A 45,248-nucleotide genomic window follows, 5' to 3' on the forward strand; every position below is an offset into this window, starting at 1 on the left:
GCACCAGTGATCTGCACATACGAAACGGCGCGGTGCCCCGGGCCAACCCCGGCGTGGTGCTGGGCCACGAGTTCGTGGGGGTGGTGGAGGCCGTGGGGAGCGGCGTCGCCAACCTCCAGCCCGGCGACCGGGTGGCCGCCTGCTGTGAGACCTTCTGCGGGGACTGCTGGTTCTGCCGCCGGGGGTATGTGAACAACTGCGTCCACGGGGGCTGGGAGCTGGGCTGCCGCATCGACGGCTGCCAGGCGGAGCTTGTGCGGGTGCCCTTTGCCGACACCGGTCTGACCCCCATTCCGGACGGGCTCAGCGACGAGGACGCCCTCTTTGTGGGGGACATCCTGGCCAGCGGCTACTGGGGGGCGGAGCTGTGCCAATTCCAGCCCGGGGACACGGCGGTGGTGCTGGGCCTTGGGCCGGTGGGGCTGTGCGCGGCCCAGTGCGCCGCCCTGCTGGGGGCCGCCCACGTGATCGGGGTGGAGCCCGACCCCTGGCGGCGGCAGCTGGCCCTGGAGCAGGGCCTGGCGGAGGCCGCCTTTGCCCCGGACGACCCCGCCCTGGCGGAGCGGGTTGCGGCCCTCACCGACGGCCGGGGGGCCGACGGGGTGATCGAGTGCGCCGGCGGGAAAGACACCTTCCAGACCGCGTGGCAGCTGGCCCGGCCCAACGGCACCGTGGCCCTGGTGGCCATGTATGAGGAAGACCAGGTGCTCCCCCTTCCCGCCATGTACGGCAAGAACCTGGTGTTCCAGACCGGCGGGGTGGACGCGTCCCGGGGGCCGGAGCTGGTGGAGCTGCTGGCCCGGGGGAAGCTGCGCACCGGCTTTCTCATCACCCACCGGGGGCCGTTGTCGGAGATCCTGGAGGGCTACCGGGTGTTCGAGGCCCACGAGGGCCACTGCCTCAAGTGGGTGGTCACGCCGGGCTGAGCCCCGGTGCCCCGTCTGCGCACGGAAACACCATCATCAGGAGGAGGATTTTCATGGGCTATCAGGAGGTAAACGCCGGCGTGATCGACGGCTGGTGCCGGGAGGGCTGGGAGTGGGGACAGCCCATCTCCCACCAGGTCTACCAGGATGCGCTGCATGGCCGGTGGGAGGTCTATCTGACCCCCACAAAGCCGGTGCCCCACGCATGGTTCGGGGAGCTGGCCGGGAAGCGGGTGCTGGGGCTGGCCAGCGGCGGCGGGCAGCAGATCCCCATCTTTTCCGCCCTCGGCGCGCGGTGTACCGTGCTGGACTACTCGCCCAGGCAGTGTGAGAGCGAGCGGCTGGTGGCGGAGCGGGAGGGATACCAGGTCACGGTGGTTCAGGGGGATATGACCCGCCCCCTTCCCTTCGAGGACGAGGCATTTGACCTGATTTTTCACCCGGTCTCCAACTGCTATGTGGAGGAGGTTCGGCCCATCTTCCGGGAGTGCTACCGCGTGCTGAAACAGGGCGGCCTTTTCCTGGGCGGGTATGACACGGGCATCAACTACGCCTTTGACGACGACGAGGAGAGGATCACCTACTCCCTGCCCTTCAACCCGCTGAAGGATGAGGCCCTGTATGAGGCGTCCCTCAGAAACGACTGGGGGATTCAGTTCTCCCATACGCTGGAGGAGCAGCTGGGCGGGCAGCTCCAGGCCGGCTTCCGCCTGACCGATCTGTATGAGGACACCAACGGCCAGGGCAATCTGCACCGGCACAACATTCCCTCTTTTATCGCCACGCGGTGCGCCAAGTAGCGCCTGCCGCTCAGGCAAAAGGCGGGCCGGGGAACACTCCCCGGCCCGCCCAGGCTGTCGAAAAAACTCCCGCGAAGGAGAGCCTCGCAGAGTTCCTGCGGCCACAGCCGCAGGAATCAAATCAAAATCCGTCATTTCCGGCGACATGTGCGTCGGAAATGACACTTCTCATGGTGGAAGGGGTGACTTTTTCGCAAGAAAACGAACCTCTTCCACCATGTGGTCTTTCTCGAAAAAGCGGCTTTGCCGCTTTTTCGACACTAGGCAGCTCCCCCACGGTGATGTCCTCCCGGGGCACCTTGCCCCAGTCGAATGCGGGGGCCAGCTCCGCCGCCGCCGCCGGCTCCGGCCGATCCATCTGCCCGGCCCAGAAGGCCAGCAGACCAATGAGCTGTTCCGGCGTGTACCGCCGGCGCAGGGCCCCCATATCCAGATCGTGTTCCCGCTTGGACAGCCGCCGGCCGTCGGGGGCGCACAGCAGGGGCACGTGGAAAAACGCCGGCGGCGTCAGGCCCAGGCACTCATAGAGCCAGAGCTGCCGGGGGGTGGAGTCCAGTAAGTCCCGCCCCCGCACCACCTGGGTGATCCCCATGTCCCCGTCGTCATACACCACCGCCAGCTGGTAGGCATACACCCCGTCGGAGCGGCGGAGGATGAAGTCCCCGCAGTCCCGGAGCAGGTTCTCCCTGTAGGGCCCCTGGAGGCCGTCGGTGAAGGAGATCTCCCGGTCGGGCACCATGATCCGCCAGGCCGGGCGGCGGGTGCGGGCGAGCTCAACCCGCTCCTCCTCCGTCAGATAGCGGCACTTCCCGGAGTAGATTGCCTGCCCGTCGGCCCGGTGGGGGGCGCTGGCGGCCAGCCGCTCCGCCCGGGTGCAGTAGCAGGGGTAGAGCAGGCCCTGCCCCTCCAGGGCCCGGAAGGCGGCGGCATACCGCTCCGTCCGCTCACTCTGGAGGTAGGGGCCGTGGGGGCCCCCTTTTTGCCAGCCCTCGTCCCAGTCCAGGCCCAGCCAGCGCAGATCGTCGGCCAGCTGCCGGGCGTACTCAGGGCGGCAGCGGTCGGGATCCAAGTCCTCCATCCGCAGCACCATCACGCCGCCGGCGCGGCGCACCGACAGCCAGGCCAGCAGGGCGGAAAACAGGTTGCCCAGGTGCATCCGGCCGCTGGGGCTGGGGGCGAAACGGCCCCGGAGTGTCTGCATGGTTGTTCCCCCTTCTTTCGGTTGATCGGCGGCGGGGGCAGGCCCCCGCCCTACCGGGATCAATGGGGCACGGGAGGGCCCCCGCGAGGCCCCTATACCTTGCCCAGCTCCTGGTTCCTGTGATAGGCCGCCTGTACCGCCTGGATGGCGGCGGAGCGGAAGCCGTTCTGCTCCAGGGCGGCCACCCCGGCGATGGTGGAGCCGCCGGGGGAGCACACCTCGTCCTTGAGCTGTCCGGGGTGCTTGCCGCTCTCCAGCACCATGGCAGCCGCCCCCAGCACCATCTGGGCGGCGTAGGTCATGGCCTGCCCCCGGGGCAGACCCACCAGCACCCCGCCGTCGGCCAGGGCCTCGATGAAGGGGTAGACGAAGGCGGGGCCGCAGCCGGCCACCGCCGAGAAGGCGTCCATCTGCCCCTCGGCAATGCGCTCCACCAGGCCCGCCGGGGCCAGCATGGCCTCCACCGCCTGGATGCGCGCCTCCGGCGTGCCCGCCTCCGCCGACAGGGCCAGCATGCCCCTGCCGATGGCGGCGGGGGTGTTGGGCATGATCCGCACCAAGGCGGGGGGCTCCTCCGCCCCGGCCAGCCAGCCCCGGATGGTCTCCAGGGTGAGGCCGGCGGCGATGGACACCACCGTCTGGCCCGCCCCCAGGACGGGGGCCAGCTCCTCGGCCACCCCCCGGAGCATCTGGGGCTTGACGCAGAGGAACACCACCTCCGCCTGGGCGGCGGCAGAGCGGTTGTCCTCCGCCACGGCGCAGCCCAGGCGCTCCGCCAGGGCCTCCGCCTTTGCCCTCGTCCGGTTGGTGATCACCACCTGCTCCGCCCCCAGGGCCTTACACGCCGCCCCCACCAGGGGCGCGCCCATGTTGCCCGTGCCGATAAACGCCGCTTTCTTCATGTTCCTCCGCCTTTCCGCATATGCCGCAATCAAGTTCAGCTTGTCCGGCCGCTTTAGTTTTTTGATGGCGGCCTCCCGCCGGAGGGCCGCGCCCTTGTCGGGGCATTCCTCCCGGTAGACCACCGCAATGGGCCCCCGGCCCCGGGTGTACTTGGCGCCCCTCCCGCCGGCGTGGGCCGCCGCCCGGCGCTCCACGTCGCTGGTGCTGCCGGTGTAGAGGGTGCCGTCCCCGCACCGGAGGATATAGACCCACCAGCCCATGGCCTCACCACGCCGCCCGGAGGTCGGGCAGCAGGGGCAGCTCCCGGAACACCGCCGCCACCGCGCTCTCGTACTCCCCGGTGTCTCTGGCCTTTTTGATGGCCCTGGCGTGTCTGGCGTTGTCCCCGAACAGGTGGATCAGGTAGAACCACACCTCTTTCATCCGCAGCATGGCGTTGCGGCGGCTGCCGAATATGCGGGTGTAGTCCTCGTACACCAGGTCGTGGAAGGCCCGCAGCTCGTCCCGTGTGGCCGCCGGGCCGCCCCTGGCCTTGCGCCCCAGGGCGGGGTCACCGGCCAGGCCCCGGCCCAGCATGACCCGGCCCGCCGCCGGGAACTCCCTCTGGAACTGCTCCAGCTCCCCCAGGGTGTAGAGATCCCCGTTGTACCGCACGGGAAAGGGGCTGTCCGCCAGGGCGGCGGCAAAGTAATCCCGCCGGGGGGTGTTTTTGTACATGTCCTTCTGCACCCGGGGGTGGACGGTGAGCTCGGCCAGGGGGTAGCGCCGGAACAGCGCCAGCAGGGGGCCGAACTCCTCCGGATCCCTCACCCCCAGTCGGGTCTTGATGGAGATGGCGCAGGGTGGGTTTTCAAAGACGGCGTCCAGGAACCGCTCCAGCTCCTCGGGCAGGCCCAGGAAGCCGGAGCCCTTGCCCTTGGCCACCACCGTGCCCGAGGGGCAGCCCAGGTTCAGGTTGACCTCGCCCCAGCCCATGGCGGCCAGCTCCCCCGCCGCCCACAGGAAGTCCTCCGCCTTCCGCACCAGCAGCTGGGGCACGGCGGTGAGGCCCCGGTTGTGCTCGGGCAGGATCTCCCGCAGCTCCCGTTTGGTGAAGCGGTGATCCTGGGTGGGGGTGATGAAGGGGATGAAGTAGCGGTCTGCGCCGCCGAACACCCGGCAATGGGCCTGCCGGTACACGGCGCCGGTGAGCCCCTCCATGGGGGCGAAGGCGATGTCCAGGGGCAGGCCGCCCCGCCCGTCCGCCCTCATGCGGCCTCCTCCACGCCGGAGGACGCCGTGGGCTGGGCCGTCTCGCCGGCGGCCTTTTCCGCCGCCTGGGCCTCCGCCAGGCGCAGATAGTCGGCCACGCCCTGGGCCACCCCCTCCATCAGGCTCTGCTGGTAGTCCTCGTCGCACAGACGCTCCAGCTCCTCCACGTTGGTCATGAAGCCGGTCTCCACCAGAACGGCGGCCATATTGGTCTCCCGCAGCACCACGAAGTCGGCGGAGGCAATGCCCCGGTCGATGGCCCCGCTGGCGGCGCAGGCGGCGTCCTGCACCGCCTGGGCGAAGAGCTTGCTCCGGTTGCTGGAGGGGTGGTAGTAGGTGTACAGCCCCTGGAAGGTGGGCACCGTGGGGGCGGAATTGCAGTGGATGCTGACGAACACATCGGCCTCCACCGCGTTGGCCAGCTCGGATCGCTCATACAGGTCACCGGCCGTCTCCCCGTCCCGGGTGAGCACCACGTTGTACCCCTGCGCCAGCAGGATGGCCTCCAGCTTCTTCACCATCGACAGGGTGAGATCCTTCTCATAGATCTGGGTGCCGGAGGCGTCGGGGTACACCGCCCCCAGGGTGGTGCCGTCGTGGCCCGCGTCCAGCACCACGGTGTATTTGTCCGGGTCGATCTCGGGCAGCTCGTCCATGCTCTGGGAGGGGACGGCGGTGATCCGCACCCCGCCGCTGCCCGCCTCCACGGTCAGGTTGCGGGTGTAGCTGGTGCCGCTTTGGAGATCCAGCACCACCCGCAGGGTGTGGGGCACGCCGTAGCCCAGGTCGTCCCCGTGCTGAGAGTAGCGCACGCGGTCGAGCACCTCACTGTCCACGGCCAGGGACACCTCCCCCTCTGCCGGGGTCTGGAGCACCGCCCCAAGCAGATCGATGGCCACCCGGCTCCCCAGATCCACCACCCGGTACTCGGGGGTGTGGTCGGTGGCCAGGGTGAGCACCTGGCTCTCCGCGTCAAAACTCACCGCCGTCACATAGCCCCGATCCCCCTCGGCGGGCTCCACCGGCTCGGCGGGGGTGGTCTCCTCCGGCTCCTCCGGCGAGGGCTCCGGTTCCGGCTCCTCCGCCGGGGAGACCACGGCGGCGGTGAAGGTATCGTTGTCCCAGGTCACCGTGGCCCCCAGGCGCTCGGAGACGAAGCGCAGGGGCACCATGGTGCTCTCCTTCCCCTCCCACTTCACCACCCCGGCGGGGATGCCGTCGGGCAGAAGGATCTCCTGGCCGTTGACCAGGGCGGTGGCGGAGCCCAGGGTGAGGACGATGGTGCTCTCCCCCTTCTGGAGGATCACCTGCCGGGTGTCCGGCACCCAGGTGACCGAGGCCCCCAGGCTCTCGGCGATGAGCCGGACGGGCACCAGGGTGCGGCCGTTCTGCCCCGCCGGGTACTGCACCAGGGCGGGCACATCCAGGGGGTACAGGGCCGTGCCGTCCAGGGTCAGGTTGACCCGGTCGGTTTCGGTCAGCGCGCCATATTGGCCGGCGGACTCATCATAGAAGTAGACGGACAGGGTGCCGGCGGGGCCAGCGGCCCGGGCGGCGGCCAGCCCGGTGAGCAGGCAGAGCAGGAACAGGAAGGACAGGACGCGTCTCATGGCAGAACTCCTCGGCGTAAGATACCACCATTCTACCGTATTCCCCCGGAGCCGTCAAGAAAGGCGGCCAAAAAAGGTTGACATAAATTTTCCAGGGGGCTTCCCTTTTTCCCCGCATTCCGGTATACTGGTGTCTGATCACTGGAAAGCGAGGAATGACCATGCTGCTGTCAGCGGAACAACTGCACAAGAGCTACGGCACCCGTGCTGCTGGACGACGCCTCCTCTATCTGGAGCGGGGACAAGGTGGGGTGGTGGGCCTCAACGGGGCGGGAAATCCACCCTGCTGCGCCTGCTCTCGGCGTGGAGGAGCCCGACGGGGCACGGTGCGGCTGGATCCCAACGTGCGTCTGGAGTACCTGCCCCAGAACCCGGTATTTCCCGGGGAACACACCGTGCTGGAGCAGGTGGTGCTGGGCCTGTCCGGGGACGACCGGGCCCTGGCGGAGTACGAGGGGAAGATGATCCTCAGCCGCCTGGGCGTACGGGACTTTGACCAGAAGGTGGGACAGCTGTCCGGCGGGGAGCGCCGCCGGGTGGCCCTGGCGGCGGTGCTCTCCCGGCCCTGCGACGTGCTGGTGCTGGACGAGCCCACCAACCACCTGGACAGCGACATGGTGCTCTGGCTGGAGGACTATCTGAAAAAGTGGAAGGGCGCCCTGGCCATGGTGACCCACGACCGGTATTTTCTGGAGCGCATCGTCACCCGCATCGCGGAGGTGGAGGACGGCCGCCTCTTCTTCTACGAGGGAAATTACGACAAATATCTGTCCCGCAAGGCGGAGCGGCTGGAGCAGGAGAAGGCCGGCGAGCGCAAGCGGCAGGCCCTGCTGCGGCGGGAGTACCAGTGGGTGATGCAGGGCCCCACCGCCCGGGGCACCAAGAGCCGGGAACGGCTGGAGCGGTATGAGGCCCTGAAGGCCCAGACCGGCCCGGCGGAAAAAAGTACCTTGGAACTGTCGGCCCGGTTCAGCCGTCTGGGAAAAAAGACGATCGAACTGCGCCGCGTGACCAAGGCCTTTGACGGCCGCACCGTGCTCCGCGACTTTGACTGCATGCTCCTGCGGGACGACCGCATCGGCATCGTGGGAGCCAACGGCAGCGGCAAGTCCACCCTGCTCAACCTGATCGCCGGGGATCTCACCCCCGACGGCGGGGAGATCGAGGTGGGGGAGACGGTGCGCATCGGCTACTTCCGGCAGGAGGTGCCCCACATGGACGGGGACACCCGGGTGATCGATTATGTCAAAGAGATCGGCAGCCGCATCGAGACGCCGGAGGGGATGCTCACCGCCTCCCAGCTGCTGGAGCAGTTCCTCTTCCCCGCCGAGGAGCAGTGGAGCCCCATCGGCAAGCTCTCCGGCGGGGAGAAGCGGCGGCTCTACCTGCTCTCCGTGCTGGCCGCCGCCCCCAACGTCCTCCTGCTGGACGAGCCCACCAACGACCTGGATCTCCAGACTCTGGCCGCCCTGGAGGACTACCTGGACTCCTTCCCCGGCGCGGTGGTGGCGGTCTCCCACGACCGCTATTTCCTGGATCGGGTGGCCCGCCGGGTGTTCGCCGTGGAGGGGGACGGCACGGTGAAGGGCTGTCCCGGCGGCTACACCGAGTATCTGGAGGCCCGCCGGGCCGCGGAGGCCGAAAAGGCCCCCAAGCCCGCCGCCCCGGAGAAGAAGGCCGACCGCCCCGCCGGCCCCAAGAAGCTGAAATTCAGCTACAACGAGCAGCGGGAGTTCGAGACCATCGACGCCGACATCGCCGCACTGGAGGCCCAGCTGGCCCAGGTACAGGCGGATCAGGCCGCCCAGGCCACCGACTATGTGGCCCTCCAGGCCCTCCAGGAGAAGCAGGCCGAGCTGGAGGCCGCCCTGGAGCAGAAGATGGATCGCTGGGTGTACCTCAACGACCTGGCCGAGCGCATCGCCAACCAGTAGGGCGGGGGCTTGCCCCCGCCGCACGTTACCTTCCCCCCGCCGGGGGGAAGGTGGCCCGCGGGGCCGGATGAGGGGTTCCCCCATTCCCGCACCGGGGCGCCCCCTCGCGGGGCGGGCCTGCCCGGCCGGCGGGTAACTGTCCCACTCTGTAGGGGCGGATATCATCCGCCCGTTTGCCCCCGCGACCGCTGGCCCCGTGGGGCGCGACGACTCGGCGCGCCGCCCGTCTGGTAAAAGCCAGGCTGGCGCGGGAATTGCCCTGCCCTGTAGGGGCGGATATCATCCGCCCGTTTGCCCCCGCAACCGCTGGCCCCGTGGGGCGCGACGACCCCGGCGCGCCGCCCGTCTGGTAAAAGCCAGGCTGGTGCGGGAATTGCCCTGCCCTGTAGGGGCGGATATCATCCGCCTGCCTGGTGGAGGCCCGGCCTCCCGGCGGGGCCTGCCCGGCCAGGGCCCCGCTTTCTTTCCAAAGAAAGCGGGGAGAAAGAAAGGGCCGGGGGAGTAGCCCCCGGCACCCCCCAAAGCGGGGGTTCATGGCGGCGGTGCGCTGTACGGACAGGGCAGAAACCGGGCGCGCATCGACGCCCGTTTTCCCGGCGGTTTCGTGACAGGCGCTGCCGCGCCTTGGGCGGCACGCATCGGGATTGCCCCGCAACCCCTGAAAGCCGCCGCGCTGTACCGGCCTGGCCCGCCGGGCCGCCGTCGGTGCCACGCCTCCGAAATACCGAGCGGTCATCGCGGCGATCCGCATACACACTGACTCACAAAGGAGCGACCTCATGACAAAATTCTGGAAACCCGTTCTGGCCATGCTGCTGGCCGGCGCCCTGGCCCTGTCCGGCGGGGCGATGCTGGCCAAACCCGCCGCCTCGGCGGCCTCTAAGACACCCGCCTCAACCGCCGCCGATTTACAGGCGGCCCCTGTCTCCGCCGGTGAGGAGTTCCGGGCGGTGTGGGTGGCCACCGTGTACCGGTTGGACTACCCCAGCCAGGCCACCACCGACCCGGCGGTGCTGAAACGGGACGCCGACGAAATCCTCCAGGAGTGCGTCGACCTGGGCATGAATGCGGTGATCCTCCAGGTGCGGCCCTCCGCCGACGCCCTGTACCCCTCGGACTACTACCCCTGGAGCAAGTACCTGACCGGCACCCAGGGCACCGCCCCCCGGAACGGCTTCGACCCGCTGGAATACTGGGTGGAGCGGGCCCACGCGCTAGGGCTGGAGCTCCACGCCTGGATCAACCCCTTCCGCATCACCAAGGGCGGCCAGACGGAGTTTGATTCCCTCACCGCCGACCACCCGGCCAAGCTCCACCCGGACTGGGTGGTGGAGTACGAGGGGGAGTTCTACTTCAACCCCGGCCTGCCGGAGGTGCGGGCGTACATCATCCAGGGCGCGGAGGAGCTGGCCCGCAATTACGACATCGACGGCGTCCACCTGGACGACTACTTCTACCCCGGCAGCGGCTTTGACGACGCGGATACTTACGCCCAATACGGCGTCGGGTTCTCCGACCTGGGGGACTGGCGGCGGGACAACGTGAACCGGCTGGTGGAGGAGCTGGGGGAGCGGCTCCACGCCATCGACCCCAACCTGTCCTACGGCATCAGCCCCTCCGGCGTGTGGGCGGACAGGAGCAGCCTGCCCCAGGGCTCCAACACCACCGGCGGGTATGAGAGCTACTACGCCTCCTACGCCGACAGCCGCAAGTGGGTGAAGGAGGGGTGGATCGACTACATCTGCCCCCAGATCTACTGGTACATCGGCCACAGGAGCATGGACTACGCCACGGTGGCCCGCTGGTGGGCGGACACGGTGAAGGGCACCGGGGTACGCCTGTACATCGGCATGGCGGACTACCTGGCGGACAACGCCGACCCCAAGAGCCCCTGGTACGGCACGGACGCCATCCAGGCCCAGCTGGAGCTGAACGATACTCTGCCTCAGGTAACGGGGGAGGTCCACTTCCGCTATCAGTTCCTGGCGGACAGCCAGGCCCTGGGCGGCCTCTACCGCCAGTGGTACGGCACGGCGGAGCCGGAGGAGCCCGCCGAACCGGCCCATCTCAACACCGCCGATCACGAGGCCTACATCCAGGGCAATAACGGCCTGTTCCGGCCGGAGGCCTCCCTGAGCCGGGCGGAGGCGGTGACCATGCTGGCCCGCCTGTCCGTGGATGGGGACGGGAACCCCCTCTACACCGGCGCGGCGGGCACCGGCGGCTTCTCCGACGTGAGCCGGGGGGACTGGTACGCCCCCTACGTGGCCTTTGCCCAGAAATACGGCATCGCCAGCGGCTACCTCGACGGCACCTTCCGGCCGGAGCAGCCGGTCAGCCGGGCGGAGCTGGTGAAGCTGATCTCCTCCTATTTCGAGGTGACCGGCGGCACGGCCGCCTTCCCCGACGTGGCGGCGAGCTACTGGGCCGCCGATGTGATTGCCTTCGCCGCGGAGCAGGGCTGGGTGTCCGGCTACCCCGACGGCACCTTCCGCCCCGACGCGCCGGTGGGCCGGGCGGAGGCGGTGAAGATCCTCAACCACGCCCTGGATCGCCGGGCCGGGGAGCGGCCCGCCCCCCTCCCCTTCACCGATGTGCCCAAGGATCACTGGGCCTGCGACGAGATCCGGGAGGCGGCGGTGTCCCATACCTACCAAAAGACGGATGACGGCGAGAAGTGGCTGACCTACGACCGGTAACCTCTCAACATGCGGAGGCGCGCACAGGATTGTGCGCGCCTCCTTCCTGTCACTTCTCACTTGTCACTTCACTTGGGCCGCCGGAGCAGCCGCCGCACCGGGCTGTCCGGGTCGGCCAGCCCCCGGAGGAAAGCCCGGGGATTGGCGCAGAACAGGGCGGCACAGGCCGCCAGCCGCCGGAAAAAGCTCCGCATAACATCGCCCTCCCCGGCCAGTATAGGCCGGGGAGGGCGCGAAAGAGGTCGAACGGTGCCGATTGGGACGCTATGCCCGTCTCCGTGTCAGGAAGAGGCCCAGGAGCGACCCCGCCAGAATGATCGGCGCCGCCCGGACAAACAGCCACTCGAAGGCGTGGAGGGCCACCCCCACCACGGCCCGCTCGGGATCGCTGTAGTCCCAGTCCAGGTAGGGACTGCCCCATCCCAGCAGCCCCGCGAACAGGAGCACGGTGGCCGCGCACAAGGCCAGCAGCAAGCAGCGAACTGCCCTGCGCCGCGCGGCCTTCTGCCGGGCAAACCGCAGGTTGATGACCTCCAGTTTTTCAGAGATGGCCTTCAGCTCATCCGTCTCCTGCTCCGGGACGGCCTCACCCAGCAGCGTGCTGACGGGGGCCTCCAGTGCCTCCGACAGGGCGAGCAGCATGTCGGAATCGGGCACCGACAGGCCCTTCTCCCATTTGGAGATGGTCTGCCGCACCACATGGAGCTTGACGGCAAGCTCCTCCTGGGAGAGCCCCTTTGCCTTCCGGAGCGTTTTGATGTTTTCCTGCAGCACAGGCATCAGCCTCCTTTCCTGCGACCCCCATTGTAAGGGAAAATCCCCGTTGCCGCAAGCAACGAAATGTAACATTCCGGCTCCGGCGGGCTGTATTCCGGCACTGCGCCGCTTTTCCTTGCCTTTTGCGCGCCGCCGGATATAATATACCTGTACGACACAAACGAGACGGGAGATGAGACTCCGCCATGAACATCACCTACAAGCAGGTGCGCCAGTCCGAGGAGATCCGCACCTACATCACCCAGGCCGATCAGTCCCTGGTGGCCCGGGGCTTTACCGAGCACAGCTTCGCCCACGTGACCCGCTGCGCCGAGTACGCCGCTCGCATCCTGGACAAGCTGGGCTATGGGGAGCACGACCAGGAGCTGGCCCGGATTGCCGGCTACATGCACGACATCGGCAATGTGGTCAACCGCCACGACCACGCCCAGACCGGGGCGGTCATGGCCTTCCGCATCCTGGACAAGATGGGGATGGAGCCCGCGGACGTGGCCGCCGTCATCACCGCCATCGGCCACCACGACGACCCCACCGCCTTCCCGGTGAACCCCACCGCCGCCGCCCTGATCCTGGCGGACAAGACCGACGTGCGCCGCAGCCGGGTGCGCAACAAGGAGCACCAGAGCTTCGACATCCACGACCGGGTGAACTACGCCGCCGAGCGCTCCGACCTGACCCTGGATCCGGAGCAGCGCACCATCACCCTCTCCCTGTCCATCAACACCGAGTTCTGCGCCGTCATGGACTACTTTGAGATCTTCCTGGAGCGGATGCTGCTCTGCCGCAGGGCCGCCGAGTTTCTGGGCCTCACCTTCAAGCTGGACATCAACGGGCTGGGCCTGCTGTAGAGGCGGGTTTTCCGCCCATTTCTCCCCGACTCAACCAACGGTATGTGTACATTTCACCGGGCTGCTGCTATGGTTGGGGCGGAAAGGAGGTCTCCCCATGGATCAGGAGAAAATCGGCGCCTTTATCACGGAGCGCCGGAAACAGGCCGGCCTCACCCAGGCCGCCCTGGGAGAACAGCTGGGCATCACAGACCGGGCCGTCTCCAAATGGGAGCGGGGCAAAAGCATGCCCGACCCCTCCCTCATGCTGCCCCTGTGCGGGCTGCTGCACATCACCGTCAACGAGCTTCTGACCGGGGAACGCATCAGCATGGAGGACTATCAGAAAAAAGCGGAGGAGAAGCTGCTGGAGCTCCAGAAGCAGGAGGCCCTGAACAACCGGCGGCTGCTCTGGCTGGAGGTCGTGATCGGCCTTCTCTCCACGGCGGCCGCCCTGGTGATGATCTTCGCCGCCAGCTTTGCCGTGACCCTCTTCTGGTGGCGGGTGGGGCTCATCGCCGCCGGCGTTGTCATCTATGCCGCCGGAATCGTGGTGGCGGTCAGGCTGGAGCACGACGCGGGGTACTACGAGTGCCCCCACTGTCACGCCAGGTATGTCCCCACCATGCGGGCGGTGGTATTCTCCCCCCACATCGGGAGAAGCCGGAAGATGAAATGCCCCCGCTGCGGCCAGCGGGGGTATCACAGGAAAATATTGACCAGGTAACCGTGGCCCTAAAGCCTCGCAGAGTTTTGCCGGCTGCACGCGCCCCAAACGCCTCGCAGAGTTTTGCCGGCCGCAGCCGGCAAAATAGAATCAGAATCCGTTTTTTCCCAGGACATGCGCCTGGGGAAAAACTCTTCTCAGACCGCAAGTGTGGAACGGACGCGCCGCCGGTGCGTCCGTTCTGCGCGCGGCGGGCTGCCATCTCTTCTCGCAAAAACGGCGGGGCCGTTTTTGCGAATATATAGCACACCCCCCGACAGAGGCGGAATTTGCCTGCGGGCAAATTGAGCGCTTCGCGCGCCGCCTCTTCCGGGGGGAATCCATTCCCCCCGGAGGCCCCCCAGGGCCTCCCGGCGGGGACGGGAGATTATCTGAACAGAACCCCCATACACAGCACAACCCCCCGGCCATCCAACGTGACCGGGGGGCTACTTTTCGACCTGGGGTTCTACCACTATGGTTACCTCTACTTTCTATAGATTCTACAACATCTGGCTGAACAGCACGGTCTTCCTAGGGCTCACTGTCTCCTGCAACGCATTGGCACTTGGTTTCCGTCTTGGGCGAACTTCGCTTGAGAGGTTTTCCTGTTGTGCATCTCACTTCATTGAGCTGGTTGGGAACAAGTGCAGGCTGGAATACCACAATTTCTGTCTCACCAAATGCGGTAGTTCGGAAAAGATTGAGCTTCTCAGCCCATTGGGCTCACCTCTTTCTTTTTCTGTCTAGATCATACTACCAACGGCCGGTTTTGTCAAGGGCTTTTTGGTGAAATTATTCAAGTTTTTTCGCCCTCAGCCGGGGAAAAACAGGCAGAGCACCAGGCCGTAGAGGACGGCGGCGCTGATGCCGTAGGCCAGCACCGGCCCGGCGATGGCGAACATCCTGGCCCCCACCCCCATGACCAGGCCCTCGCTCCGGAACTCCAGCGCCGGGGCGACCACGGCGTTGGCAAAGCCGGTGATGGGCACCAGGGTGCCCGCCCCGGCGTGCTTGGCCAGCCTGTCAAACCAGCCCAGGCCGGTGAAGAGGGCGGCCAGAAAGATGATGGTCACCGACACGGCGGTGCCGGCGTCCCCCTCGCTGAGGCCGCAGCCCCGGTACAGGTTGAGCAGGGCCTGTCCCCCGGTGCAGATCAGCCCGCCGGTGCAGAAGGCCCAGGTCAGATTCTTCCAGATGGGCGAAGGCTTGGCCTTCTGCTCCACATAGCGGCTGTACTCCTGGTTGGTCATATCCATAGCGCGTATCCTTCCTTTCCCTCTCAGCATGCCCCTTGACAGGGGAAAACATTCGTGGTATTCTCTACAGGCCCGTTACTCATTTACTAAATTACTAATTTACTAATCGGAAAGGAGGGATCTCCGTGCAGATCCCCACCACACTCAAGCACAAGCCCGTCCTGGCTGCGGAGGACTACGGCCGCATCGACGGCCGCACCGCCGGCGGCTCCGACGCCCAGGGCCTCTCCCTGGGCCTGGCCCAGTGGAATGACCGGGGCAGGGTGGACATCTCCGCCAAGGTCTGGCGGTACACCGGGGAGAAGTGGTCTCGCCAGTCGGAGGAGCTGCCCCTCCACCGGGTGCTGGATCTGGCCATACTCATCTGCCGGGCCCAGCTCTACTTCCAGGAGGAGGCCTACCGCTTCCCCAGGGGCTACGACCCGGAGCACCCCCAGGTAGACCGCATCGGCCTCCAGGGGGACGCCATGACCGTGGAGGTGTGCACTGGCAACGACCACATCGACGAGGATCTCCAGCTCTTCCGGGACGCCCTGGCCCGGGACGGGGAGCTGCTGGGGGAGCGGATGCGGGTGCTCTCCCGGATCCTGGGGGAGCTGGGCTGCCATGGCTAGGACGGAACACCAGAAGGAGCTGCTGGCCGCCTATCGGGAGCGGCCCATCACCGGCGCCGTGTGTGCCGTCACCGACACCGTCAGCGGCAGAACCCTGCTCCTGGCCTCCCCCAACCCGGCGGGGCAGCGCAACCGTTTCCAGTTCGCCGTCAGCACCGACATGCCCCTCCACCCCGCCATGGCGGCGGACTGGCGGGCCCACGGCGGGGCAGCCTTCACCTTCACCCAGCTGGAGACCCTGGAGAAGAAGCCCGACCAGACCGACCGGCAGTTCCAGGAGGAGCTGGAGCTGCTGCGGGACATCTGGCGGGAGCGGCTGGCGGCGGAGGGCAAAGAATTTTACCGCTGAGCCGCACCAGCAGAAAACCGGAGGGCCGTCCGCATATGCGGGCGGCCCTCCGGTCTTTTTGTTGCTTTTACAGAATGGCGTAGAGCAGCTGGGCCAGCTCGCCCCGTGTGAGGGCGTCGGTGGGCCGCAGCTTGTTGTCGGTGGGCGTCACCACACCCTGGCCCACCAGGCTCTGGACATAGGGCAGGGCCCAGTCACCCACCTGGCCGGCGTCGTCGGTGGTGAGCTCCGGCTGTGCGTAACCCTTGGCCTGGGTGCGGCCCAGGATGGTCATGGCCTCGGCCCGGCTGATGGTGGCCGAGGCATTGGCGGCCAGGCCGCCCTCCACCCCGGCGCCCTGGAGGATGCCCAGGCTGTACATGGCCTTCACCGCGTCCAGGGCCCAGTCGGGGATGGAGGCCGCGTCCACAAAGGGCAGCTCCACCCCGGCGTACTGGGTGAGATCCAGATCCATCCACCGGGCCACCATGGTGAAGAACTCCGCCCGGGTGATGCTCTTGTCGGGCTGGTAGACCACGGTGTCCACGCCGGTGCCCATGGAGATGCCGTTGTCATAGAGGTAGGTGGCGTACTGCTCCGCCCAGTGGCCCGTCATGTCGGCAAAGGGGGAGGTGCGGTCGGAGGCGGGCTGGATGTCCGCCGAGGCCCGGCCCAGGTTGCCGCTGGCGTCGGAGACCGTCACCGTGGCCCGGTGGTAGCCGGTGTCGGCGGCGGGCAGGGAGGCGCTCAGGGTGCCGGTGCTCTCGTTCCAGGTGAAGGACAGCGCCGCGCCGTCATAGGTCAGGGACACGCTCTCCTGGGGGATGGTGCGGTCTACGTTATCCGACACCCGGGCGGTGAGCTGGGCGCCGCTGACGGTGAGGGTGACGGCGGGGGCGGTGGTGTCGCTGACGTTCTCGTTGGCGGTGGTGAGCTGATCCAGCCAGATCTCGCCGCTGGCGGCGGTGCCGCCGTAGACCACGTCCAGGCTGTTGAGGTAGGCCGCGCCCTCGGGCAGCTCCGCGCTGACATACTGCCAGCCGGTGAAGTTCAGGGCGGTCAGCAGGATCTGGCTGGTCTGGAGCTGGCTGTCGGTGACGGTGGCCATGAGGGTGTTGCCCGAGCCGTCGCCGTACACCCACATGCCCAGCCAGCTCTCGCCGGCGGGGATGGCCAGGGCGGCGCCCAGGCTGGCGGAGCCGGAGGAGGCGTCGTAGGTCATCTTCAGGCTCTGGCGGCCGTTGTGGACGTATTCCAGACCCGTCTCCACGGCGGGGACGGCGGTATCCGTGGCGGTGAAGGCGTCCATGCCGCCCTCCAGATCCTCCAGGGTGTTGACATGGCCGGCCACGCTCACCGGGATGGTGAGAGTCTTGCCGCCGGCGGAGACGGTGAGGGTGCCGCTGGCGCTCTTCTCCCCGGCGGTAAAGAGGCCGTTTTCATCCACCGTGCCCACCGCCGGGTCGGCCGTCCAGGTAAAGCAAGTGTCCTGGGCGGTGAGATCCAGGCCGCGGTAAGAGGCCGAGGCCTTCAGATCCATCTGTCCGCCGGGATCCAGGTTCAGGGAGGTCACCGCCGCGCCGGTGGACTCGTCGGACAGGGTAATGCTGTCCGGGGTGCTGACGGTGGTGATGGAGACCGTGCCCGAGGCGTAGCCGTCGTCGGCGGTCACCCGGGAGGTGCCGCTCTCCGTCCCGGCGGTGAACAGGCCGTTCTCGTCCACCGTGCCGCCGCCCTCGGTGACCTCCCACTCCACCTCATATCCGCTGGTCGGATAGTAGTGGGTGTCCAGGCCGGAGGCGGACAGCTGCACCGCAGCGCCGGAGAGCAGCAGGTTATCGGTGGGGGTCACGTAGTAGGAGTCCAGCTCGCCGGTGGGCTGGAGCTCGGTGGTGAGGAAGATGGCGGTGGAGTTGGCCCGCTGGCTGCCGTCGGAGGGGCTGTTCACCACCTCCATGCTGCTGCCGTCCGGGTAGGTGACCCCGATGGTGGTGGAGCCGCCGCCGTCCATGCAGATGGCCTCCACACAGCCCAGCTCAATGAGGCGCTGGGCCACCTGGGTCTGGGTGGCCCCCACGCTGAGGCCGGGCTGCTTGCCGTCCAGGGCGTAGAACACCAGGGTGCCGTCGGCCTTGATGCCGATGGCGGGCCAGGCGGTGCGGGAGGCGTCCAGTCCGGAGGCCGCCTGCCCGTTGGTCACCAGCTTGGCCACGCCGCCCAGGGCCTGATCCACATCATTCCACCGGGCGTCGGTGCTGGTGATGGAAAGGGTCACCGTGTCGCCGGGCACCAGGGCCCGCAGCTTCGCCAGGGTGTCCGCGTTGTCCTTGGCGTTGAGGGTAAGCACCGCCTTGCCCTCGGGAATGGCGATGCTGCCGGTGGACTCCAGCACCTGCTCCACCACGTACTGGGTCTGCCTGCCGATGCGGGGCTCGGTGGAATAGGTGCCGCTCTCATCCTCCACGGGGGTGAGAATCACGTCCACCCCGGCCTCGCTGTTCTTGGTGGTGTCGGCAAAGTCCGAGGTCAGCAGGGTCAGGCCGCCGCTGCCGTCGCTGCTGGTCATCTTGCGCACCTTGTTGATGCCGCCGCTGAGATTGAGGGTCGCGCCGCCCAGGGTCACCGACATGGACAGCCCGTTCTGGGCGATGAAGGCGGTGCCGTCGTCATAGAAGCCGATGGCCCAGGTGCTGCTGTAGTAGCCGGTGGCCCGCACCACCCCGTCGGTGACCACCAGGCCGGTGGGCGCGCCGGTGGAGAGCACATACCAGTCCCCGTTGAGGCCGGAGACCACCCGCTTGCCCTGGCTCTCCAGCTGCTGGGCCATGCCGGTGAGGGTCACCCGGTCGGTGACCTTGGTGCCGTAGGCCACGGTGGGGGTCACGTCGGTACTGGGGGTGTAGGTGACATAGTGCTCGGTACGCAGATCAGAATAGGTGTCGCTCCAGAAATAGTTGGTGGTCAGGGTGGTGCCCACCGAGATGGGCGCTGTGCCGGTATGTAGATCCCAGCCCAGGGCCTGGGACGCCGAGGCTGCGGTGACGGTCATGGCCAGCGCCAGCCCCAGGGCCGCGCCCCGCCGCAGGAATTGCTTCATGAAAGTCCTCCTATGTCTGTGGATGAATGGATTGCTATGGAAGTTATGTTAACACAAATCCCCCCGCTTGTAAACAAGCGGGGGGACAGGGAAATCTTACATTTCTGCAACAGCGGCCTGCTCACCGGGCCGCGTCGGCCTCCGGCCGCCCCTGCTTCAGCCGGGGCAGGGTCTTTTCCAGTGTGGCCTCCGTCCCATGGAAGCAGGCTTCCATGGGAACCCTCATTATATTTATCACCCGGCGGAAATGAATTCCGCCGGGCTCCGCGCCACGCGGCGCGGCAGGAGGAGGCCCTCTTCTACCGGGCCGCGTCGGCCTCCGGCCGCCCCTGCTTCAGCCGGGGCAGGGTCTTTTCCAGTGTGGCCTCCTCCTGGATGGCCAGCAGCTCGCCGATGAGCTGATTGGACACCAGGAAGCCCCTGGGCGTCAGGTTCCAGCGGCGGTCGTGGCGCTCCGCCCAGCCCTGGCGCTCATACTCCTCCAGCTTCTGCTCGATGGGGTCGAAGTTCATGAAGAACTCCCGGCGGTACTCCCACTCCTCGATGCCCCGGGTGGTGCGCAGGCGGAGCATCAGGTACTCGCTGCCCCGCTCCCGCTGGGGGATCAGGTCGGACTCGTCAATCACCGCGCCCCCCTCCAGCACGCCGGAGATATAGCCCTCCAGGTTCCGCACAAAGGAGTAGCGCCGGCCGCCGAAGTCGGAGTGGGCCCCCGGCCCGAAGCCGATGTAGGGCCGGCCCATCCAGTATTTCAGGTTGTGGCGGGACTGGAACCCCGCCCGGGCGAAGTTGGAGATCTCATACTGCCGGTAGCCCGCCGCCGCCAGGCGCTCCACCATCCACAGGTACATGTCGGCCTGTACATCGTCGTCGGGCAGCCTGGTGCCCCGGATCACCCGGTCGTCCAGGGGGGTGCCCGGCTCCACCTTCAGGCCGTAGCAGCTCAGATGCTCCGGCTCCAGGGAGAGCACCTGCTCCACCGAGTCCTTCCAGCTGTCCATGTCCTGCTCCGGCAGGCCGTAGATCAGATCCAGGCTCAGGTTTTTCAGCTTGGCCGCCCGGGCGGCCTCCACCGCCTGGCGGGCCTGCTCAAAGGTATGGGGCCGGTGGAGGCTTTGCAGCTCGCAGTCGTGGGCGGACTGCACCCCCAGGGAGATGCGGTTGACCCCCGCCCGGCGCAGGGCCTGGAAGGTCTTGAGATCCACACTGTCCGGGTTGCACTCCACGGTGATCTCCGCGTCCTTGGCCAGATCAAAGCGCTTGGAGATCAGCCTGAGCAGTTCCTTCAGGCGCTTCGCCCCATAAAAGCTGGGGGTTCCGCCGCCAAAATACACCGTGTCCACCTGCCACCCCCGGGTGAGGGGGGCGGTCTCCTTCATGTGGGCCAGCAGCGCCTTCTGATAGTCGTCCATCCGCTCCTCCCGCCCGGCAAGGGAGTAAAAGTCACAGTAGTCACACTTGCTCCGGCAGAAGGGGATGTGGATGTAAAGGCCCAGTTTCTCCGGCATAGGAGGCACCTCGTTTCCATGCTTCAATGTTCAAGCGTATATTATACTACAAAATCCGGCGTTTGAAAAGCGGTGCACGCCGTGGTATACTGGGAAAAAAGCGGAAGGGGGGAGCGCGCATGGCGGAGCAGGCGCCCCGGCGGCTGACGCTCACCGTCACGCCGGCCATGGCGGGGGAGAAAATCGACACCCTGCTGCGGCGGGAGCTGCACCTGTCGGGCACGGTGATCCGGCGCATCAAGTGGCTGGAGGACGGCATCCTGCTGGACGGCGTCCGGGCCATCACCGGGCAGCGGGTGGAGGCTGGGCAGGCGCTCTCCGTCCGGGTGGCCGATCCCGACCACAAGGGCATCATGGTGCCCGCGCCCGGCCCCCTGGACATCGTGTATGAGGACGGGGATCTGCTGGTGCTCAACAAGGCCCCCGGCGTCACCGTCCACCCCGGCCCCGGCCACTACGCCGACACCCTGTGCAATTTTATCGCGTACTACTACCGGGAGCAGGGCATCACCGCCGACGTCCACCCGGTGCAGCGGCTGGATCGGGGCACCTCCGGCCTGATGGTGGTGGCCAAGCACCCCCACGCCCAGGAGCGGCTCAAGCGGCAGCTCCACACGCCGGATTTCCGGCGGGTGTATCTGGCGGTGTGCGACGGGGTGCCCGAGCCGCCGGAGGGGGTGATCGACGCCCCCCTGGGCCGGGCGCCGGACTCCCTCATCGCCCGGCGGGTGGATCCGGCGGGACAGGCGGCCGTCACCCGCTACCGGGTACTCCGCGCCGGCCGGGGCCGGGCCCTGGTGGAGCTGGAGCTGGACACCGGCCGCACCCACCAGATCCGGGTGCACATGGCCCACATCGGCCACCCCCTCACCGGGGACTTTCTCTACGGCACGGAGGCTCACAGCCTGATCTCCCGCCCCGCCCTCCACTCCGCCAGGCTCTCCCTCCTCCACCCCGTCACCGGGGAGCCCATGGCGTGGGAGCAGCCCCTGCCGGAGGATATGAAGCGGCTGATATGACTGTGTCATATCAGCCGCTTTGTTATTCCAGCCCGCACATGCGGGCCCATTTGCCCGAGCGCCAGCGCAGGGCGCACAGCACGCCCCGGACGATCAGATCCACGTCCATGGCCAGCCACACCCCCGCCAGGCCGAACCCGGCGAAGTAGACCAGCACGGGGGCCAGAGGCACCCGGATGCCCCACATGCACACCAGCCCCACCACCATGGGCACCCGCACGTCGTGGGCGCCCCGGAGGGTGCCGGAGAGGATGATGGACAGGGCGAAGAAGGGCTCACAGAAGGCCACGATGCGCAGCATGAGGGCCGCCTGCTCCACCACCCGGGGGTCGGAGTTGAACAGGCCCGCCAGTGGCGGGGCCAGCAGGAACAGGGCGGAGGCGGTGCCGATGGCCACCACAAAGCCCAGCTTTGCGGCCAGGGTGCCGTAGGCCCGGGCGTCCTCCTTCTTCCGGGCCCCCACGGCCTGGCCCACCAGGGCGATGCCGGCGTAGGAGATGCCGTAGGCGGGCAGATAGCACAGCCCCTCGGCGGTGACGGCGATCTGGTTGGCGGCCAGGGCCACGGTGCCCAGGGAGGCCACCACGGCGGTGGTGGCGATCTGCCCCAGGTTGATGGTGGCCCGCTCCACCGCGGAGGGCAGGCCCAGCCGCACCGCCTGGCGGATGATGTCCCCGTCGGGGCGCAGCCCCTCCCGCAGGTGCACCCGGAAGCGGTCGCCCTGCCGGGTGCCGATGCGCAGCAGGGCGATGCCCGCCGTGGTCAGGGCCGCCGCCGAGGCGATGGCCGCCCCCGCCGCCCCCAGCCCCGCGCCGGGAATGGTGATTTGTGCCCCGAAGAGCACCGCCGGCCGGGTGGGATAGATGAGCAGGAAGTTGAGCACGATGTTCAGCAGGTTGGCCGCCGTGTTGAAGTACAGCGGCGCCCTGGTGTTGCCCATGCAGCGCAGGATGGCGGAGAAGATCTGCCCGGCGGCCATGAAGGGCATGGCCATGGTGTAGAACCGCAGGTAGGCCACCGCCTGGGGCAGCACCTCCGGCTCCGCCCCCAGCCAGCGGGGGATGAACCCGGCCAGGGACTGGTAGAGCAGCAGCCCGAGGAGGCCCACCACGACGGCGGCCAGCACCCCCTGGCGGATCACCCGCCGGGCCTTCTCGTCGTCCCGGGCCCCGATGGCATTGGACACCTGGACGGAGTAGCCCACCCCCACGCCGGTGAGCAGGCCGTTGGCCAGCCAAATGGGGGCCGCGTTCACCGACACGGCGGCGGTGCCCGCCGCCCCCAGCACGCCCACCATGGCGGTGTCCGCATAGCTGACCATGGTGGTGAGCACCTGCTCAATGATGGCGGGCCAGGACAGCCGCCACAGGGTTTTCAGCCGGGGCTTCCCGGTCTGGCTTGTCTCCATGTCTCTCCCTCTCTCATACCCCCGTCAGATCAAAGGGGGGAATGTATGCCTGCTCCGCCGACTCCGGCTCCTGGGTGAAGCCCTCCAGGCCCAGGGCATCCATGTACTCCGCCGCGGCCCGGGCCTCCGACGGCCGCAGGCGGCGGTTCAGCTCCGGGAACTCCGCCGCCCGCCCCCAGGGGATGTACTGGCTCATGAGGGAGAACAGCACCTCCCCCGGGGCAAAATGCCCCGATACCCAGTCCATCACCCGCTTGGCCTCCGCCAGCTTCCCGGGCAGCACTAGGTGGCGGATCACCACGCCCCGCTTCAGCAGGCCGTTTTCGTCATATGCGCAGGGGCCGGTCTGGCGGAACATCTCCAGGACGGCCGCCTGGGCCGCCTCCGGGTAGTCCGCCGCGCCGGAGTATTTCTCCGTGTACTCCGGCGTCACATATTTCAGATCGGGCAGATAGATCTGGATCTTCCCCTCCAGGGCCCGCAGGGTCTCCACCCGGTCGTAGCCGCCGGAGTTCCACACCACCGGCACGGGCAGGGGCTCGGCCAGGGCCTGGGCCACCACGTGGGCGTAGTGGGTGGGGTTCACCAGGTCGATGTTGTGGGCCCCCTGGGCGATGAGCTCAAAAAAGATCTCCCGCAGGCGGGAGACCGTCACCGGCTTTCCGAAATCCCGGTGGCTGATGGACTCGTTCTGGCAGAACACGCACCCCAGGGAACAGCCGGAGAAAAACACCGTCCCCGCGCCGCGGGTTCCCGAGATCGGCGGCTCCTCCCACATGTGGAGGGCCGCCCGGGCCACCACCGGCAGGGCGGGCATCCGGCACACGCCGTGCCCTTCCGTCTCGGTGCGCAGGGCCCCGCAGGTGCGGGGGCAGAGATTGCAGATCATTCCGGCTCCTTCCTTTCCGTTGGGGTTGGGGTAACCTATGGCCGCCCGCCGGGCCGCCGTCGGTGCCATGCCGCTGAAATACCAGGGCAATCATGGCAGCTTGGAAACGGCGCGTCAAGGATGCCGCGCCCCACGCAGGGGCGCACCTATGTGTGCGCCCGCTCCGAGCCGAGGGGGCGTTACAATGTAAGCCCCCTCGGCCGGAAAGCTGCCTGTAGGACAGCTCGGGGGAAGTTCCAAGAAGGGGGAATCGCAATTCCCCCTTCTTGGTCGATCTAAGGAGGGGTGCAGGGGAGGGAACTCGAAATCCCTCCCCTGCCCTTTCTTTCCCCCACTTTCTTTGGGAAAGAAAGTGGGGCGCCCGCCGCGTAGGCGCGTCCCCGAGGGGGAGCCCCCGACAAACAGGCATGAAATGATATGGCGCGCCGAGTCGTCGCGCCCCACGAAGGGATCCTCAATATCCAGCGGGCGACCACAGGTCGCCCCTACAGCCAGACCTCGCGGCGCTCGGTGCGCCCCATGAGCCAGTCCACGGACACCCCGTAAAAATCCGCGATATGGAGCAAGGTTTCATATTTAGGCAAGCGGCCTAGTTCCAGATCCTGATAGCCGCGGGTGGAAAGCTGAACCTCTTCGGCCACCTCGGCCTGCTTCAGGTTCCGTTCTGCTCTTAATTGCCGGGTACGCTCTGCAAACATAAATTCGCCCCTCGGCACACAGTTTGCTTCGTACTATAATATGCACAGTTAACTTCGTTTTGGAGGGATTATGATGTCACCGACGATCGAGCTGCTCTATCACTATATCGCGGGCATACCCAATCCGGAGCTCTGGCCGGAGGAGCTGCGGCCCTAGGCCTTGGGCCCCAGGTTACCCTCCTTCCAGTGCTTGCGGCATAGCCCGATGTACTGGTCGTTGGCCCCCAGCACCACCTGCTCCCCCTCCTTGAGGACGTGTCCGCTCTCGTCAAAGCGGGCGTTGCACACCGCCTTTTTGCCGCACCAGCAGATGGTCTTGACCTCCTCGATGATGTCGGCGGTAGCCAGCAGCTCCGCCGAGCCGGGGAACAGATCTCCCTTGAAGTCGGCCCGCAGGCCGTAGCAGATCACCGGGATGTTCCAGTCATCCACCAGCTCGGTGAGGTAGCGCACCTCGTCCCGGGTGAGGAACTGGGCCTCGTCCACAATGATGCAGGCATAGGGCTTGAGCTCCCGGGGTGTCATCTCCATCAGGTCGGAGAAGTAGATGCAGTCGTGGCTCAGACCCGCCCGGGAGGCCACAAACCGGGCCCCGTCCCGCTGATCCACCGCGGGCTTCACCAGCAGGGCGTCCTGCCCCCGCTCCTCGTAGTTGTAGCGCACCATCAGCGCGTTGGCCGTCTTGCTGGAGCCCATGACCCCGTATCGGAAGTACAGCTTTGCCATATCCTCATCCTCCTGTTTCCGTGGGGCCCAGCCGGGCCTCCACCGCCGCTTGAAACGCCTGAAAGGCGTTGGGTACCGCGTATTCGCGCTCCAGCGCGTCCCGATCCGCCCACACCCAGCCGCCGGGGAGCCTGTCCGACGCGGCCTCCACCATGCGGGAGGCCATGCGCCACTCGATGTGGGTGAAGATGTGCTTGCCGGACGGCCCGTCGGCCAGCCCCGCCGCCTCCACGGGGCAGGGGGCGGGGGAGAGCTCGTTGGGGTACTCCCACAGGCCCGCCAGCAGGCCCTTCGCCGGCCGCCGGCGCAGGGCCACTTTTTTTTGGTAAAAAATCAGGAACACCGTCCGCTCCTCCACCCGGCGGGCCTTTTTCGCCGCCTTGACGGGCAGCTCGGCCGTGCGGCCCTCCCGCAGGGCGGAGCAGAAGCCCCTGGCCGGGCACTGTGGGCACAGGGGCTCCCCGTTGGGCAGACACACCATGGCCCCCAGATCCATCAGGGCCTGGTTGAAGTCGCCGGGGGAATCCAGGGGGATCACCTCCCGCAGGGCCGCGCCCATCCGCTTCTTCACGTCGGGCCGGGTGATGTCCCCGCCGTCGCCGGTGAGGCGGGACACCACCCGGAGCACGTTGCCGTCTACCGCCGGCTCGGGCAGGCCGAAGGCGATGGAGGCCACGGCCCCCGCCGTGTAATCCCCTACCCCGGCCAGGGCCCGGATGGCCTCATAGGTGTCCGGGAACACCCCGCCGTGCTCCTCCACGATCTGCCGGGCGGCCTTCTGCAGGTTACGGGCCCGGTTGTAGTAGCCCAGGCCCTGCCACAGCTTCATGAGCCTGTCCTCCTCCACCGCCGCCAGATCGGCCACGGCGGGCAGGGCCTCCATGAAACGGGCATAGTAGCCCAGCACCGCCGCCACCCTCGTCTGCTGGAGCATGATCTCGCTGACCCACACGTGGTAGGGGGTGGGGTCGCTGCGCCAGGGCAGCACCCGGGCGTTTTCATGGTACCACTGGAGCAGGGGTATGGGCAGTTGATCCAGTTCGTTCAAGGGGACACCTCCGTGTTGTGCGCGCTGTCCCGGATATTATATAATGAAGCGAAACTTTTTTCAAGGCGGCGCAATGAAAACCGCCCGCTCGCTACTCTAATGGTCAGAAAGGGGGGCGCCACCCTTGACGGAACAGGAATTTGCCGACCGCGCCGAGGCCATCAAGGCCCGGCTCTACCGCACCGCGCGGCTCTATCTGGGCAGTGAGGCCCACGCGCTGGACGCGGTGGACGAGGCGGTGTACCAGGGCTTTCTGCACTACAAAAAGCTCCGTCAGCCCGAGTATTTCGACACCTGGCTGACCCGCATCCTCATCAACGCCTGCAACGCCGAGCTGCGCCGCCGAAAGCGGGAGCTGGCGGTGGCGGAGCTGCCCGAGACCGCGGCGGAGGAATTCGACGCCCTCCCCCTGCGGGAGGCCATCGCCCGCCTGCCGAAGGAGCTGCGGGCCGTGATCGTGCTGCGGTACTTCCAGGGGCTCACCCTGGCGGAGACCGCCCAGGCCCTGGACATCCCGCCCGGCACCGTGTCCACCCGGCAGCGCAGGGCCCTGTCCCTGTTAAAACTGCACCTGACCGAGGAGGTTTGAACCATGAACCGTATGGAAGAATATGAGGCCCTCCTGCGCCAGCCGGAGGAGCTGCCCCCCGCCCTGGAGGACGCTGTGGGCCGCGCCCGGGCCAGGGCCCGCCGCCGGAGGCTGTGGCGGCGCATCAGCGCCCCCGCCGGAAGCGTGGCGGCGGTGTTCGCCGTGTTCGTGCTGATGGTGAACCTGTGGACGCCCTTCGCCCTGGCCTGCGCCAGGGTGCCCGTGCTGAAGGAGCTGGCCGCCGCCGTGGCCTTCTCCCCCAGCCTGAAGGCGGCGGTGGAGAACGACTACGTCCAGTATATCGGCCAGAGCCAGACGGAGAACGGCATCACCGTCAACCTGGAGTACCTGATGGCCGACCAGGGCGGGCTGATGCTGTTCCTCTCCATCACCGGGCCGGAGGGGGCCACCTCCTTCATGCCCCGTGTGGAGTTCACCACCCCCGACGGAGAAGGGCTGGAGGGCTGCTCCGTCCTGATGGACAGCGTGGCCCCCGGGGAGCTGACCAACGCCGTCACCGTGGCCTTCAAGGGGGAGGAGGAGCCCCAGCTCCCCGAGGCCCTCCACATGACCTGTGAGGTGCAGGCCCACATACCCGGCGTCACAGACCATGAGACCTGGACGGCAGACGCCGCGTTCACCTTCGACTTTCCCCTGGATCAGCGGTTCCGGGGGCAGGGTCGGACGGTGGAGGTGAACCGCTGGATCCAGCTGGACGGCAACGACATCCGGATTGTGGATCTGGAGCTCTACCCCACCCACGCCCGGCTGAACCTGGAGCAGTCTCCGGACAACGCCGAGGAGCTCCAGGGCCTGGACTTCTACCTGGAGGACGGGGAGGGCAACCGCTATGAGGAGGGCTCCGCCAGCGGGCTGTCCGCCCTGGGGGATTCCTACCTGTTCGAGAGCCCCTATTTCAGTGATCCGGACTCCCTCACCCTGCACATCACCAGGGCGGAGTGGCTGGAGAAGGGCCGGGAGTTCATCACCGTCAGCCTGAAAACCGGGGAGGCCCTGGAGCCCATGCCGGAGGGCATGGAGATCAGCGCCATCCGCCTGGATGAAACCACAGCCCGGGTGGCCTTCCTGGCTCCCATGCCTCCCGGCAGCAGCGAGACGAGCATGAACTTCTATCAGCTGGGCTCCGGCTCCTATCGCCTCCCCGACGGCACAGAGGAATACGCCGACGGCCACAGCACCTATGTCAGTGATACGCTCTGGCGGGACACCCCCTACGAGACGCCCATCCCCGAGGGGTATTTCGTGGAGGAGTACACCATTGAGAACTACCCCTGGGACACCATCGACATGGGCCTCCACATCACCCGCCGCACCGCCTTCGACGACCCCGTCACCCTGGCCCTGCAGTAGGGGCGCACACCGTGCGCCCGCGGCCCGACAAAAAAGCCTCGCAGAGTTCGCGCCCGCAGGCGCGAAAAAATGGTAATCCCGTTTTCCCCGGCGACATGTGCGTCGGGGAAAACACTTCTCGGCCCACAAGTGTGGGGTTTGTCCGCTGTTAGCGGACAAACCTTGCGCGCAGGGGGCCGCATCCCCTTCAAAAAAGTGGCCCCCGCCACTTTTTTGACACGCTGAGCGGGCGCCGGCCAATGACCGGCGCCCGCTCATTTTATTTCAGCAGTTCTTCCAGAATCTCCACCGCGCTGCGCACCAGGCGGTCGCAGTTGGGCTTGTGCTCCTCCCCCCGCTCATCCATCATCTGAAGCAGGGCGTCGCAGTCCAGGGCCCGGTTCCTCTCCCGGAAGCGGCTCATGAACTCCGTGGCCTCGTCGGCCCCCTTGCCCGCCATGCCCAGCACCATCAGGGCGCTGGTCACCGCGCCGCAGGCGGAGCCGCGGCGCATACCGCGGCCGAAGTTGGCCCCCAGCTGGAACGCCGTGTCCCTGTCCAGCCCGCACACGCCGGCAAAAGGCACCAGCACCGACTGGCAGCAGTTGTAGTGTACGTCCGTCCGATCCCGCAGGGCCTGGGACTCCTCCATTCTCGTCATTTCTGTTCTCTCCTTTTCTTGAATGGATAATTGAGAATTGAAAATTGATAATTCTCCGCGCATAACCCCGGCACAGGAAACGGAACCGGCCGTATAACCGATAATTATCCATTATCAATTACCCATTATCAATTATCCTCAGTTGAACATGTCGCCGTGCTGTTCAAACAGGCGGTGGATCTGTTTCAGCAGGGGGGCGTGCTCGGGCCGCTTCAGGCCGGGGTCGCGCTCCAGCAGTTCCTGGGCGGCCAGCTGGGCCTCCTTGAGCACCCGCATGTCCCCCGCCAGATCGGCGATGCGCAGCTGGGGCAGGCCGTGCTGCCGCTGGCCGAAGAAGTCGCCGGGGCCCCTGAGCTTCAAGTCCTCCTCGGCGATTTGGAAGCCGTCGGTAGTCTTGGTCAGCACCTTCAGCCGGGCCCGGCTGTCCGGGTTTCGGGTGGAGGTGACCAGCACGCAGTAGGACTGGTGCTTCCCCCGGCCCACCCGGCCCCGGAGCTGGTGGAGCTGGGACAGGCCGAAGCGGTCGGCGTTCTCCACCACCATCAGCGCCGCGTTGGGCACGTCCACCCCCACCTCGATGACGGTGGTGGACACCAGCACGTCCAGCTCTCCCCCGGCGAAGGCGGTCATGACCGCGTCCTTCTCCCTGGGCTTCATCTTCCCGTGTACCAGGCCCACCCGCAGGTCGGGGAACACCTCCGTCTGGAGGCCCTGGGCGTAGGTCGTGGCGGCCTTCAGGCCGGCCCCCTCATCCTCCCCCTCCTCCACGGCGGGGCAGACGATGTAGGCCTGCCGCCCCTCCCCCACCAGCTTCCGCACAAAGCCGTACATCCGCTGCCGCTTGTCCTCCCCCACCACAAAGGTCTGCACCGGCGTGCGGCCGGGGGGCAGCTCGTCGATCACCGACACGTCCAGATCCCCGTAGATCACCAGGGACAGGGTGCGGGGGATGGGGGTGGCGGAGAGCACCAGCACATGGGGGGGCTGCCTGGCCTTGGCCGACAGCGCCGCCCGCTGGGCCACGCCGAAGCGGTGCTGCTCGTCGGTGATCACCAAGCCCAGATCGGCGTAGTCCACCCCCTCGGACAGAAGGGCGTGGGTGCCGATGAGCAGATCCAACTCCCCCGCCGCCAGGGCGGCGAGCAGCTCCTTCCTCGCCTTGCCCTTCACCGCCCCGGTGAGCAGGCCCACCCGCAGGCCGGCCTGCTCCAGCAGAGGGGCGAGAGATCGGAAGTGCTGCTCGGCCAGCAGCTCCGTGGGGGCCATGAGGGCGCACTGGCGGCCGTTTTTGGCCGCCAGCCAGGCGCCGTAGGCCGCCACCATGGTCTTGCCCGAGCCCACGTCCCCCTGCACCAGCCGGTTCATGGGGGGGCCGGCGGACACGTCGGCGGCCATCTCGTCCATCACCCGCCGCTGGGCCCCGGTGAGGGGGAAGGGCAGCAGGGCCAAAAATTCCTCCACCGGAGGAATGGCAAAGGGCACCCCCGCCGCCTCATCCCGCCGGGTGCGCAGCAGGGCCATGCCGCAGGTGAGGTAGAACAGCTCCTCAAAGATCAGCCGCCGCCGGGCTAGCTCCAGGGCCTCCTCGTCCCGGGGGAAGTGGATGCTGCGGCAGGCGAACTCCGCCGCCGCCAGGGCGTGCTCCCGGCGCAGCGGCCCGGGAAGCACCTCCTCCAGCTGCCCGGCGCACTCGTCCACGCACCGCCGGGCCAGCCCGGCCAGCAGGTTGTTGGAAATGCCGTGGGTCAGGGCGTAGACCGGCAGGATGCAGCCGGTGAAGCGCACCCTGTCCGAGCGCTCGCACACCGGGTTGGTCATCTGCCTCCGGCCCGGCGGGCCCTCCACCTTCCCGTAGACGATGTAGGTCTCCCCGGGGCGCAGGGCGTCCTTCATGTAGGTCTGGTTGAAGAAGGTGGCGGTGAGGCTGCCGGTGTCGTCCACCAGGCGGGCCTTCACCAGCTCCAGCCCCTTGCGGATGCGGGAGAGCCGGGGGGGCTCCGCCACCAGCAGCTCCAGGCACACCGGAATGTCCACCGGCGCGGCGGCCACGGTGGAAAACTTCCGCCGATCCTCGTAGCTTCTGGGGTAGCAGCGCAGCAGATCCTCCACCGTCACCAGCCCCAGCTTCTCCAGGCCCCTGGCCCGGGCCGGGCCGATGCCGGGCAGGGTGTCCAGCCGGTCGGCAAGCCGCAGTGCCATGGCGCTCCCTCCTCTCCCCCTGATTGTTTTGTAGTGTAGCACATTTCCCGGGGCCGGGCAAGGCCCCGCCCGTTTTCCCCGGTTTGCTGGACGAAAGCGCCAAAACAAAAACCTGCCGGTCAAAATTCCTGTGCTGTCCGCCAATCATTGCAATAAAATCCGTTTGTTCTTGCAAAACAGCCCGCACGCTGTTATAATACTGTCAACGACAAGAATTACAAATGTGTCGGCAATGATGCCGACAGCACAGCAGGCTGCACACGCCTGCTGCTTCTGTATCCTCCCCTATTTTTTGACAGAATCTCTCTCATTTCATTCAGGAAGGAAGGAAAGCATGGCGGAAAAACAGTTCAACAAAGTCCTGGTGGCCAACCGGGGCGAGATCGCCATCCGGGTGTTCCGGGCCTGCTACGACCTGGGCCTGCACACGGTGGCCATGTACTCCAACGAGGACACCTTCTCCCTCTTCCGCACCAAGGCGGACGAGGCATACCTCATCGGCGAGAACAAGTCCCCCCTGGGGGCCTATCTGGACATCGACGGCATCATCGACCTGGCCAAGCGGCGCAATGTGGACGCCATCCACCCCGGCTATGGCTTCCTCAGCGAGAACGCCGACTTCGCCCGGGCCTGTGAGGAGGCGGGGATCACCTTCATCGGCCCCTCCTCCAAAATCCTGGCCCAGATGGGCGACAAGCTCACCGCCAAGGCCATCGCCAAGGCCTGCAATGTGCCCACCATCCCCGGCTCGGCCGAGCCCCTGAAGGACGGGGAGGAGGCCCTGGCCAAGGCCAAGGAGTACGGCTTCCCCATCATCCTCAAGGCGGCCGGCGGCGGCGGCGGCCGCGGCATGCGCCGCTGCGACAGGGAGGACGAGGTGATCCCCGCCTTCAACCTGGTGAAGAGCGAGGCCAAGAAGGCCTTCGGCAACGAGGACATCTTCATCGAGAAGTACCTGGTGGAGCCCAAGCACATCGAGGTGCAGATCCTGGGCGACCAGTACGGCAACGTGGTGCACCTGTTTGAGCGGGACTGCTCCCTCCAGCGCCGCTACCAGAAGGTGGTGGAGTTTGCCCCCGCCTTCAGCGTGCCCGAGGAGACCCGGCAGAAGCTCTATGAGGACGCGGTGAAGGTGGCCCGCCACGTGGGCTACGTCTCCGCCGGCACGGTGGAGTTCCTGGTGGACAAGAGCGGCGCCCACTACTTCATCGAGATGAACCCCCGCATCCAGGTGGAGCACACCGTCACCGAGATGGTCACCGGCATCGACCTGGTGCGGGCCCAGATCCTCATCGCCGAGGGCAAGCCCCTGTCCACCCCGGCCATCGGCATCCCCAGCCAGGATTCCGTCCACCTGAACGGCTACGCCCTCCAGTGCCGGGTGACCACCGAGGATCCGGCCAACAACTTCGCCCCCGACACCGGCAAGATCACCGCCTACCGCTCCGGCGGCGGCTTCGGCGTCCGGCTGGACGGCGGCAACGCCTTCACCGGCGCGGAGATCTCCCCCTACTACGACTCCCTGCTGGTGAAGGTCACCTCCTGGGACAACACCTTCGAGGGGGTGTGCCGCAAGGCCATGCGGGCCATCTCGGAGGAGCACGTCCGGGGCGTCAAGACCAACATTCCCTTCGTCACCAACATCCTGGCCCACCCCACCTTCCGGGCCGGGGCCTGCCACACCAAGTTCATCGACGAGACCCCCGAGCTCTTCGACATCGACACCGGCCGGGACCGGGCCACCAAGGTGCTCAAGTATATCGCCCAGATCCAGGTGGACAACCCCTCCGCCGAGCGGCCTCAGCACGACATCCCCCGCTTCCCGCCCTTCGAGCACACGCCCCCCCAGTGCACCGGCCTCAAGCAGCTGCTGGACGAGAAGGGGCCCGAGGCGGTGCGGGACTGGGTGCTGGGTCAGAAGAAGCTGCTCATCACCGACACCACCATGCGGGACGCCCACCAGTCCCTGCTGTCCACCCGCGTGCGCACCCGGGACATGGTGAAGGCCGCCGAGGGCACGGCGGAGATCCTCAACGACTGCTTCTCCCTGGAGATGTGGGGCGGCGCCACCTTCGACGTGGCCTACCGCTTCCTCCACGAGTCCCCCTGGGAGCGTCTGCGGCTGCTGCGGGAGAAGATCCCCAACATCCCCTTCCAGATGCTGCTGCGGGGCGCCAACGCCGTGGGCTACACCAACTACCCCGACAACCTCATCCGCGCCTTCATCCGGGAGGCGGCCAAGGGCGGCATCGACGTGTTCCGTATCTTTGACTCCCTGAACTGGATTCCCGGCATGGAGGTGGCCATGGACGAGGTGCTCAAGCAGGGCAAGCTGTGCGAGGCCACCGTGTGCTACACCGGCGACATTCTGGATCCCAAGCGGGACAAGTACACCCTGAAATACTACGTGGACATGGCCAAGGAGCTGGAGAAGCGGGGGGGCCACCTGCTGTGCATCAAGGACATGTCCGGCCTGCTGAAGCCCTACGCCGCCAAGAAGCTGGTGTCCGCCCTGAAGCAGGAGATCGGCATCCCCGTCCACCTGCACACCCACGACACCTCGGGCAACCAGGTGGCCGCCTATCTCATGGCCGCCGAGGCCGGCGTGGACATCGTGGACTGCGCCATCGACTCCATGTCCTCCACCACCAGCCAGCCCTCCATGAACGCGGTGGTCACCGCCCTCCAGGGGCAGGAGCGGGACACCGGCCTGGATCCCGACAAGCTGCAGAAGCTGTCCGACTACTGGGCCGACGTACGCCTGCGCTACAGCCAGTTTGAGGCGGGCATCAAGAACCCCTCCACCGACATCTACCGCTACGAGATGCCTGGCGGCCAGTACACCAACCTGAAATCCCAGGTGGAGAGCCTGGGCCTGGGCCACCAGTTCGAGGACGTCAAGGAGATGTACGTCAAGGTCAACCACATGCTGGGGGACATCGTGAAGGTGACCCCCTCCTCCAAGATGGTGGGCGATCTGGCCATCTTCATGGTGCAGAACAGCCTGACCCCCGAGAACATCGTGGAGCGGGGCGAGGCCCTCACCTTCCCCGACAGCGTGGTGAGCTACTTCAAGGGCATGATGGGCCAGCCCGCCTGGGGCTTCCCGGAGGATCTGCAAAAGGTGGTGCTCAAGGGCGAGGAGCCCATCACCTGCCGTCCCGGCGAGCTGCTGGAGCCCATCGACTTCGACAAGGCCCGGGAGGAGGTACGCAAGTTCTACCCCGAGGCCGACGACCACAATGTGATCTCCTGGTGCCTGTATCCCAAGGTGGTGGAGGACTTCTACCGCCACCGGCAGGAGTACGGCTATATCATGCGCATGGGCAGCCACGTGTTCTTCAACGGCATGGCCCTGGGCGAGACCAACAAGATCAACATCGAGGACGGCAAGACCCTGGTGATCAAGTACGTGGGCCTCGGCGATCTCAACGAGGACGGCACCCGCAACGTGCAGTTCGAGCTCAACGGCATGCGCCGGGAGGTGGCGGTGCCCGACAAGACCGCCCAGGCCCAGGTGAAGCACCTCACCCTGGCCGACCCCTCCGACAAGAGCCAGGTGGGCGCCTCCATCCCCGGCATGGTGTCCAAGGTCAACGTCAAGCCTGGCGACACCGTGGAGGAGAACCAGGTGCTGGCCGTCATCGAGGCCATGAAGATGGAGACAAGCGTGGTGGCCCGCATGGCGGGCACCGTGGATCAGGTGCTCATCAAAGAGGGCGGCTCTGTCAAGGCCGGCGAGCTGCTCATCACCATCAAGTGAGTTTCTAAATGGCGCGCCGGGGTCGTCGCGCCCTACGGAGCGCTCATAAGGCAACCTCCGCTTCCGCATATCTGGGGGCCGGGCTGAAAAGCCCGGCCCCTTTTTTGTACCGCAAGCCGCAGGGGCCGCCGAGGGCGGCGGCCCCTACATGCTTTCCATATGTTGTTCCCTCCTCTTGACAAACCTCGGCAATCTAGGTATGATTACCCTAGATAGCCGAGGTATTTTTTGCACATCTTGAAAGGAGGCACACCCATGAAAAAGGCCGACAAAAACCTGCTGTCCGGCAGCACCACCCTGCTGGTGCTCTCCCTGCTCTCCGCCGGGGACAAGTACGGCTACGAGATGATCGCCGAGCTGGAGGCAAAGAGCGACCACACCTTCACCCTCAAGGAGGGCACCCTCTACCCCATCCTCCACACCCTGGAGCGGGACGGGGCGGTGAAGTCCTACGAGAAGGAGGCCCCCACGGGCCGCACCCGCAAGTACTACCACGTCACCAAGAAGGGCCTGCGCCTGCTGGACGAGAAGAAGGAGGAGTGGACGGAGTTCTCCAAGACCGTCAACGCCATCCTGGCCGGGGCGGCCCCGGCCCTGGCCTGATGCTCCCGCCGGAGGTTCCCCACCGCACCATCGGGCAGTTCTGTGACCATGTGTGCATGTATGTCCGCTTCCGCCCCGACCACGACTCCATCACCGAGGAGCTGACCGGCCACCTGGAGGATCACAAGGACGCCCTGCTGGAGGGAGACCCGGACATGCCGCTGCTGGAGGCGGAATACCGGGCGGTGGCCTCCATGGGGGACGCGGAGGCGCTGGGCCGCTGGCTGGACTCCATCCACAGCCCCGTCCTGGGCTGGTTCCAGATCTGGTTCTTCCGGGCGGTGGTGCTGGTGGGCGTGCTGGCGTTTCTCCTGCTCCTGCCCCAGGCTGAGCGGGCCGCACAGCAGCTGGCGGCCCGACCCCCGGAGCTGGAGATATCGGAAAACAGCCGGGTCATTGCTGCGCTCCATCCGGAGGGAGCCTGGAGCTGGCAGGATTACACCTTTTCCATCCCCCAGGCGGTGGAGACCCAAGATTGGGACGGACGCTCGGTAAAAGCTCTGCTGAAAATCGCCCACCCCAACCCCTGGCGGAAGGAGCCCGTCCTCCCGGGCTCGATCTGGGCGGAGGACGATCTGGGGAACCGCTATGACTCCATGGACACCGTGAACGAGCTGTTGTCGGGAGACGGCTACCCCGCCTGGCGCGGGGATTGCCACGGCAGCACCGCGGCCAGGTTTCTGTTTGCCACCTACTGCGAAATCGAGGTGCGGAAGGTCGATCCGGCGGCCGCCAAACTCACCCTCCACTTAGACCGCTATGGGGAGGACGTGCTGTGGCTCACCATCCCCCTGGAAGGAGGCGGAGGAAATGGCTAGGCGCACCATGACCCCCGCCCGGCGGAAGCGCCGGGCCATCCGGGCCGCCGTGGCCCTGCCCATCCTCCTGGCGGCGCTGGTGCTGGCCCTGGACTTCCCCTTCCTCACCGCCCGGGGGGCCCTGGCCGCCACCCAGGCCCGGTACGGCTTCGGCCCCGGGGAGGTGGTCACCAGGATCAAAGACAGCCGCTACTCCACCTACCGCTACATTGTGCGGTGCGGGGACTGGTATGCCTCCTGCGGGGTTTATCAGCGGGGCCCCCTCTGGCGGTCGGGGCAGCTGATGGCAGTGGAGAGCCGCCCGGAAACCCCCTTGGTATCCCTGATCATCCAGGAACAGGTTGATAACAGCACCATTCTGGTGGTCTCCAACGACCCGGAAATCGCCTCTGTGGAGGTACGGTTTCCCGTCATCTATGAGGGTGTCGCCGGGTGGAAGCTCTTTTCCGTGCGGAGCAGTCAGGCGGTGGAAAACTGCTTTTTTGTCACCTATGACGAGACCGCTCATACTGAGGTTTCTGATTTTCCCTTCACCCAAATAGGACACCACCGGCTGCGGGGCTACGACAGAGACGGGAGCCTGATTTACGAAGCCCCGGTGCCCGAGGCGTGGGCGGCCTATGGTCTGGAAATGGAAGAAGTGAGGTGATTCCATGGCGAGCCCGCAATTCAACGAATTCTGCGGCCGGGTGTGCAGGCGGGTGCGCTTCCGCCCCGACCGCGCGGCCATCACCGCCGAGCTGACCGCCCATCTGGAAGATCACATGGACGCGCTCGTCGCCCGGGGCTTCCCGCCGGAGACGGCGGCACGGCAGGCCGTGGCCGCCATGGGCGACCCGGAGGAGATCGGGAAAGAGCTGGACAAAAGCCACAGTCCCTTCCTGGGCTGGTTCCAGATCTGCTTCCGGGTGGCGGTGTGGGGCCTGGCGGTGCTGGTTCTGCTCTTTACCCTGCCCCAGGTGGGGGCAATCGCTGAGGATCTGGCCGCGCCCCTCCAGGACGGCGGGCATTTGGACGAGTTCCTGACCCAAAATGATGAGTATGACATCGTGGCAGACCTCAATCCCGGCGCTGTCTGGCACTATGAGGGCTATACCTTTTCCATACCGCGAGCCCTGGTGGTACGCGCCTCCGACGGCACTCTGTCCCTGCACTACACAGTGAGGGCCGACCACCCCAACCCCTGGCACAGAAATCCGGTGTTCTGGGACTGGCTTTGGGCGGAGGACGATCTGGGCAACACCTATTCCTCTTATGGGCAGGTGGTACCGTTTCAATTTTCCGCTGTCCGCTCCAGCGGCACCAGCACCACATGGCATCCCTTCGTCTCCTACTACTCCATGTGGGTCGATAGGCTCGACCCGGCGGCCGAGAAGCTCACCCTCCGGTTTGACCGCTACGGGGAAAATGCCATCTACCTGACCCTGTCTCTGAAAGGGGGAACCTAACATGTCCACACGCCCCGTCACCCCCGCCCGGCGCAGGCGCCGCATCCTGCGGGACACCCTGCTGCTGGCCGCCGTCCTGGCGGTGCTGGTGCTCCGGATGGACTTCCCCGTCTTTACCGCCAGGCAGGCCCTGGCGGCCACCCAGGCCCGGTACTTCTTCGGCCCCGGGGAGGTGATCGCCGCCCTGGACAATCCGCAGGAGTGGGACGCCGGAAGGTTCGGCCCGAGCGACCGCTACTACATCCTCCGCTGGGGGGACTGGTACGCCTGGTGCGGCATCTCCCGCAGCGGGCCGTTCTGGCGAACCGGCAGTCTGGGGGCAGTGGAGAACGACCCGTCCCTCCCCCTGATTCCGCTGGTGGTCGATGAGTATAGCTACGGCTCGGTGCTGGTGGTGTGCAACGACCCAGGCATCGCCCGGGTGGAGCTCGTCTTTCCCGTCTCTTCCCCGGAAACGGACAGCGGCTGTACCCTGCTTTCCGCCAGCGGGGGGCAAACGGCGGAGGGCTGCTTCCTGATTCCCTATTACATCCCGTCAGGCTCCTTCCTGTCCTCTGATGCGCTCCAGGTCAAGGGCTACGACGCCGCCGGGGCGCTGCGCTATGAGTCCCCCGTGCCGGAGCGGTGGGCCGGCTACGGCATCTCTGTGTCCGGGGAGGTGGGCTGAGTGGGCCATCCAACCATCGACGACTTCTGCGCCCAGGTGTGCGAGCAGGTGCGCTTCCGCCCCGACCACGCCGCCATCCGGGCGGAGCTGGCCGCCCACTGGGAAGATCACGCCGCCGCGCTGATGGAGCGGGGCATCCCCGAAGAGGAGGCCGCCCGGCGGGCTCTGGAGGCCATGGGCGACCCGGAGGAGATTGGGAAAGAGCTGGACAAGAGCCACAGCCCCCTGCTGGGCTGGTTCCAGGAGCTGTTCCGGGCCCTGGTGTGGACGGCGCTGGCCGTCCTGCTGATGTGCGCCATCCCCTGGGTGGCGGAGACGGTGCACAACATCGCCGACCCCCCGGTGTACGACGAGGACGACACCGTCCCCCTGCTGGAGCAGTACGACAAGCTGAAGCTGGTGGCGGACTACGCGCCGGAGGGCGCCGTCTGCCGGTGGCGTGCGTACACCTTCTCGGTGGAGCGGGTGCTGGTCACCTGGCAGCACTATCCCTACGCCGACGGCTACACCCTCCAGGCCAACTGCCTGCTCAGGGCCGTCCACCCCAACCCCTGGCTCCGCTGGCCCAGGATAGACGGCTGGATCCAGGGGGAGGACGACCTGGGCAACGTCTACGCCTCCCAGTGGCAGCAGGCGGGGCCGGACGGCTACCTGGGCCTGCCCTATACGGTCTTTGGGGGCGCCACCCACATCACCCCCTTCGCCACCTATTACGATCTGCAGATCATCTGCATCGACCCGGAAGCTACCCAGCTCACCCTCCGGTTCGACCGCTATGGGGAGACGCTGCTCTCCCTCACCCTGCCCCTGCAGGGAGGTGAGGCATATGAATAGGCGCCCCGTCACCCCCGCCGTGCGCAGGCGGCGGATCTTCACCGACGCGCTGCTCCTGCTGGCGGGTCTGGCCCTGCTGCTGCTCATGCTGGACGTGCCCAGCCCCTTTCTCACCGAGCGGCAGGCCCTGTCCGCCACCCAGACCCGCTACCTCTACGGCCCCGGCGCAGTGCTGGCCCGGGTGGAGAATGACACCTTCGTCGACTGCATCCTCCAGGACGGGAGCTGCTACGCCGTCTGCACCCTCCCCCGGAAGGGGCTGTTCTGGGGGCAGGGCACCCTGGACGCGGTGGTCAACGACCCGTCCCTCCCCCTGGTGCCCCTCCCCCGGCGGGACAGCCTGCTGGTGGTGGTCAACGACCCGGACATTGCGGAGGTGGAGGTGCTCTACTACGCCCAGTACAGCGGCGGCTTCCACACCCTCCGGCAGACGGAGCCCCTGGCGGACAAATGCTATCTGTTCTACCGCCCTGCCGGGCAGAGCAACTACCACTTCGACGACGACGGCTTCCTCCTCCGGGGCTACGACCGGGCGGGAAACCTGATCTATGAATCCGAAGCCCCCGGCCACTGGGCCGAGTGGTGGGGGCTGACCATACCGGAATGAGGTGAGCCCATGGCGATCCCACAATTCAAAGAGTTCTGCGCCCAGGTGTGCCTGATGATCCGCTGGAAGGCGGCCCGGGAGCCGGTGGCCGACGAGCTGACCGCCCACCTGGAGGATCACGCCGCCGCCCTGGAGGAGCGGGGCCTCGACCCGGAGACGGCCGCCCGCCGGGCGGTGGAGGCCATGGGCGACCCCTACGCCCTGGGGGCGGAGCTGGACGCCGCCCATCCTCCCACCCTCCCCCGGCTGTCCCGGGTGCTGCTGGTGCTGGGCCTGCTGATCCTGCTGGCCGCCCTGGTGCTGGGGTTCCGCCAGCACACCGGCCTCCCCGCCCTGAGCGGCATCACGCCCCGGGGGCCCGGCCTGCCGGAGCATCCTACGGTGGAGACGGTGCTGCGCGAGGGCGCCGCCTCCGGCGGCGGGCAGCTGGGGGCGTACACCTTCACCCCCTCCGGACAGGCCGCCCTGACCAGCCGGGCCCGGCCGGAGACCGGCGGTGTTGTGACCCCCGCGCGGGAGATCCAGGTGCCCATCACCATGACCCCCCGCCGCTTCTGGCTCCCCGCCGCCGCACCGGCTTGGGCGGACGCCGTCTACACCGACGACACCGGCCGCACCGGGGAGGGCTTCCTCCGTACCAGTGACACCTATCTACTGGGGGCGTCCGGCTTCCTGTATCTGAATGACCCCGCCCCCGGCGCCAGGGAGTTCTCCGTCACCGTCTCCATGTTCGGGGAGGAGCTCCACTTCACCGTCACCCTTGACCAGGAGGTGCCGCCGCAATGAAGCGATTCCGCTACTACATCCTGCCCCGGCTCTGCCTGGCCCTCAGCGTCCTGGTGGTGCTTCTCGGCCTGTGGGCGCTGTGGCTCTCCCTGGGCCGCCCCATGCCCACCCGGGAGCTGGCCTGCCGCCAGGCGGAGACCGCCCGCCTCCTCCCCCTGGGCCGCACCGCGGCCCAGGGGACGATCGGCTATCCGGAGACCACCTGGCGGAATGCCGACGCCTGGCTCGCCCGGCGCTACGGCGATGCCGTGGGGGTATATTCGCTCAGCCGGCTGGGCGGTGTGCTCTGGGGGGACGCCAGGCTGCAATTTTATGTGCCCGAGCTGGATTTTTACGCCTTCACCATAGACGTCTCCATGCTCCGCGGCCCCATAAACAGCTACGCGGCCACCCCCATGGCCGTCTGTGATCTCCCGGACGCGGCCCGGCTGGAGGCGGACGTGGTCTGGCTGGGCAACTGGGAGGACGACCCCGCCGCCGCCGTGGCGGCGCACGGCGCCACCACGGAGCTGACCCGCGCCGGGGACTGCGTCTGGGTGGGGCCTGCCCTGAGCGTGACGGTGCCCGACTCCCCCAGCGGCAGCGGCGGGAGCGCCCTGACCGTCTACTGCCGGGCCTACGACGCCGAGGGCAATCTGCTGGCCGTCTACGACCCTGATGCCCGATGAGAGGAGGTGTTCCCATGTCCCCCCTGTTTGCCCAGTTCTGTGAACAGGTGTGCCTGATGATCCGCTGGAGGGCGGCCCGGGGGCCGGTGTCTGACGAGCTGGCCGCCCACCTGGAGGATCACGCCGCCGCCCTGGAAGCCCGGGGCCTCGACCCGGAGACGGCCGCCCGCCGGGCGGTGGAGGCCATGGGCGATCCCTACGCCCTGGGGGCGGAGCTGGACGCCGCCCATCCCCCCACCCTCCCCCGGCTGTCCCGGGTGCTGCTGGTGCTGGGCCTGCTGATCCTGCTGGCGGGCTTTGGCCTGGGGGCCAATCAGCACACCGGCCTCTTTGCCATGGCCGGGGTGTTCCCCCAGGCCCCGGAGCTGCCCTGCGACGAGGAGGACACCGTGGTGCTGGAGGGCACCGCCTCCGGCGGCGGCGTGCTGGGGGGCTATACCCTCGCCCCCTCCGGCCGGGCCGGGCTGGTGTACGTCCGCTGGGAGTACGAGGGAGACGTGGAGGAGCAATACCAGCTCCAGGCGCCCCTCACCGCCGCAGCCAGCCGCCCCTGGCTCCCCGTCCCGGCGGTCTATGCGCCCGACGCGGTCTACACCGATGACGCCGGCGGCTCCGGCTCCTGCTACCTCACCTCCGGGGAGGACTACCTGCTGGGGAGCACCGCCTGGCTGCGCATCGTGAACCCCACCCCCGGGGCCACGGAGTTTTCCATCACCGTCTCCGCTGCCACCGGAGAGGCCATTTTCTTCACCGTCACCCTGCCCGAGGAGGTGCCGCCCCTATGAAGCGATTCCGCTACTACATCCTGCCCCGGGTCTGCCTGGTACTCAGTGTCCTGGTGCTTCTCTTCGGCCTGTGGGTGCTGTGGCTCTCCCTGGGCCGCCCCATGCCCACCCGGGAGCTGGCCTGCCGCCAGGCGGAGACTGCCCACTTCGCCCCCCATGGCCGCACCGTGGCCGCCGGGCATGTCCGCTTCCAGCATACCGAGCCGCACCTTGACGCCTGGGTGGTGCGCCGCGCGGGCGGGCGGTTCTCCGTTGTGGAGCTTAACCGCACCGCCGGGCTGCTCTGGTCTGTGGTCGATCTGCAGAGCATTCCCATGGAGGAAGAGAAGCTCTGCGTGTACCAGGTGCCCAGCGCTCCCGTCGACACGGTTGTCAACGGCCGCATAGAGTTCACCGGCTGTGAGGTCGCTCCCCTGGCCATCTGTACCCACCCGGAGGCAGCCCGGGTGGAGGTATCCGTCCTTTGGTTCGGCGGCTGGGAGACGGATGTGTACGCCGCCCTGGAAGAGCGGGGCGTGACCGGGGAGCTGACCGATATGGGCGGCGGCGTGTGGGCGGGGCCCGCCCTCTTTGTGCCGGATGCCCCGAAGCCGGAGGGGCTGACCAGCTCCAGCTCAACCCTCTATCTGTTCTGCCGGGTCTACGACGCCGAGGGCAACCTGCTGGCCGTCTGCGACCCCACTGCCGGCTGAAAGGAGGCGCCCCATGTCCACCCCGTTTTCCCAGTTCTGTGACCAGGTGGTGCGCCGGGTGCGGTGGTTCCCCGCCCGGGGATCCATCGCGGCGGAGCTGCGGGCCCACCTGGAGGATCACGCCGCCGCGCTGATGGAGCGGGGCACCCCCGAGGAGGAGGCCGCCCAGCAGGCCGTGGCCGCCATGGGCGACCCGGAGGCGCTGGGCCGCCAGCTCAACCGCGCCCACCCGCCCCTGCTGCACCTCTCGGTACTGGTCACCGGAACCGTGCTGTTTCTTCTTCTGGCCGTCTACGGTCTGGCTCTGATCACCTGGTCGCTGGATCTGGCTCAAACCACTCGGGAGCGGCGGGCTGCCCCAGCGGACACCCGGGAGCACTATAGCTCCGCCGGCCGATCCAGCTACACCCTGCCCATGGACGAATGGGCAGAGGTGGACGGCCTGCGGCTTCATTTCCACACCATCTTCGTCCTTGGCACGACCGAGCATCCCTTCGGCTATGAGATCTACCTTACCTGTGACCCGTCCGACGGCTGGCTGCCCGATAACAGCAGCACCCGCCTGGAGATGAACTTTGTGGAAAATGTACCGGGTAATGTGTTCTACCGCTTTGTCACCGACACCGGCTGGGAGTACATCCCCGCTACCTCCCTCAACTCCGGGGTCAGCCGCTGGATCATCCTGCCCCAGCTCCCCCCGGAGGACGCGGAGCACCTGTGGCTGGAGGGGGACGTGTTCGGCCACACCTTCCGGGTGGAATTCCCCATTGTGAGAGGAGGGGATCTGCCGTGAAGCGCCTCCGTCTCTCCCCCAAGGGCCGCCTGCGCCGCAATGTGGCGGCGCTCTTGCTCCTCTTTCTGACCGTATTGCTGATCCGCCGTCCAGCCTTCACCTTCCCGCAGGCCGTGGAACAGATCCAGGATCTCTACCATCTGGGCCCTGTGGCCTCCGCCCATTGGTATCCGGAGGAACAGCACTGCGTCCTCCGCTGTGACCGCTGGTACGCCGTCTGCCCCCTGGAGCGGGGACGCTTCTATTTCTGGGACACCTGGGAGCCCGGCTATTGGGGCCTGACCGCCGCCCCGGTGGAGGACGCGCCCCTCTCTGTCTGCGGGCTCTGTTACAGCGACATCATTTTCGGCCTGTGCTCCGACCCGGCCATCGAGGCCGTCCGCCTCACCTACACCGACGGGGAAAACACCCACACCGTGGAGACCTCCCCCGGCGAGGGCGGGCTGTTCCTCTACCACTGCCCGGAAGCTCTTCTGGAGTATTCTCGCTACACCGCCCAGGGCCTGGACGGCCAAGGGCAGGTGCTCTACACCGTGACGCGCAGTGTCATCTATGAAAACGAGCTCATCTGACCGCCCGTTCGACGGCATAATCTTCCAGTTTATGGTATGCTCTACCCAAAGGAGGATATGCCATGCGACAGATGATTCCTGTGCTTCTGCTCCTCACCCTGCTGCTCCCCGCCGCGGCGGCGGCCCAGCCCCCCGTCACCCGGGCCCAGTTCGTGGCCGCCCTGTGGGCCTGCGCCGGCGGCGTGCCCTACGACGCCAACGGCCCCTTCTCCGATGTGGAGCGGGACTCCCCCGGCGCCACAGCCATCGCCTGGGCCTATGACCTGGGGGTGGTACAGGGCACCGGCTGGGCCTGCTTCACCCCCGACCGCCCCGTCACCCGGGAGGAGGCCGCCATGTTCCTCCGCCGCTACGCCGCCCACCTGGGGCGGGACACCTTCCTGCCCGGCGGTGTGGCCGCCTGCAACGACTTTGAGGACATCTCCCCCTGGGCGGACGACTCCCTGTACTGGGCCACGGCCGTCGGCCTGCTGGAGTGGTCAGAGGGAGGCCGGCTGGCCCCGCAGGAGTACGTCTCCGCCGACGAGCTGGAGCGCACCCTCTCCCGCTTCTTCGACCGCCCCGTCCCCGCCGTCCCCTATCTGCTGGAACACTGGCCGACCACAGGCCTGTAGGGGCGGATGCCATCCGCCCGCCAAGTCGTTTCTCTAAAAGAGCGCCGGCGGAGAGCAATTTGCTCTCCGCCGGCGCTTTTGCCTATCCGGCCTCGTCCTCTTTCACCATCTTCTCCAGCTCCTCCCAGGTGGGGGAGATGGCCTCGATATCCCCCCAGGTGTCGAACCGCTCTTCCATGACGGCCCAGGTGATGTACCAGAACCTGTACCGGATGTCCAGGTGGCTGGGCAAGATGTCCTCCAGGATGGCCTTCATCTCGTCAAACCCCTCGGGGATGCCCGGCACGTCGGGGAAGTACACCTCCACCACGCCGGGGGTGTCCGTCTCCTCCGCCACGGCGTTGAGGCCGCAGCCCTTCAGGTTGTCGTTGATGGCCTCCAGGGTGAAGCTGTCTCCGCCGATGCGCAGCAGGGCGGCCAGGGCCTGCCGCCGCCGGTTCAGATTGGGGGCCACGGGCCTGCGCACCAGCAGGGACTCAATGGCCTCCAGCCCCCAGTCCTCGGCGGTGGAGATGAGCATCTCCCGCTGCACCTCGTCCAGGGCGGCCCCGCCCCCGTCCAGGGCCTCCCC

Annotated in this window: 43 protein-coding genes (1 of these 43 only partly in view); 26 read left to right on the forward strand and 17 right to left on the reverse strand. The window is 67.3% G+C overall.

What is annotated here, in order from left to right; translation table 11 throughout:
• Positions 1-926 carry the 3' portion of an alcohol dehydrogenase gene (locus B5E42_RS11065; RefSeq protein WP_087239581.1) on the forward strand. It extends 121 nt beyond the left edge of the window, so 926 of the gene's 1,047 nt are visible here — the last part of the coding sequence; its start codon lies off the left edge, out of view; its stop codon occupies positions 924-926.
• A 53-nt stretch (positions 927-979) separates the two neighbouring features.
• The gene (locus tag B5E42_RS11070) at positions 980-1,726 is read left to right on the forward strand and encodes a class I SAM-dependent methyltransferase (RefSeq protein WP_087239583.1); all 747 of its coding nucleotides are present in this window, start codon (positions 980-982) and stop codon (positions 1,724-1,726) included.
• 121 nt (positions 1,727-1,847) lie between these two features.
• Here B5E42_RS11070 and gluQRS read toward each other — a convergent pair whose 3' ends face one another.
• From gluQRS to B5E42_RS19975, 4 genes are all read right to left on the reverse strand, one after another.
• Positions 1,848-2,927, reverse strand: a complete 1,080-nt coding sequence (gene gluQRS / locus B5E42_RS11075) for a tRNA glutamyl-Q(34) synthetase GluQRS (RefSeq protein WP_087239585.1) — start codon at positions 2,925-2,927, stop codon at positions 1,848-1,850.
• Positions 2,928-3,019: 92 nt separating this feature from the next.
• Entirely contained in the window at positions 3,020-4,090 is a 1,071-nt protein-coding gene (gene proC, locus B5E42_RS11080) for a pyrroline-5-carboxylate reductase (RefSeq protein ID WP_087239587.1), read from the reverse strand.
• A gap of 4 nt (positions 4,091-4,094) precedes the next feature.
• The gene (locus B5E42_RS11085) at positions 4,095-5,081 is read right to left on the reverse strand and encodes a tRNA-dihydrouridine synthase family protein (protein ID WP_242967107.1); all 987 of its coding nucleotides are present in this window, start codon (positions 5,079-5,081) and stop codon (positions 4,095-4,097) included.
• Positions 5,078-6,691, reverse strand: coding sequence for an N-acetylmuramoyl-L-alanine amidase (locus B5E42_RS19975; protein WP_087239589.1), 1,614 nt, complete (start codon positions 6,689-6,691; stop codon positions 5,078-5,080). Before B5E42_RS19975 ends, B5E42_RS11085 begins: the two co-directional genes overlap by 4 nt.
• A gap of 161 nt (positions 6,692-6,852) precedes the next feature.
• Here B5E42_RS19975 and B5E42_RS11095 point away from each other — a divergent pair, with 161 nt between their 5' ends.
• Complete coding sequence (locus B5E42_RS11095; RefSeq protein WP_087239696.1) at positions 6,853-8,625, forward strand: ABC-F family ATP-binding cassette domain-containing protein; 1,773 nt, start codon at positions 6,853-6,855, stop codon at positions 8,623-8,625.
• 779 nt (positions 8,626-9,404) lie between these two features.
• Positions 9,405-11,324 (forward strand): family 10 glycosylhydrolase, encoded by a 1,920-nt coding sequence (locus B5E42_RS11100; RefSeq protein WP_087239591.1) that lies wholly within the window; start codon positions 9,405-9,407, stop codon positions 11,322-11,324.
• A gap of 68 nt (positions 11,325-11,392) precedes the next feature.
• Here the strand turns inward: B5E42_RS11100 and B5E42_RS19875 are convergent, their stop codons facing one another.
• Entirely contained in the window at positions 11,393-11,518 is a 126-nt protein-coding gene (locus B5E42_RS19875) for a hypothetical protein (RefSeq protein ID WP_255397015.1), read from the reverse strand.
• Between the two features lie 70 nt (positions 11,519-11,588).
• Positions 11,589-12,098, reverse strand: a complete 510-nt coding sequence (locus B5E42_RS11105; RefSeq protein ID WP_087239593.1) for a helix-turn-helix transcriptional regulator — start codon at positions 12,096-12,098, stop codon at positions 11,589-11,591.
• A 188-nt stretch (positions 12,099-12,286) separates the two neighbouring features.
• On the opposite strand from B5E42_RS11105, the gene B5E42_RS11110 reads away from it, so the two are divergent.
• Together B5E42_RS11110 and B5E42_RS11115 are read left to right on the forward strand one after the other, a co-directional pair.
• Complete coding sequence (locus B5E42_RS11110) at positions 12,287-12,949, forward strand: HD domain-containing protein (RefSeq protein ID WP_087239595.1); 663 nt, start codon at positions 12,287-12,289, stop codon at positions 12,947-12,949.
• A gap of 97 nt (positions 12,950-13,046) precedes the next feature.
• On the forward strand, positions 13,047-13,655 hold the full coding sequence (locus B5E42_RS11115; protein ID WP_087239597.1) for a helix-turn-helix domain-containing protein: 609 nt from the start codon (positions 13,047-13,049) through the stop codon (positions 13,653-13,655).
• A gap of 794 nt (positions 13,656-14,449) precedes the next feature.
• Here B5E42_RS11115 and spoVAC read toward each other — a convergent pair.
• A complete protein-coding gene (gene spoVAC / locus B5E42_RS11120) occupies positions 14,450-14,893 on the reverse strand; it encodes a stage V sporulation protein AC (protein ID WP_087239599.1) in 444 nt (147 codons plus the stop codon).
• Positions 14,894-15,018: 125 nt separating this feature from the next.
• Between spoVAC and B5E42_RS11125 the strand changes: the two genes are divergently transcribed.
• Both B5E42_RS11125 and B5E42_RS11130 read left to right on the forward strand, forming a co-directional pair.
• Positions 15,019-15,507 (forward strand): DUF6530 family protein, encoded by a 489-nt coding sequence (locus tag B5E42_RS11125; RefSeq protein WP_087239601.1) that lies wholly within the window; start codon positions 15,019-15,021, stop codon positions 15,505-15,507.
• Entirely contained in the window at positions 15,500-15,856 is a 357-nt protein-coding gene (locus B5E42_RS11130; RefSeq protein WP_087239604.1) for a GIY-YIG nuclease family protein, read from the forward strand. Before B5E42_RS11125 ends, B5E42_RS11130 begins: the two co-directional genes overlap by 8 nt.
• Before the next feature lie 67 nt (positions 15,857-15,923).
• Here the strand turns inward: B5E42_RS11130 and B5E42_RS11135 are convergent, their stop codons facing one another.
• Both B5E42_RS11135 and hemW read right to left on the reverse strand, forming a co-directional pair.
• The gene (locus tag B5E42_RS11135) at positions 15,924-18,932 is read right to left on the reverse strand and encodes a phosphodiester glycosidase family protein (RefSeq protein WP_087239606.1); all 3,009 of its coding nucleotides are present in this window, start codon (positions 18,930-18,932) and stop codon (positions 15,924-15,926) included.
• 299 nt (positions 18,933-19,231) lie between these two features.
• Positions 19,232-20,440 carry a radical SAM family heme chaperone HemW gene (hemW, locus tag B5E42_RS11140; protein WP_087239608.1) on the reverse strand — a complete coding sequence of 403 codons (1,209 nt, stop codon included), beginning with the start codon at positions 20,438-20,440 and terminating at the stop codon, positions 19,232-19,234.
• A gap of 119 nt (positions 20,441-20,559) precedes the next feature.
• Here hemW and B5E42_RS11145 point away from each other — a divergent pair, with 119 nt between their 5' ends.
• Positions 20,560-21,459: an RluA family pseudouridine synthase gene (locus tag B5E42_RS11145; RefSeq protein ID WP_087239610.1), complete on the forward strand. Its 900-nt coding sequence runs from the start codon at positions 20,560-20,562 to the stop codon at positions 21,457-21,459.
• Positions 21,460-21,481: 22 nt separating this feature from the next.
• Here B5E42_RS11145 and B5E42_RS11150 read toward each other — a convergent pair whose 3' ends face one another.
• From B5E42_RS11150 to mutY, 5 genes are all read right to left on the reverse strand, one after another.
• Positions 21,482-22,867, reverse strand: a complete 1,386-nt coding sequence (locus B5E42_RS11150; protein ID WP_087239612.1) for an MATE family efflux transporter — start codon at positions 22,865-22,867, stop codon at positions 21,482-21,484.
• A gap of 13 nt (positions 22,868-22,880) precedes the next feature.
• Complete coding sequence (locus tag B5E42_RS11155) at positions 22,881-23,756, reverse strand: 4Fe-4S cluster-binding domain-containing protein (RefSeq protein WP_087239614.1); 876 nt, start codon at positions 23,754-23,756, stop codon at positions 22,881-22,883.
• Between the two features lie 485 nt (positions 23,757-24,241).
• Positions 24,242-24,454, reverse strand: coding sequence for a helix-turn-helix transcriptional regulator (locus B5E42_RS11160; protein WP_087239615.1), 213 nt, complete (start codon positions 24,452-24,454; stop codon positions 24,242-24,244).
• A gap of 153 nt (positions 24,455-24,607) precedes the next feature.
• On the reverse strand, positions 24,608-25,180 hold the full coding sequence (locus tag B5E42_RS11165) for a thymidine kinase (protein ID WP_087239617.1): 573 nt from the start codon (positions 25,178-25,180) through the stop codon (positions 24,608-24,610).
• A 4-nt stretch (positions 25,181-25,184) separates the two neighbouring features.
• Entirely contained in the window at positions 25,185-26,228 is a 1,044-nt protein-coding gene (gene mutY / locus B5E42_RS11170; protein ID WP_087239619.1) for an A/G-specific adenine glycosylase, read from the reverse strand.
• A 124-nt stretch (positions 26,229-26,352) separates the two neighbouring features.
• On the opposite strand from mutY, the gene B5E42_RS11175 reads away from it, so the two are divergent.
• A complete protein-coding gene (locus B5E42_RS11175; RefSeq protein ID WP_087239621.1) occupies positions 26,353-26,817 on the forward strand; it encodes a sigma-70 family RNA polymerase sigma factor in 465 nt (154 codons plus the stop codon).
• Positions 26,818-26,820: 3 nt separating this feature from the next.
• Entirely contained in the window at positions 26,821-28,188 is a 1,368-nt protein-coding gene (locus B5E42_RS11180; protein WP_087239623.1) for a DUF4179 domain-containing protein, read from the forward strand.
• A 259-nt stretch (positions 28,189-28,447) separates the two neighbouring features.
• On the opposite strand, the gene B5E42_RS11185 is transcribed toward B5E42_RS11180, so the two are convergent.
• Together B5E42_RS11185 and recG are read right to left on the reverse strand one after the other, a co-directional pair.
• A complete protein-coding gene (locus B5E42_RS11185; RefSeq protein ID WP_087239625.1) occupies positions 28,448-28,828 on the reverse strand; it encodes a C-GCAxxG-C-C family protein in 381 nt (126 codons plus the stop codon).
• 138 nt (positions 28,829-28,966) lie between these two features.
• Positions 28,967-31,027, reverse strand: coding sequence for an ATP-dependent DNA helicase RecG (recG, locus tag B5E42_RS11190; protein WP_087239627.1), 2,061 nt, complete (start codon positions 31,025-31,027; stop codon positions 28,967-28,969).
• Positions 31,028-31,361: 334 nt separating this feature from the next.
• Between recG and B5E42_RS11195 the strand changes: the two genes are divergently transcribed.
• The 15 genes from B5E42_RS11195 to B5E42_RS11265 all read left to right on the forward strand — a co-directional run bounded on the left by B5E42_RS11195 (position 31,362) and on the right by B5E42_RS11265 (position 44,677).
• On the forward strand, positions 31,362-34,790 hold the full coding sequence (locus B5E42_RS11195; protein WP_087239629.1) for a pyruvate carboxylase: 3,429 nt from the start codon (positions 31,362-31,364) through the stop codon (positions 34,788-34,790).
• 255 nt (positions 34,791-35,045) lie between these two features.
• On the forward strand, positions 35,046-35,393 hold the full coding sequence (locus tag B5E42_RS11200) for a PadR family transcriptional regulator (protein ID WP_087239631.1): 348 nt from the start codon (positions 35,046-35,048) through the stop codon (positions 35,391-35,393).
• Positions 35,330-36,211 carry a hypothetical protein gene (locus tag B5E42_RS11205; protein ID WP_242967108.1) on the forward strand — a complete coding sequence of 294 codons (882 nt, stop codon included), beginning with the start codon at positions 35,330-35,332 and terminating at the stop codon, positions 36,209-36,211. Before B5E42_RS11200 ends, B5E42_RS11205 begins: the two co-directional genes overlap by 64 nt.
• Positions 36,204-36,860 (forward strand): DUF5044 domain-containing protein, encoded by a 657-nt coding sequence (locus B5E42_RS11210; protein WP_162613973.1) that lies wholly within the window; start codon positions 36,204-36,206, stop codon positions 36,858-36,860. Before B5E42_RS11205 ends, B5E42_RS11210 begins: the two co-directional genes overlap by 8 nt.
• Before the next feature lie 4 nt (positions 36,861-36,864).
• Entirely contained in the window at positions 36,865-37,659 is a 795-nt protein-coding gene (locus B5E42_RS11215; protein ID WP_087239636.1) for a permease prefix domain 1-containing protein, read from the forward strand.
• Position 37,660: 1 nt separating this feature from the next.
• Positions 37,661-38,326 (forward strand): DUF5044 domain-containing protein, encoded by a 666-nt coding sequence (locus tag B5E42_RS11220; protein ID WP_087239638.1) that lies wholly within the window; start codon positions 37,661-37,663, stop codon positions 38,324-38,326.
• Positions 38,327-39,160 carry a permease prefix domain 1-containing protein gene (locus tag B5E42_RS18920; RefSeq protein ID WP_141242526.1) on the forward strand — a complete coding sequence of 278 codons (834 nt, stop codon included), beginning with the start codon at positions 38,327-38,329 and terminating at the stop codon, positions 39,158-39,160. It begins immediately after the preceding gene.
• Entirely contained in the window at positions 39,153-39,767 is a 615-nt protein-coding gene (locus B5E42_RS11230; protein WP_162613974.1) for a DUF5044 domain-containing protein, read from the forward strand. The genes B5E42_RS18920 and B5E42_RS11230 overlap by 8 nt, the downstream gene beginning before the upstream one ends.
• A gap of 9 nt (positions 39,768-39,776) precedes the next feature.
• Positions 39,777-40,553: a permease prefix domain 1-containing protein gene (locus B5E42_RS11235; RefSeq protein ID WP_087239644.1), complete on the forward strand. Its 777-nt coding sequence runs from the start codon at positions 39,777-39,779 to the stop codon at positions 40,551-40,553.
• Positions 40,550-41,221 (forward strand): hypothetical protein, encoded by a 672-nt coding sequence (locus B5E42_RS11240; protein WP_087239646.1) that lies wholly within the window; start codon positions 40,550-40,552, stop codon positions 41,219-41,221. Before B5E42_RS11235 ends, B5E42_RS11240 begins: the two co-directional genes overlap by 4 nt.
• 14 nt (positions 41,222-41,235) lie before the next feature.
• Positions 41,236-42,006 carry a permease prefix domain 1-containing protein gene (locus B5E42_RS11245; protein ID WP_087239648.1) on the forward strand — a complete coding sequence of 257 codons (771 nt, stop codon included), beginning with the start codon at positions 41,236-41,238 and terminating at the stop codon, positions 42,004-42,006.
• Positions 42,003-42,698 carry a hypothetical protein gene (locus B5E42_RS11250; protein ID WP_087239650.1) on the forward strand — a complete coding sequence of 232 codons (696 nt, stop codon included), beginning with the start codon at positions 42,003-42,005 and terminating at the stop codon, positions 42,696-42,698. Before B5E42_RS11245 ends, B5E42_RS11250 begins: the two co-directional genes overlap by 4 nt.
• A 13-nt stretch (positions 42,699-42,711) precedes the next feature.
• Positions 42,712-43,491, forward strand: coding sequence for a permease prefix domain 1-containing protein (locus B5E42_RS11255; RefSeq protein ID WP_087239652.1), 780 nt, complete (start codon positions 42,712-42,714; stop codon positions 43,489-43,491).
• Positions 43,488-44,063 (forward strand): hypothetical protein, encoded by a 576-nt coding sequence (locus tag B5E42_RS11260; RefSeq protein ID WP_087239654.1) that lies wholly within the window; start codon positions 43,488-43,490, stop codon positions 44,061-44,063. The genes B5E42_RS11255 and B5E42_RS11260 overlap by 4 nt, the downstream gene beginning before the upstream one ends.
• A gap of 62 nt (positions 44,064-44,125) precedes the next feature.
• A complete protein-coding gene (locus B5E42_RS11265; protein ID WP_087239656.1) occupies positions 44,126-44,677 on the forward strand; it encodes an S-layer homology domain-containing protein in 552 nt (183 codons plus the stop codon).
• Positions 44,678-44,759: 82 nt separating this feature from the next.
• Here B5E42_RS11265 and B5E42_RS11270 read toward each other — a convergent pair.
• A partial coding sequence (locus B5E42_RS11270) for a DUF2313 domain-containing protein (RefSeq protein ID WP_087239659.1) occupies positions 44,760-45,248 on the reverse strand: 489 nt, incomplete at its 5' end.

The organism is Flavonifractor sp. An10 (genome assembly GCF_002161215.1).
Taxonomy (GTDB): Bacteria; Bacillota; Clostridia; order Oscillospirales; family Oscillospiraceae; genus Flavonifractor; species Flavonifractor avistercoris.

What these genes read in the sequence shown, in the direction of transcription:
- B5E42_RS11115 (WP_087239597.1), top strand. Translation starts at nt 13,047, where the DNA reads ATGGATCAGGAGAAAATCGGCGCCTTTATCACGGAGCGCCGGAAACAG.
- recG (WP_087239627.1), bottom strand. Translation starts at nt 31,027, where the DNA reads ATGGCACTGCGGCTTGCCGACCGGCTGGACACCCTGCCCGGCATCGGC.
- B5E42_RS11135 (WP_087239606.1), bottom strand. Translation starts at nt 18,932, where the DNA reads ATGAAGCAATTCCTGCGGCGGGGCGCGGCCCTGGGGCTGGCGCTGGCC.
- B5E42_RS11240 (WP_087239646.1), top strand. Translation starts at nt 40,550, where the DNA reads ATGAAGCGATTCCGCTACTACATCCTGCCCCGGCTCTGCCTGGCCCTC.
- B5E42_RS11160 (WP_087239615.1), bottom strand. Translation starts at nt 24,454, where the DNA reads ATGTTTGCAGAGCGTACCCGGCAATTAAGAGCAGAACGGAACCTGAAG.
- B5E42_RS11200 (WP_087239631.1), top strand. Translation starts at nt 35,046, where the DNA reads ATGAAAAAGGCCGACAAAAACCTGCTGTCCGGCAGCACCACCCTGCTG.
- B5E42_RS11230 (WP_162613974.1), top strand. Translation starts at nt 39,153, where the DNA reads ATGAATAGGCGCCCCGTCACCCCCGCCGTGCGCAGGCGGCGGATCTTC.
- B5E42_RS19975 (WP_087239589.1), bottom strand. Translation starts at nt 6,691, where the DNA reads ATGAGACGCGTCCTGTCCTTCCTGTTCCTGCTCTGCCTGCTCACCGGG.
- B5E42_RS11265 (WP_087239656.1), top strand. Translation starts at nt 44,126, where the DNA reads ATGCGACAGATGATTCCTGTGCTTCTGCTCCTCACCCTGCTGCTCCCC.
- spoVAC (WP_087239599.1), bottom strand. Translation starts at nt 14,893, where the DNA reads ATGGATATGACCAACCAGGAGTACAGCCGCTATGTGGAGCAGAAGGCC.
- B5E42_RS11245 (WP_087239648.1), top strand. Translation starts at nt 41,236, where the DNA reads ATGTCCCCCCTGTTTGCCCAGTTCTGTGAACAGGTGTGCCTGATGATC.
- B5E42_RS11210 (WP_162613973.1), top strand. Translation starts at nt 36,204, where the DNA reads ATGGCTAGGCGCACCATGACCCCCGCCCGGCGGAAGCGCCGGGCCATC.
- B5E42_RS11220 (WP_087239638.1), top strand. Translation starts at nt 37,661, where the DNA reads ATGTCCACACGCCCCGTCACCCCCGCCCGGCGCAGGCGCCGCATCCTG.
- B5E42_RS11070 (WP_087239583.1), top strand. Translation starts at nt 980, where the DNA reads ATGGGCTATCAGGAGGTAAACGCCGGCGTGATCGACGGCTGGTGCCGG.
- proC (WP_087239587.1), bottom strand. Translation starts at nt 4,090, where the DNA reads ATGGGCTGGTGGGTCTATATCCTCCGGTGCGGGGACGGCACCCTCTAC.
- B5E42_RS11255 (WP_087239652.1), top strand. Translation starts at nt 42,712, where the DNA reads ATGTCCACCCCGTTTTCCCAGTTCTGTGACCAGGTGGTGCGCCGGGTG.
- B5E42_RS11250 (WP_087239650.1), top strand. Translation starts at nt 42,003, where the DNA reads ATGAAGCGATTCCGCTACTACATCCTGCCCCGGGTCTGCCTGGTACTC.
- B5E42_RS11085 (WP_242967107.1), bottom strand. Translation starts at nt 5,081, where the DNA reads ATGAGGGCGGACGGGCGGGGCGGCCTGCCCCTGGACATCGCCTTCGCC.
- hemW (WP_087239608.1), bottom strand. Translation starts at nt 20,440, where the DNA reads ATGCCGGAGAAACTGGGCCTTTACATCCACATCCCCTTCTGCCGGAGC.
- B5E42_RS11235 (WP_087239644.1), top strand. Translation starts at nt 39,777, where the DNA reads ATGGCGATCCCACAATTCAAAGAGTTCTGCGCCCAGGTGTGCCTGATG.
- B5E42_RS11145 (WP_087239610.1), top strand. Translation starts at nt 20,560, where the DNA reads ATGGCGGAGCAGGCGCCCCGGCGGCTGACGCTCACCGTCACGCCGGCC.
- B5E42_RS11215 (WP_087239636.1), top strand. Translation starts at nt 36,865, where the DNA reads ATGGCGAGCCCGCAATTCAACGAATTCTGCGGCCGGGTGTGCAGGCGG.
- B5E42_RS11110 (WP_087239595.1), top strand. Translation starts at nt 12,287, where the DNA reads ATGAACATCACCTACAAGCAGGTGCGCCAGTCCGAGGAGATCCGCACC.
- B5E42_RS11095 (WP_087239696.1), top strand. Translation starts at nt 6,853, where the DNA reads ATGCTGCTGTCAGCGGAACAACTGCACAAGAGCTACGGCACCCGTGCT.
- B5E42_RS19875 (WP_255397015.1), bottom strand. Translation starts at nt 11,518, where the DNA reads ATGCGGAGCTTTTTCCGGCGGCTGGCGGCCTGTGCCGCCCTGTTCTGC.
- B5E42_RS11165 (WP_087239617.1), bottom strand. Translation starts at nt 25,180, where the DNA reads ATGGCAAAGCTGTACTTCCGATACGGGGTCATGGGCTCCAGCAAGACG.
- B5E42_RS11195 (WP_087239629.1), top strand. Translation starts at nt 31,362, where the DNA reads ATGGCGGAAAAACAGTTCAACAAAGTCCTGGTGGCCAACCGGGGCGAG.
- B5E42_RS11155 (WP_087239614.1), bottom strand. Translation starts at nt 23,756, where the DNA reads ATGATCTGCAATCTCTGCCCCCGCACCTGCGGGGCCCTGCGCACCGAG.
- gluQRS (WP_087239585.1), bottom strand. Translation starts at nt 2,927, where the DNA reads ATGCAGACACTCCGGGGCCGTTTCGCCCCCAGCCCCAGCGGCCGGATG.
- B5E42_RS11150 (WP_087239612.1), bottom strand. Translation starts at nt 22,867, where the DNA reads ATGGAGACAAGCCAGACCGGGAAGCCCCGGCTGAAAACCCTGTGGCGG.
- B5E42_RS11180 (WP_087239623.1), top strand. Translation starts at nt 26,821, where the DNA reads ATGAACCGTATGGAAGAATATGAGGCCCTCCTGCGCCAGCCGGAGGAG.
- B5E42_RS11130 (WP_087239604.1), top strand. Translation starts at nt 15,500, where the DNA reads ATGGCTAGGACGGAACACCAGAAGGAGCTGCTGGCCGCCTATCGGGAG.
- B5E42_RS11185 (WP_087239625.1), bottom strand. Translation starts at nt 28,828, where the DNA reads ATGACGAGAATGGAGGAGTCCCAGGCCCTGCGGGATCGGACGGACGTA.
- B5E42_RS11100 (WP_087239591.1), top strand. Translation starts at nt 9,405, where the DNA reads ATGACAAAATTCTGGAAACCCGTTCTGGCCATGCTGCTGGCCGGCGCC.